This window comes from Chitinophaga sp. CCNWYY40, from assembly GCF_037483205.1.
GTDB lineage: Bacteria > Bacteroidota > Bacteroidia > Chitinophagales > Chitinophagaceae > Chitinophaga > Chitinophaga ginsengisegetis.
This window is the reverse complement of the sequence record NZ_JBBHLF010000002.1, coordinates 230687-288357: the sequence shown is the minus strand read 5'-3', so window position 1 is coordinate 288357 and position 57671 is coordinate 230687. Positions and strand designations below refer to the sequence as shown.

The 57671-nt window shown below is 47.4% G+C and carries 36 protein-coding genes and 1 tRNA gene (2 of these 37 running past the window's edge); 10 read left to right on the top strand and 27 right to left on the bottom strand.

What is annotated here, in order from left to right; translation table 11 throughout:
* The 12 genes from V7S65_RS06825 to V7S65_RS06770 all read right to left on the bottom strand — a co-directional run.
* A protein-coding gene (locus V7S65_RS06825; RefSeq protein WP_336388758.1) for a PKD domain-containing protein crosses the window boundary here: on the bottom strand, nt 1-2402 show its 5' portion. 1156 nt of this gene lie to the left of the window's left edge; 2402 of the gene's 3558 nt are visible here — the first part of the coding sequence; the start codon lies at nt 2400-2402; its stop codon lies off the left edge, out of view.
* A gap of 1051 nt (nt 2403-3453) precedes the next feature.
* Nucleotides 3454-3537, bottom strand: a tRNA-Leu gene (locus tag V7S65_RS06820).
* A 75-nt stretch (nt 3538-3612) separates the two neighbouring features.
* Nucleotides 3613-4017, bottom strand: a complete 405-nt coding sequence (locus V7S65_RS06815) for a carbohydrate-binding protein (RefSeq protein ID WP_079467584.1) — start codon at nt 4015-4017, stop codon at nt 3613-3615.
* A gap of 200 nt (nt 4018-4217) precedes the next feature.
* Nucleotides 4218-5285 (bottom strand): glycoside hydrolase family 76 protein, encoded by a 1068-nt coding sequence (locus V7S65_RS06810; protein ID WP_336388759.1) that lies wholly within the window; start codon nt 5283-5285, stop codon nt 4218-4220.
* Between the two features lie 14 nt (nt 5286-5299).
* A complete protein-coding gene (locus tag V7S65_RS06805) occupies nt 5300-6445 on the bottom strand; it encodes a glycoside hydrolase family 76 protein (protein WP_336388760.1) in 1146 nt (381 codons plus the stop codon).
* 8 nt (nt 6446-6453) lie between these two features.
* Nucleotides 6454-7578 carry a SusE domain-containing protein gene (locus tag V7S65_RS06800; protein ID WP_111580433.1) on the bottom strand — a complete coding sequence of 375 codons (1125 nt, stop codon included), beginning with the start codon at nt 7576-7578 and terminating at the stop codon, nt 6454-6456.
* Nucleotides 7579-7605: 27 nt separating this feature from the next.
* Nucleotides 7606-9213, bottom strand: a complete 1608-nt coding sequence (locus V7S65_RS06795) for a RagB/SusD family nutrient uptake outer membrane protein (protein WP_336388761.1) — start codon at nt 9211-9213, stop codon at nt 7606-7608.
* Between the two features lie 19 nt (nt 9214-9232).
* A complete protein-coding gene (locus V7S65_RS06790) occupies nt 9233-12715 on the bottom strand; it encodes a TonB-dependent receptor (protein WP_336388762.1) in 3483 nt (1160 codons plus the stop codon).
* A 51-nt stretch (nt 12716-12766) separates the two neighbouring features.
* Nucleotides 12767-13780: a FecR family protein gene (locus V7S65_RS06785; protein WP_079467589.1), complete on the bottom strand. Its 1014-nt coding sequence runs from the start codon at nt 13778-13780 to the stop codon at nt 12767-12769.
* An 86-nt stretch (nt 13781-13866) separates the two neighbouring features.
* Nucleotides 13867-14481 carry an RNA polymerase sigma-70 factor gene (locus V7S65_RS06780; RefSeq protein ID WP_079467590.1) on the bottom strand — a complete coding sequence of 205 codons (615 nt, stop codon included), beginning with the start codon at nt 14479-14481 and terminating at the stop codon, nt 13867-13869.
* Nucleotides 14482-14692: 211 nt separating this feature from the next.
* A complete protein-coding gene (locus V7S65_RS06775) occupies nt 14693-15457 on the bottom strand; it encodes a LuxR C-terminal-related transcriptional regulator (protein ID WP_336388763.1) in 765 nt (254 codons plus the stop codon).
* Nucleotides 15458-15537: 80 nt separating this feature from the next.
* Nucleotides 15538-15840, bottom strand: coding sequence for a hypothetical protein (locus tag V7S65_RS06770; protein WP_079467591.1), 303 nt, complete (start codon nt 15838-15840; stop codon nt 15538-15540).
* Nucleotides 15841-15935: 95 nt separating this feature from the next.
* Here V7S65_RS06770 and V7S65_RS06765 point away from each other — a divergent pair, with 95 nt between their 5' ends.
* Nucleotides 15936-17081 carry a TlpA disulfide reductase family protein gene (locus tag V7S65_RS06765; protein ID WP_336388764.1) on the top strand — a complete coding sequence of 382 codons (1146 nt, stop codon included), beginning with the start codon at nt 15936-15938 and terminating at the stop codon, nt 17079-17081.
* A gap of 58 nt (nt 17082-17139) precedes the next feature.
* Complete coding sequence (locus V7S65_RS06760) at nt 17140-17886, top strand: XRE family transcriptional regulator (RefSeq protein WP_079467593.1); 747 nt, start codon at nt 17140-17142, stop codon at nt 17884-17886.
* Between the two features lie 134 nt (nt 17887-18020).
* Here the strand turns inward: V7S65_RS06760 and V7S65_RS06755 are convergent, their stop codons facing one another.
* Nucleotides 18021-18524, bottom strand: a complete 504-nt coding sequence (locus V7S65_RS06755) for a hypothetical protein (RefSeq protein ID WP_336388765.1) — start codon at nt 18522-18524, stop codon at nt 18021-18023.
* A 487-nt stretch (nt 18525-19011) separates the two neighbouring features.
* On the opposite strand from V7S65_RS06755, the gene V7S65_RS06750 reads away from it, so the two are divergent.
* From V7S65_RS06750 to V7S65_RS06735, 4 genes are read left to right on the top strand one after another with little or no spacing between them, the layout of a single operon-like run.
* Nucleotides 19012-22272: a SusC/RagA family TonB-linked outer membrane protein gene (locus V7S65_RS06750; RefSeq protein ID WP_336388766.1), complete on the top strand. Its 3261-nt coding sequence runs from the start codon at nt 19012-19014 to the stop codon at nt 22270-22272.
* 17 nt (nt 22273-22289) lie between these two features.
* Nucleotides 22290-23750 (top strand): RagB/SusD family nutrient uptake outer membrane protein, encoded by a 1461-nt coding sequence (locus V7S65_RS06745; RefSeq protein WP_336388767.1) that lies wholly within the window; start codon nt 22290-22292, stop codon nt 23748-23750.
* Nucleotides 23751-23768: 18 nt separating this feature from the next.
* Complete coding sequence (locus V7S65_RS06740; RefSeq protein WP_336388768.1) at nt 23769-24458, top strand: hypothetical protein; 690 nt, start codon at nt 23769-23771, stop codon at nt 24456-24458.
* A gap of 23 nt (nt 24459-24481) precedes the next feature.
* A complete protein-coding gene (locus V7S65_RS06735; RefSeq protein ID WP_336388769.1) occupies nt 24482-25453 on the top strand; it encodes a DUF5007 domain-containing protein in 972 nt (323 codons plus the stop codon).
* 58 nt (nt 25454-25511) lie between these two features.
* On the opposite strand, the gene V7S65_RS06730 is transcribed toward V7S65_RS06735, so the two are convergent.
* The 10 genes from V7S65_RS06730 to V7S65_RS06685 form a co-directional block, all read right to left on the bottom strand.
* Nucleotides 25512-26009, bottom strand: coding sequence for a 2'-5' RNA ligase family protein (locus V7S65_RS06730; protein WP_336388770.1), 498 nt, complete (start codon nt 26007-26009; stop codon nt 25512-25514).
* Nucleotides 26010-26132: 123 nt separating this feature from the next.
* Entirely contained in the window at nt 26133-28388 is a 2256-nt protein-coding gene (locus tag V7S65_RS06725; protein ID WP_336388771.1) for a GH92 family glycosyl hydrolase, read from the bottom strand.
* Between the two features lie 115 nt (nt 28389-28503).
* Nucleotides 28504-30030 carry a RagB/SusD family nutrient uptake outer membrane protein gene (locus V7S65_RS06720; RefSeq protein ID WP_336388772.1) on the bottom strand — a complete coding sequence of 509 codons (1527 nt, stop codon included), beginning with the start codon at nt 30028-30030 and terminating at the stop codon, nt 28504-28506.
* Between the two features lie 29 nt (nt 30031-30059).
* On the bottom strand, nt 30060-33050 hold the full coding sequence (locus tag V7S65_RS06715; protein WP_336388773.1) for a SusC/RagA family TonB-linked outer membrane protein: 2991 nt from the start codon (nt 33048-33050) through the stop codon (nt 30060-30062).
* A gap of 135 nt (nt 33051-33185) precedes the next feature.
* Complete coding sequence (locus tag V7S65_RS06710) at nt 33186-35039, bottom strand: carbamoyltransferase family protein (protein ID WP_336388774.1); 1854 nt, start codon at nt 35037-35039, stop codon at nt 33186-33188.
* Between the two features lie 5 nt (nt 35040-35044).
* The gene (locus V7S65_RS06705; protein ID WP_168771530.1) at nt 35045-35194 is read right to left on the bottom strand and encodes a DUF5989 family protein; all 150 of its coding nucleotides are present in this window, start codon (nt 35192-35194) and stop codon (nt 35045-35047) included.
* Between the two features lie 20 nt (nt 35195-35214).
* A complete protein-coding gene (locus V7S65_RS06700) occupies nt 35215-35604 on the bottom strand; it encodes an SxtJ family membrane protein (protein WP_336388775.1) in 390 nt (129 codons plus the stop codon).
* A gap of 2 nt (nt 35605-35606) precedes the next feature.
* The gene (locus V7S65_RS06695) at nt 35607-37661 is read right to left on the bottom strand and encodes a hypothetical protein (RefSeq protein WP_336388776.1); all 2055 of its coding nucleotides are present in this window, start codon (nt 37659-37661) and stop codon (nt 35607-35609) included.
* A 78-nt stretch (nt 37662-37739) separates the two neighbouring features.
* The gene (locus V7S65_RS06690) at nt 37740-40274 is read right to left on the bottom strand and encodes a hypothetical protein (protein ID WP_336388777.1); all 2535 of its coding nucleotides are present in this window, start codon (nt 40272-40274) and stop codon (nt 37740-37742) included.
* A gap of 165 nt (nt 40275-40439) precedes the next feature.
* Complete coding sequence (locus V7S65_RS06685) at nt 40440-40727, bottom strand: hypothetical protein (protein WP_111580448.1); 288 nt, start codon at nt 40725-40727, stop codon at nt 40440-40442.
* A 222-nt stretch (nt 40728-40949) separates the two neighbouring features.
* Here V7S65_RS06685 and V7S65_RS06680 point away from each other — a divergent pair, with 222 nt between their 5' ends.
* Entirely contained in the window at nt 40950-43634 is a 2685-nt protein-coding gene (locus V7S65_RS06680; protein ID WP_336388778.1) for a PQQ-dependent sugar dehydrogenase, read from the top strand.
* A 107-nt stretch (nt 43635-43741) separates the two neighbouring features.
* Nucleotides 43742-45559 (top strand): WG repeat-containing protein, encoded by a 1818-nt coding sequence (locus V7S65_RS06675; RefSeq protein ID WP_336388779.1) that lies wholly within the window; start codon nt 43742-43744, stop codon nt 45557-45559.
* A 59-nt stretch (nt 45560-45618) separates the two neighbouring features.
* Here the strand turns inward: V7S65_RS06675 and V7S65_RS06670 are convergent, their stop codons facing one another.
* The 4 genes from V7S65_RS06670 to V7S65_RS06655 form a co-directional block, all read right to left on the bottom strand.
* Complete coding sequence (locus V7S65_RS06670; protein ID WP_336388780.1) at nt 45619-46725, bottom strand: glycoside hydrolase family 99-like domain-containing protein; 1107 nt, start codon at nt 46723-46725, stop codon at nt 45619-45621.
* 12 nt (nt 46726-46737) lie between these two features.
* On the bottom strand, nt 46738-48519 hold the full coding sequence (locus V7S65_RS06665) for a SusD/RagB family nutrient-binding outer membrane lipoprotein (protein ID WP_336388781.1): 1782 nt from the start codon (nt 48517-48519) through the stop codon (nt 46738-46740).
* A 9-nt stretch (nt 48520-48528) separates the two neighbouring features.
* The gene (locus V7S65_RS06660) at nt 48529-51777 is read right to left on the bottom strand and encodes a SusC/RagA family TonB-linked outer membrane protein (protein WP_336388782.1); all 3249 of its coding nucleotides are present in this window, start codon (nt 51775-51777) and stop codon (nt 48529-48531) included.
* A gap of 261 nt (nt 51778-52038) precedes the next feature.
* On the bottom strand, nt 52039-54570 hold the full coding sequence (locus V7S65_RS06655; protein ID WP_336388783.1) for a kelch repeat-containing protein: 2532 nt from the start codon (nt 54568-54570) through the stop codon (nt 52039-52041).
* Between the two features lie 124 nt (nt 54571-54694).
* Between V7S65_RS06655 and V7S65_RS06650 the strand changes: the two genes are divergently transcribed.
* Nucleotides 54695-57118 carry an alpha/beta fold hydrolase gene (locus V7S65_RS06650; protein ID WP_336388784.1) on the top strand — a complete coding sequence of 808 codons (2424 nt, stop codon included), beginning with the start codon at nt 54695-54697 and terminating at the stop codon, nt 57116-57118.
* Between the two features lie 191 nt (nt 57119-57309).
* Nucleotides 57310-57671, top strand: the beginning of a protein-coding gene (locus V7S65_RS06645) for a mechanosensitive ion channel family protein (protein WP_336388785.1). The gene runs 1969 nt beyond the window's last position; only the first 362 of its 2331 coding nucleotides appear in the window; it begins with the start codon at nt 57310-57312; the stop codon falls past the right edge of the window.

Genomic DNA, 57671 nt, shown 5'->3' with positions numbered 1-57671 from the left:
TTAGCGGTTGTCAGACTATCCAAAACTGTATTCAATCGGTTTGTAAAATTCATTTTATCAGTTCCATTGTTCAATTTATCTACAATTAATTTTGCTCTGGACCAATCATAAAACTTCAATTTTTCTTCTGCTTTTGTAACATAATTATTGCAGGTAGTTGTTAAGTTTTTGCTGTGAAAAAGTAAAAAGTCAGTTTCAAAATCAAATGGGGCAATTCTTTTATCATAAACATAATTATTCCATGTACCCTTATCATGTTCACTATTCCAGGCTATTAACGTTAATGGAGGGTATATACCTTTTGGATTGGCAGCATTGATGCTATTAACATCATCTAAGGTTGAATATTGGGAAGTGAACGGAACTCTTGTATCATTATAAGAATGGACAAACAAAAATGGTATATCTTTTACTATATCTCCATTCCCTGTAAGTGCTACATCATTAAAAGTTGTATTGGAAGCGATACCACCAGCTAACAGATTTGGATTACCTAAAGCAACGTTAGTTGTTCCTGCACCGCCAGAAGACAAACCAGTTACATATACTCTATTTGAATCAATTGCATATCCATTAACAGCATAATTAAGTGCTTTTTGTGCGGTTGCTAAAGTCCAAAGTCCATCATGCAATTGAGGACAAACAACAACACACTGCATAGGAAACAACTTATCATGCAAAAAGTATGGTAATCCTTCAGCTTCCAGTAATAATTGATTAATATCATCGTTATTCTCAACGCCATTAACTCCAACTCCATGCAAGAATATTATTAAAGGGTAACCACCTGGTTTTAATGAATCATAACCTTGTGGCAAGTAAACCCATGTTTTCAAATTTGGGTTATTAGAATCATATTTGTTGTCTAAATAACCTCCTGAACTAAACATATCCGATGGTCTGGCAACTGATACATCAATATCATCAGTGTAAGTTGAACCATGATTATCAGTGACAGTTAAACGATATGTAGATCTGGCAGCAACAGGAATTCCTGTAACTCCTGTATTTATACCGTTTACGTTTGAAAATGTAACGCCTGTTATATTAGAAATAACTGACCATTGATAGGAAGCAACTGAAAGAGAAGGATTGTTGATTGTTACGTTTCCATAAAAGTTGGTAGTACTAATATTTTCATTTAAATATTGATCTAAACCTGCATTGACAGTTATTCCATTCCCTCCTGGCCCCCCTGGGATATTATCATCAACTACAGCTTTGACTACATTACTCCAGTTGGAAAAATACCCGTCCCGGAAATAGATCCGCATTCGGTAAAAGCTGCTATCAGGGCTGATAGCAAGTGTGTTTTCAGAAGGTGATGTAATAGTTTTAAAATCATTATAGAGGCCGTTTATATAAGCGCTCCGTTGTACAATGTACTTAACAACATCGGTATTGGAAGTAAAATAGCTGGCGAGTGCATTCCTCATTGCATTAAACATTACCAGGTACCCCTGGTCATTCAAATGGATATTATCGCCGAACTGCAATGAAGGTTGTAATACATCGGGATTAGCAGGGTCTTCCAGGAGGTGATACGCATAGATGCATCTGGCTCCGAAAGTTTTACGCAGGTTATCTGCAGTTTGCCTCAGTTTAAGGCGCTGTGGAGCACCGAAAGCCGTACGGGGAATACTGCTCATTACCAACAACTGTACACCAGCTTTTTTGCAGGCTTCGTCTATCAGCAAGGTATTAGAGAGCGCCTCTTCTGTAGACATCTCACCGCCACTGGCCTGGGATGCATAGTCGTTACTGGTATTAATGAGGATAATAATATTATTCCCATCAGCAATTGCCTTGGTGACGTTCATCGTCGAGTCTACAAAGCTATTGCTGCCTGTAGGCGCCAGATTGCGGGAATTATATCCATCTTTACAATAGTTCGTCAGCCGTGCATTGGAAGATACTGCATAAATATAAGCCTGCAGCTTTCCGGCAATGGAGTTGGCCGGTGTACTGGCATAACTCCCCGCCCCCTGGCTGTCTCCAATCAGGGCTATCTTCGGCGACTGATACAGCTCCCTGTCTGACTGCCACCATTTCAGCTGCATACTGTTGGCATCAATAGACATAGCAGCCAGCGAAACAGGCGGCACACCAACACCTCCACCGCCGGAGAACCTTACCGGTATAGTATCCTGTCCGGCAATAGCGATAGCACTGTCTCCTATATTTTCCAGGGAAAGTTTTTTGAATACTGTATTTCCATCGCCCTGGTTATACAGAAAGCCCTGTACATTTTTGGAGGCATTTTTTACCTGGAGCTCAGCACCAACAACCATGACAGTATCTTGCTTAACTCTGAATGCTGATTGCCCAAGAGCCAGATGGGTTATGGTTAACAAGGCGAGTGTTAGTAACACTCGAAGTTTCTTGAAAAATTGCTTTTTCATTATTAGGTATTTTTAGGGATGTTTGAATCACGTAGCCGTTCGTACCTCTTTTAGCGTGCTGTATCCTCTGTCGGATTTCTGGATCAGCAGCTTGACCGAACGAAAAATACCAATAACATAGAACTTAAACATATAAATCATAGATATTAGGACCTGGAATAAGGGTACAAAACGGCAATTGCTATTCAACAAGATATCTTAATAGTATCATACAATATCAAGGGGTTTATCCGGGGATAAGATACAGGAGATATAGGCACTAAAAAAATCACGAATATGCAGAACGTCCACTATCTTATATAGGTAAGGTACATGACATTGTATAAAAAAATCCTTGTTGGATTAACTTATTTAGGTGACTGTTTTTATAAAACTAAGGTACAGGCTAGGGGTACAAAAAACAATAACACTTTCATGTAATTAATTATATTCGAAGTTCAGATCAACCCTAATTACCTTTGCCATGAAGTATTTAACTACATGTTTGTTAAGTGTTTTTTTTGTGTTGCCGGCCTTTCCCCAGTCCAGCTTTTAGATTAAAAGGGATAGCGTTAAAGTTCATTACGCGGAACTTATTATTGAGAACACTATAAAGTACATATCCGGTATTCTGCATAATAAAGGAGAGGAACCCACCAAATTTCGCCTGCTCCGGCTTGAAAACCTCAGTGATACAGCTATTGCTATTACCGGTCAGGATACGGTGAGATTTAAATCGGGGTTCAATTTTACAAACGATGGTATAGGGCTCAATCTTTCTGCCCTGTAACAGCAGACGGTATAAATCGCTCCGGACGGCTGCCAAAGATGAGTTTATTCAGCTGGACTAGTTCCTGTTGTAATACCACAATGGTACCCTGTGCCTTTTCCGATTACAAAGCTATCGTGGCAAATTATTGGTTCGATTTTCCACGAAAAACTCGTTTTTGACGGAAGTCATTATCGAACCGCCGGACTCAATGAAGCCATCAAGCTAATATGCGGTCTGAATGCGGATTTTGATAAAAATAAAAATGGACAAACCGAAGCAATTTTCGATTTGTCCATCTCGTGCCCAGAACTGGATTCGAACCAGCACACCCTTGCAGGCGCTGCGACCTGAACACAGTGCGTCTACCAATTTCGCCATCTGGGCAACTGATATTGTGTCAGGGAGCGCAAAGATAAGCAGCTATTTTAATTTTCCAAAAAAATAACGCCAACGCCTACACTAATAGTTAAAAATAAAGCCAAATGCCGTAATGCTGAAAGGCATCCCGCCCTTCGCCACCAGGTACAGATCATGCACACCTTCGGCATGACGCAGGTTACCCGTTAACTTCAACGCATAAGTACTGTCTCCTGTATAAGGAATATCAAGGGTGCCAATAATTTTACCTTTGGGTTTATCTATCCGGAACTCGAGCCGGGCATTGCTCTTTTTATGCTCCGATGCCACTTCCACGCGGAAGCCTATTTCACCAAGACTTAAATTTACCTGGGCAAAGCTGAGATAACTACCCTCCTTCATCTGGAATTCTGTTGCACGATTCCCCTTTTTAGCCGCCGGCGCCACCGTCTGTCCCATAACAGATACCGGCACGAAAGCAAAAAGCAGCAATAACATCAGCCTCATAAGGATAGGATAGGTTGTCTTCTTCTCTTTTTTTTGATGACCAGGAATGAATTTTCCCGGTGATAAATTAATAATAAAAATCCTAAATTAAGGAATTATGTAATATTATAGCAAAATAATAACCTGGGCTGGTCAGTCTATACCCACAAAAAAGCCCGTAACAACGATTGTTACGGGCGTAAATTCTCTATTGTACAGGGCTATATACCCGCCAGCCGGGCGTAAATTTCCATCATCCCCGCCTGGCCCAGCAACTCCTTCTCCGGACGGTTGCCCAGCAGGTTGTTGCTGCCGTTCCGGTCCTGCTCCCATACCTTATCGGCATACTCCTGCATGGCACGGATGTACTTCGGATTGTTATCTATCTTGTACAGCGCCTCATATCCCCGCAGCAACACGGCATTAAACCAGTACGATGAAGGAAACCGTCCGTTCCTGAAAAAACGCCGGTAGCTGCCTTCCGCAATATGACGGGCCTCTTTTAAATACTGCGTATGCTTTGTAATACGATACAGCTTTACATTGGCTTCCAGCATAACGCCGGCATTGTAAGTATACGTGGCCGAATCAATACGGTTATTTTCTGCCGGTTTTATAGCATCCCAATATACGCCGTCTTCATCGCGCAGATACCTGTTTACCCAGTTGTATAACAGCAAGGCTGTATCCAGGTAGGTTTGCTTATGAACGGCATCGTACAATTGCAGCGCCAGTAAAATAGCCGGTCCGTTAGAGCAGGTATTCTTTGTGGTGATGTCTCTTTCTTTCCAATATAAACCGCCGCCGCTAACGGTATCATAACCTGTCATCATAAAACGGTAGATCTCCTCTCCTTTATCCAGGTACCATTTCTTCCTGGTACGCGTATAGGCATCGAGGTAGGCAATACCAATCCACTGGTTATCGTCGTAATAACGGTCCTCGCGCCTTTCCTTCACTACGTAGGAGGCGTATCCCGGCGCGGGCGGAATGGCATCATAATACTGGTTAATAGCCACCACCACCGGCGCCATATAGGTTTTGCCGGGATGGATCCGTTCCATTTCATTGGTGGCCTGTATCAGCCCGCAAAGGCCCCACAGGTCGGCATGCGGATTATGATTCTTTGTACGGTCGCTGGTTTGAATGTACAACCCGGTTTTGCGCTCATACAAATATTTATTCACTGCCTGCTGCAGCATCTCTGCCTTCTGCTTGTTGCTTTGGGCAAATACGCTGCCGGCAGACAGCAAACACCAAAAGGTAATCCTCACTATTCTTCTCCCCATCTCTATCATTTTCATTACTTCATCAGTCCCATGCTCTTCAGCTTCACCGCCGCTTCTATGAGCATGGCGCCGCTCAGCTGGGTGGTCAGATCGCTGCTGGTAGCTGTGGTAGTCCAGTTCTTGTTAAATAATACCTGCGGACGCGTAGTGCCTTTCAGCCACAACGTTTCTGCATTCAGCTGCAGGAAAGCAGCGTACTTTGCTACATCTGTGCTGCTGATGCTGCCATCTGTGATGAGCAACATCAGGTAACGCACCAGTACCCCTTTGAACAAGCCGCCATCTCCGCCGCCTTCATCTTTCAGGATATTGGCATTGGTAAATCCTCCGGCTAAAGCGTTGTTGGCGGTTTTCAACGCATCATTGATGTACACGTTCTGACCGGTGAGTTTATACAGCTCCACGCCTGCCCCAATAAACACCCCCTGGTTATAGGTGAAGTTCCAGTTTTTGGTTACCTGTCCGCTGCCGTCCTGGTTGATACCGTCCCATACAAGACCGGTCACCGGGTCCACCAGCGTGGCTTTCTGCCAGTCGTAGATCTTTTTGGCCCAGGCAATATCATCCGGGTTCTGCGTAAGACCGTACATCCGGCAGGCAATAATACACGCGGGCGCATTGGCGGGCGTGTTCTTATAATTCTTTGATTTATCCTTATTCCAGTGGATACCACCACCCCACACATCGTCCCAGCCGCCTTTAATATCGTTCCACAGCAACACGGCCACATCTTTATATTTAATATCACCGGTGGCTTCAAAGGCGCGTAAACAGGCAAGGTTCATCCACTCCATATCATCATAGAAATGGTTGATGTAAGTGCCGCCGTTCTTTGTTTTCATGCCCGCCAGCAAATCATCCATACGGGCTTTGATGGCCGGGTCATTTTTACGTATATAGGCGTCCGTTAGTACGTCCAGTGCATGTGCATTGGGCCAGTAGTTGAAGGTTGTACCGCCTGCATTATTGGCGTTAAAGTATTTTTCCTGGTTCCAGAAATTGCTGGTGAGCCCCTGCAAAGAGGAATCCCCTATCTGCGCCCAATCGAAAACATAACGTGCCTTGTTGGCTCCCGGGCCCGGGCCATCATCCACGGGTTCTTTCAAACACGCAGTGAAGGCCAGGGAGAGCATCAAAAGGGAATATCGTATCAGCTTCATAGCAGTCATTATTTTACGATGATTTCGTGGGTGTAATTTTTATCCGTGGTGAAGTACAGGTTCACATCACAATTCTTCATGTCCGCTTCTGTTGCAAACTTGTAACAGTAGTTCCACTGGTCATTGTTGGTGATAGGACGCAGTTCCCAGAAACTCAGTGGCGTAGCGGAAGTCGGACGGTTGTTATCTGCATTGGAACTTCCTATCCACTCTTCACCGGCATTGCCATCGCTGTCTTTCACGTTGATACGGAATTTGTAACGCTCATCACGGCCCCATGACTCCTGTTTGAACGTGATCAGCTGGCTCTGGATTTTCCAGGTGCCGCCACCGGCGTAATTGATCTCGAATAAAAATTTATTCAATGGCGCAAACCAAAGACCAATAGTACCTATTTCCGTTACAGTTGCAGCGGCGTTATTGAAATCCAGGCGCACACGATACACTTTAGTACCTGTGGTCTGTTCACTTTCACCACCTTCTTTTACAGCTGTACCGGCAATGGAATAAACATCCGGTGTACCGGTGTTCCTGCTGGTGAAATGATATTTACCGTTTTTGAGAGATGTATAAATTTCGTATACCCCCGGAGCAGTGGACTTCAGCTTCAGGGCTTTCGACAGGTCAGCGCCCGCTTCGGTGGCTTCACCGGTGAGGTACACATCTGTAGGGATCTCCGCAAAACCGTTGGGCCTTTCTACTTCAATGGTTTTTGTTTCGGCGGCCTTCTGGATATTATATCCTTTGGATGCCAGCACCGTCCAGATCAGTTTACCGGTGGCCAGGGAAGCGATGCCTGCTTTACCTGCTACGCTGTTCAGGTCTTTATGCGACAAGGTCAGCTTGTTCTGTACGCCACCTCCATCAGAGGAAAATTTTGCCACGGGTGAAGAGAAATCGCCGCCTGCTTTATCAAACGCTACTTCATACTGCACAAGGGAACCATCTTCCGCACGCGCCTGATCCCATTCAAAGCTCACGGTGGCGCTGGTAGTAGGCTGCAGCTTGATATACTTATTGTCCAGCGGGGCAGTTAGTTTCGGCACCGGCTGCATATTGGTGTTGAGTGAATAATCGTCTTTCTTACAACTAAAGAATAAAACACTCAGTATGATGATCAGATATTTTTGCATGTTATTACAGTTTTAGGTGGAAGGATATTACCAGTCTTGATTTTGTGAAAGATTTTTATTCTGATCGCGTTCTACGGTTGGCACCGGCCACAGGTAATGCTTTGGATTTGTAAACAACCTGTTTTCCACGATGATGTAACCGTTCGGATCTTTATTGAAAGCGCCGGAAGTTACTTTGATGCCCCTTACCGGTCTGTTCATCACTACATCGGCGGTTTTCCAGCGGCGTATATCATAAACCCGCAGTCCTTCAAACGCCAGCTCGGATCTTCTTTCCCTGCGGATCACCACACGTTGCTGATCCTGGTTAAGCGCTGCATTAAACTGGGTGGCGCCTGCATCGTTAAAGCCGGCACGCACACGGATAGGCTGAATGGTTTGATTCCATACGGCCGCATTCATCTGCCCCAGTTCATTTTTCGCTTCTGCATACATCAGCAGTACATCGGCATAACGGATCATGACCAGGTTTAATCCCGAAGCGTAGTTGGTAGCTGCGCGGTCGTAGTATTTATAGAAGTAATAACCGGTGGGAGAAGCACCCTGATCATCTACCGTATTGGTAGCAGGTACAGAACCCGGCTGGGTAAGAATGGTTTGTTCGGCTCCTGCAAAATCTATTACTTTAGATCCATGATGCAGGATAGTAGCCTCAAAACGCGGGTCCCTGTTGACATACGGCGTGTTCTCATTATAACCGGAACCGGCTTCCCCGATAGCTTTACCGTTGGTCATGATGTAATCATTCACCAGGTCCTGGGTAGGCACCAGCACACTTCTCAACGCAGCAATGGTTTGCGGCATAAAGGAACGTTGCTTGTCGTATGTTCTGCCACCGCCATATTGCAGGTCCAGGATCACTTCACTGTTGTATTCATTGGCTACGGTAAACAGGGTGCTGTAGTTACCAAATAAAGCATAGGTGCCATTCTCGGTTTTACCGATCAGCTTTTCACAATCTGTTACCACGGCTGCCCATTCGCTGCGGAACAGGTGTACACGGGCGCTCATGGCTATTGCTGCGCCACGGGTAATACGGCCACGGTCGTTCTGCGACTGCTGCGCATTAGTGGGCAGGTCTTTCTGGATATCCGCCAGCTCCGTTAATATAAACTCCTGGATGGTGTTCTTATCGGTACGTGCAATGGTGCGGGAAGCATCAATGGTGATAAGGTCTGTATAAAAAGGTACATCCCCATACCAGGCAGTGAGCTGGAAGTAAGCGTACGCACGGATAAAGCGGGTTTCTGCCAGGATGCGGGCTTTCAGCGTAGCATCCATGTTTGGTACCCGGTCGATGTTGGTGGTAACGGTATTGCACCTACGAATAGTAGTGTAATAATAAGACCACGTATCCGATACACGGCCATTGGCGCCATCATAACCGCCGTTGGCAATAGCGTTTACGTTGATCAGCCCGCCGCCGCTGTTATACGCATTATCACTCAGCGCTTCATCTCCAAAATAATAATCATCTTTTGAAAGATGTTCATAACAGGCAGTCAATGCGTCGAGGGCATCCTGTGAATCACGCCAGTAGGCAGTTTCAGTAAACTCCCGGGTGATCGGCTGATCCAGTTTACGGCAACTGAATAAGGTGCCGGCCACTAATATTGATAAAACTAATTTCTTCATACAATTGATTGTTTAGGCATCAAAACTTAACATCCAGACCAAAAGCAAAAGTGGCCGCATTCGGATAATTACGTCCTGCAATAGGATTGTAATTAGACATGGACAACTTATCATCAAACTGTGTAAACTCAGGGTCCACGCCTATTTCACGGAAGCGTTTAGGCATGATCGTTATCAGGTTCTGGCTGGTAAAGTACACCCGCACACCCTGGATACGTGCCCTGCTTAATAAAGATGCAGGCAGGTTATATCCCAGCTGGAAGTTTTTCAGACGCAGGTACTTGGTGTCAAACAGCCAGTAGTCGGAATAAGCGAAGTTGTTGGCATCTGCAGAACCGATGGTTAACCGTGGGTAGGAAGCGCCCGGGTTGGTAGGCGTCCAGCGATCCAGGTGCTGCACCATGGCGTGATCTTCGTTGTTATGGAATGCCTCCACGATATCGCCTCTCAGGAACTGGGAACGCTTGCCCACCCCCTGCCAGAACATGGTAAGGTCGAAGTTTTTCCAGCTCACGCTGTAGTTAAAGCCAAAAGTGTAACGGGGAAAAGGATTACCAAAGATGTAGCGGTCGTTTTCATCAATCACGCCATCTTTGTTACGGTCTATATATCTCACATCTCCCGGCATTACCTGCTGGTTGTAGGCAAACGGTACTTTAGGCGCGTTCTTTATATCATCCAGGTTCTGGTATAACCCCTCGGATTTATAACCGTAGTAAGAAGCGATGGGAAATCCTTCTTTAATAATAAAGGTTACGTCAGAACCACGAACAGATTCCTGGCCGAATTTAATCACCTTATTCAGGTTATCGGCGAGGTTGAAGCCAAAGTTGTGATGGAATTTACCGGTAGTCAGCCGGTAGTTCACTGCCAGCTCCCAGCCTTTGTTATTTACCTTACCTACGTTTTCCAGCGGAGCGGCTGTACCTGCGGTTCCCGGTACCGTCTGGAAAAGATAGATCCCGTCTGTTGTCTTATTAAAATAATCGAAAGACGCTGTTAAAGCACCTTTAAGGAAATCTGCATCGATACCATAGTTGCTCATGGTAGAAATTTCCCATTGCAACAGGTCGTTGTAAGTAGAGAAAGTATTACCGGGAGCAATGGAATTATTAAAGGCATAATTGGCGTTATTGATGCTCACCCTTGAGAGATAGTTGAATCCTCCGATGTTGGAGTTACCCACCTGTCCCCAGGAGTAGCGCAGTTTAAAGTTGCCGATCTTATCCTTTACTTCTTCCATGAAGGCTTCATCTGTTACTCTCCATCCCAGTGAAAACGCCGGGAAGAACTGCCAGCGGTGGCCCGGAGCCAGCTTGGAAGAACCATCGTAACGCCAGGTTACTTCTGCCAGGTATTTATCATTGTAAGCGTAGTTAAATCTTCCGAAAAGAGAATTCAGCGCATACAAATTAGGATTGCTCATATCGTTATACGTACCGATATCCCTGTAATCATAGGTGCCATCCGGTTTGGGAATATAACCGCCACCGATCGCCCAGTCGTTGTCCAGGTTGGTGGTACCAAAACGGTCGGCACGGAAACCATAGCCTTCGTTCACGGCATCACTGCGCACACCCACCTGTCCTTTTACGTAATGCTTGGCAAAGGTGTTTTCATATTCCACAGTACCGTACACGTTTGTTGTAAGGTCTTTATATTCGGAGTTGTGCATCTCATTGTACAACGGCGGTGTAGCAGTAGTATAATAAGGTGCATACGTGAATTTATTAATACGGGTAGCCGTGTTATCAATATTATAATTACCGGAAGCATTCAGGTTGATCTTAAAATGATCTGCCGGTGTGATTACTACGTCGATTCCACCCATCAGGTTATCTACTGTTCTCAGTTTGTATCCCCCCTGCGCCAGTAAAGCCATTACGCTGTTACTCGTCAGCGGTGGTACTACCCAGTTACCCAGCGTATCTTTCACGGCAGTGGTACGTGGTACGCGCATGGCATCACGCATCAGGAAGCCGATATCAGATACCTGTGTGCGGTAATTAGAGCGGGTGTAAGCTGCGTTACCGCTTACTTTCACATACTTGCTTACATCTACCGATACATTGAGGCGGGCATTGTAGCGTTTGTAGTAGAAGTCCTGCGGCACATATTTATTCTGAAGCATATTGCCCTGATCGAGGTATCCGAGCGACAACAAATAGCTGCTGGTTTTGCCGCCACCGCTTAAGCTTAAATTATGATTCTGCTGCGGGGTATATTTACGGATCATTTCGGTGAGCATGGCGGGTTCGGAACCACGGTCGTGCCACGACTTTATATCACCCGGCGTATACTGCGGCGTTTTACCGGAGTTTACGAGGGCTTCGTTTTTCAGGGTCATGTACTGCCATGCTTCCATCTGCCGGGGCAGTGTGGTAGGCATCTGCCAGCCGTACATACCATTGTAGGTAACAGAGGGGTGATCATCTTTTTTACCTTTCTTCGTAGTAATATAGATTACACCATTGGCGGCCTGTGAACCATAGATAGCGGCGGATGCGGCATCTTTCAGTACAGAAATGGTTTCCACATCGTAGGGGTTCAGGTTCTGCAAACCATTACCTCCTGCCTGCACGCCATCAATGATCACGAGTGGAGCGTTGCCGGTTAAGCTACCTACTCCACGGATGTTCATTGTCATCGGAGCGCCGGGTTCGGCGGTGTTCTGCTGCATGATGAGGTTAGGCGCCTGTCCCTGCAATGCCTGGAACATGTTTACTGCCGGCCTGCTGGTAATATCTTTTGAATTAATGGTGCTGATGGAAGCAGTTACCTGTGTTTTCTTTTGCTGGCCATAAGCTGTTACCACGATCTCACCCAGGTCTTTGGAATCTACATTCAGCATGGCAATGATGCTGGTTCTTCCACTGATGGATATTTCAGAAGATACATACCCTACAGAAGAAAACACCAGGGTACCATTAGCGGCGCTGGCAGGGATCTTCAGGGTATAATTACCTTCTGCATTGGTAACGGTACCAACGCTCATTCCTTTTACACGCACGTTGGCGCCGGGAATAGTTTGGCCTTTGTTATCCACTACGCGGCCGGTAATGGTAATATCCTGCTGCTGATCACCGTTGGCAGTAAGATTACTACGCTTCAGGATAATTTTATTGGCGATGAATTCATAGTTGATTTCCAGCGGCAGCAGGATCATCTGCAGTACATCATCCAGTTTGTTATCCTTTACATTCAGGGATATTTTTTGTGCGGCTTTAATATCATCGTTGGAATACACGAAAACCAGGGAGGTTTGTGCTTCAATCTTTTCCAGTACCAGTGCAAGGCTGGCATTATCAACCTGCAGGCTGATCAGTCGGTTCATTGCCGGAGGTCTTTCCCGTTCCTTTACCGGCTGATGTTGCACCTGCCGGCGTAACCCTGCCGCATAGGCTACCTGCGCGTGCAGATCCAGCACGCTCAGCAGCGATAAGCAGATTATCAGCGACAGGAAAGGCGGACGAAAAGAAGGCTTGTATAATACCTTTCTCATAACGTAGTGGTGATTAAAAATGAATAAATATTGGTGTGGGCTTGATGTTTGTTATTCTCCTATAACTAATGTTGAATCGGTGATGCGGTAGTGGAATGCTTTTGATTTACTGAGGTAGTACATAATATCTTCCAGGGAATTATTATGGAAAGCCCCGGTTAACCGGTACTGTTTGGGTGCATTGGCTTCAAACTCTACCCGCTTGTTGAAGTTGCGTTGCAGGCTGGCGCCGATTTCCTCCAGTGTGGCGTTTCTGAAAATAAGCCGTCCTTCTGTCCAGGCTTTATCTTCCGACCCGATGGTGTTGCCTTTGATCAGAGTACCGCTGCTGGCGGTATAGGTTACTTTTACATCCGGCGTTACCAGGATGGTATCGCTGATCTTTTTAGTGCCTTCATAACGGGGAATGAAGGCCACCTTGCCTGTTACCACGGCGGTTTGCACAGGTTCATTTTCATAGGCCCGGATATTGAAAGAAGTACCCAGTACTTTGATGGTACCCTTTTTCAGGTGTACAATAAATGGACGTTTGGCGTTGGTGGCTACATCAAAAAAGGCCTCCCCTTCGAGGAAGATCTCGCGGCTATCGCCCCGGAACTTTTCGGGGTAAGTGATCACGCTTTCCGCATTGAGCCAGATCTTACTGCCATCGGCCAGTTCAATAAACGACCGGGTAGCCTTGCCGTTACTGCGTTTCACCCATTGTTCCCGTCCGGCATCCGGTGTTTGACGTGTAGCGTTAAAAAACCAGAGGGCGCCAACCGGTAACAATATGGCAGCAGCAACAGCGGCTACCCATTTCCATCTCCCGGACCTTTTAGGCTCCATCGGATGGATGTTAGTCGTTTGTTGTTTTATCTTAGACAGCGTCCGTTGCAGGGCCTGTTCCGTGTTTCCGGCCGACAGGTGCAGCGGGTCTTTAAAATAGTGGTGGAGATGATGATATTTTTCTTTCAGTACCGGGTACTGTTCCAGCAGGGCATCCAGCTCCGCCAGTTCTGCGGGGGTTGCAGCTCCCGCCAGTTTACGGGTAACCAGTAAGACGAAATGTTCTTCGTTTATCATAAAATGGAATCGTGTTCAGGTATAAGGACAGGTAGCGGAAGGAAAACTACTTACAAGCGGAGAAAAAAAATTTTGAGGGGGTCGTGCTAGTACAACATCCGGCAGGAGATGGCCAGTAAAATGATCAGCGGAGGCAATACGCCTTTGGTTTTGCCGATGGAACCCAACCCTTCATTCAGCCGGCGCATGGCGCGGAAAAGCTGCGTTTCCACGGTTCTGGGAGAGATATTGAGGATTTCCGCGACTTCCTTGTATTTGAAGCCGTCTTCCTTGATCAGCTGAAAAATGCGGCGGCATTGGGCCGGCAGCGCGGACACGATCTGGTCCATTTTAAAACGCATCTCCTTCCATTCCAGGTCGCGCTCCAGGTCGATGCTGTTACGCAGGTCGGCTGTATCCGAACCGGACAGCGGTACAATGCGCAGATGGGAATATTGCTCCAGGTAATTGAGTGAGTGATTTTTTACGGCTACAAAAAGATATACCTCCAGGTTGGATACCTCCTCTATTTCCTTGCGGCGGTTCCAGAGCTTTACAAAAACGTCGGACACTATTTCTTCTGCCGCTTCCCTTACATGTACATACCGGATACAGAAATGCAACAAACGGTCGTACAGATGACGGAACAAACGGGCAAATGCCTGTTCATCATCATAACGCGCAATCTGCATCTGCCATTCACTAATCTCATCCATCTTCATGTGTATGCTAAAACGTTTTTGCTTAGTGGACAAAAAAAACGAGAATCAGCGGTTCTCTTTTATTGTTCTGGTTGTTTATCGTGAAACTTTGGTTGACATCATTGCAATGACAATGTTATAAAAAAAGATCAATATAAACAATTATCCCTGCTGATATATAAATAAATCGATATTCAATAGCGCATTTATGCAATACCAGCGGGGATTCCGCTTACACCCACCCTTCCTTTACCGCCTTCACCACCAGCTCGGCTGCCGATTTGATCCCTGTTTTTTTCAGCATGTTTTTACGGTGCTTGTCCACCGTAAGCTTACTGATATTTAAATGCGTGGCGATCTCCCGGCTGGGCATACTGGCCAGCACCAAACGGAGGATCTCTTTTTCTCTTTTGGTCAGGACTTCCCTGCTGGGCGTGAGCGTTCTCCTGATTTCCACATTGGTAAAGGAAGGCTCTCCATCCAGCCCTATAAAAGACAGTACCGGGCGGCCGGTAGATTTCAGATGGGTAATATCCGTATGCACACATAAGGTGCGCAATACAGCGCCGGTTTCATCGTGCTGTATGCAGGTGGCCTGCTGCAGTATCCGCACATATTCGCCATTGGCTTTCCTCAGCCGCAGATCGTAGCGCGCTTTATACTTCAGTACTTTTTCCGGCGGCAGCCGGGAAAAGAAATCCACTGTCGCCTGCTCAAATTCGAGGAAGCTCGGTACATCTTCCGGGTGAATACGCGACATCATCTCGGTAATTGTACATTCATCCGCGTTATAACCGAGTACTTCGGATACGCCCGGATGCATGTAGTCGAGTTCTCCCCTTACCGCATTAAATATAAAATAGTAGCACGCTCCCACCTGGAAAAAACTAAGCACCTTCTTGTGTAGTTCCATCTCCAGCGCCAGATCCGGCGGGTCGTTGCGCTCAGCCAGTATATTCCAGACCTTCCTGGTTTCTTCATAAATGCGAATCTTCATGGTACGAGGGAGATATTACAATGTAAACCGTAAACAAACCTGCTAAAAAGAGCCGTTGACGGGCATTCCCGCAACGCCAACTAGCTCAGCAGATTAAAAGATACAAAAACAATTGTGATACTTATGCATATCAATGCAACCAGGAAAGTATAATCTGCCACCTGCTCCAACCGCTCACTGTTTCTTCCATCCCTGCTTTTCAACGATAAAAAAGACAACAGGCAACTCGCCATCAACAGGATGGCGGCTATCCCGGTACAATCATCTATAATGGTAGCATGATTAAAATGCGCCACTTTAATGGAAGTGAGTACGATCAGGCAAAAGCCCAGCAGATTGGTAGAAGTGTTCAGTATGTGCGGCGACTTACTTTGATTTGCCATAGCCCCTATATTAAATGTTAATCATGATTAACAAAAGTCTTGTATTGCAAATGAATAAATTTTGTTGATAGTTTAGGGTCCTGATACCAGATCTTATGAAAAAAATAACACTTATAGCCCTGTGTTTGCCCGCATTCATAAATGCCCAACCCGCGAAATACATCCTGAACGGCAAACTGACCAAACAGAGCGGACCCGCCAAAGTATACCTGAACAAAGTAGTGAACGAAGCCCTGGTAGTAGATTCCGCAGTGGTACAAAATGGTGAATTCCGCTTTGAAGGCACCGTAGAAGGTCCCATCCGTGCCATGCTCATCCTCGATACCAAAGGAGGCGGCATCGATTTTATGCAACTCCCCCCGGATGCGGATACCCGGATCTTCTTCCTGGAAGAAGGAACCACCAAAGTAGTGATCAACGAACGCGTGAGCAAAGCCCGTATCTCTTCCCCACTCAATGAGGAAGAAATTAATTTTAATAAGTCCATGAAATCTGTCCTGAAATCTATCCGCCAGCTTTCAAAGGAATACAACAGGGCGCCGGCCAGTAAAAAAGACGACAAAGGATTCCAGCAGCAAATGGCCCTGCGCTACCAGGTATCCTATGAAGCACAAAAACTCCTTCAACATAAATACATCGCCGAAAATCCCAACTCCTTTTTCAGCCTTATGGCACTGGAAGAACTGGCCGGTCTGGATGTAAACCCCGACATGATAGAACCTATCTTCCTTAAACTCTCCGAAGAAATACGCAATACCACCGAAGGAAAAGCCTTTGCAGCAGAAATTGCCCGCGCCCGGAGCCTCACGGTTGGATCAGACGCCCCCGACTTTGAAGTGCCCGACATAAACGGGAAAATGGTGAGGCTGTCCGACTTCAAAGGCAAAACCGTATTCCTGGATTTCTGGGCCTCCTGGTGCGAGCCCTGCAGACGCGAACACCGCAAGATCCTGGAAGCCTACAAACAGTTCAAGGATAAAAACTTTACCATTATCAGCGTGGCACTCGACCCGCCGGCCGACCGGAAATATTTGCTCGAAGCCATTAAAGAAGACAGCATGGTATGGACCAACCTCGCTGATCCTAAAATAGATAAAAACCAGGCTGCCAGGGTGTATGGCGTGAAGGCTATCCCGCAGAACTTCCTGATAGATTCTACCGGCATGATCTTTAATAAAGACCTCTCCGGGGAATCACTCTACCAGCAATTAAACAGTTTACTGAACAAACAGAATGAGTAAAAAGCCATACATTTGCCTTCGTTAGTTATAAATATAATTTATTGTAAATATATAATACATGGACAAACAGCCCCTGTTCTGGGCCGCTAATCTCAAATTATTACGGACACGAAAAAAGATTTCCCAACAACATTTATCGGACCTACTTGGACTGAACCGGAACAAGATCACCGCACAGGAAAGCGGCAAAACGCGCAATCCCCGGATGGACGACCTGGCGCTGATTTCCGGCTATTTCAAAATAGACCTGGACCTCATGGTAAAAACAGACCTGTCGCAGCTGCCGGAAGAACAACTGCTGGAGCTGGAAGCCGGGAAGAAAGTGGATCTAACAGGCAGGCATATACGTATTCTCCCCATTACGGTCGATAACAGCAACGAAGAAAACATGGAGTTTGTACCGGCACGTGCCAGGGCAGGCTACCGTAGCGGTTTCAGCGACCCGGCGTTTATTTCGGCATTGCCCAAATTTACCCTGCCAGGTTTACCCAGGGGCAAAACCATCCGCATGTTCCCTATCAGCGGCGACTCAATGGAGCCTATTCCGGATGGGAGTCACGTTATTGCGCAGTACCTGCAGGACTGGTCCCATTTAAAAGATAACACCGCCTGCATCCTGGTGCTGAAAGGCGGAGAAGAAGAAATTGTATTTAAAGTGGTAGGCAACCACATTAAACAAAACGGTACCTTATCGCTGCATTCACTGAACCCTCAATATGAAACGGTAACCGTGGCGATTGAAGAGGTACTGGAGATATGGACTTTCATCGGTTATATGAGCAAACAGTTCCCGGAGCTGAACTAAACCAATCCCGCCAGCGCAAGGCTTCCCGGTGGAAGATAATGGAGGGTTTCCAGCTCCTCCGGCGCCCTGATATTTTTGAACACGCCACCAGCGACCAGGATAATCCGGTCGCTGGTGGCGCGTAGAAGATCCGTTTACTTATAATTCTCCCGGAACGCCTGCAATGCCTGTTCCATCCGGACTTTCAGCTTCTCTCCCTGCGGCCCGTCGCCGGGTTTGGCAATATGAAAAAGCGCCAGTGTATTATTTTCTTTCAGCTCCCGGCTGCCTTTGTCGCTCTCCGCTATGTGTACTACCGGGCCATCAAATTCCAGCCCGATATAATAGTCATAGAACACGCCTTTGATAGAGCTTACCGGTGCGCTCAGGCGGTAAAGACTATAACTGTTTTCCACCGGGTAGCGGAAGGTCACCGACAGGATACCGTCTTCGCTCACGCGGAAAGACGATTCAATTTTAGCGCCCGCCTCTGTGAGATAGGATAACTCCGGCGGATATACGACGGCGGCATCGTTGAGTATTTTGGTAAATACGGCGGCGGCTTTGGCCCTGCTTCCCGGGTTGATTGCCTGTTGCGCGAAGCTGTGAATGCTGAAAATGGTCAGCAGGATGCCGACAAATAAGTAGCGTTGTTTCATAGGTATAATTTCCGGATAGGTGATTTGTTTACGCCTGTAAATATAATATTTTTAAACTATATATCTATTCCCCGGAAATTGAATGATAAAATTGCCGTCTTTGTATACCTGCAGGGAGATACAGCCTTCCGTCAGACCCGCTTCTTTTTAAGATTGTTTACAATCTTTTAAATTTCATTAACAAGTTATTTTTCTCTTTCATACTAATTTCATCCTCACATTAAGAGACCTGTGATTTGTTCAGAAAATCGATTTAGCAAAATAAGAATTTTATCAGACCAAAAGTAAATTAATAACAGAAAAAGGAGTTTATCAGGCCAGCATTCAGCTATCGGAAATAACGATGGTATTTATCAAATCAAAATCAGTCAACAACAACGCATACGTTTAGCAATATTTATTCCGGGCATAATACGTCAACCAATATCATAATAACAACTGGGTAATCAGCATTCCAGTATCATTCATCAGTTTCAAATCAATTTACATGACTGTTAATTTTACACAAAACAGCCGTAACGGCGCTGTTATGTTATTAACGTTCTGCCTCACCTTCCTATGCCTGAGAGGTACCGCACAGGTAAAATCTGTCTCCACACAGATCACCGTATCAGGCACAGTAAAGGATGGTTCAGACGGCAACCCATTGCCGGGCGTATCTGTAAGCATTTCAGATACCAAATCAGGAGCTATCACCAACACAGATGGCGGCTACACGCTCAAAATGAATCCGGGCAGCACACTTACCTTCAGCATGATGGGCTACCTCCCCTACTCGGTAACAGTAAAGGAAGCCAACGCACACCTGAATGTAGTATTGCCGGTAGACAAAAAAGTGTTGAAAGATGTGGTAGTTATCGGTTACCAGGAAACATCCCGCAAAACAGTTACCGCGGCCGTTACTTCCATTAATCCGAAAACATTACTGGATGTGCCCACGCCCACCTTCGACGCATTGCTGCAGGGACGCGCACCCGGCCTGGATGTACAGAACTACTCCGGCGAACCCGGCGTAAGAAGCAACGTGGTAATGCGTGGTAACACTGCCGTAAGCCGTAACATCAACAGCGACTTTACCAGCAACTCCGGAAAGGCCAGTCTCGCCCGCGCATTGAGCGGTCCCCTCTACGTAATAGACGGCGTACCGCAAACCACGGAAGACATTGCCGCCATCAATTACGGCTCCGGTACCAACACCGACGTAATGGCCGGCATCTCCATCAACGATATTCAAAGCATCGATATCCTCAAAGATGCCTCTGCAGCTGCGATCTACGGATCAAGAGGTGCAGGCGGGGTGATCATCATCAAAACAAAAAGAGGTATCTCCGGTAAACCAAAAATTGATTTCGCTACCTATCATGGCTTCACCGAAATGCCGCAGCTGGACAAAGTGCTGATCGGCGCAGAAGAACGCCGCGCAAAAATGGAGCTGATCAACCACTACGGCAACTGGGGTACCCTGAAAAATATTCCGCAGGTGCTGACCGACAGTCTCAATCCCGCTTTCAATAACGCCAACGATTACCAGGGCGGTATGTATCAAACCGGCCGGGTAGACAACTACGACCTCTCCATTTCCGGTGGTAATAACCTGATCAACTACCGTTATGGTCTTAACTATTACAGTGAAGATGGTATCATCCGGAAATCCGGCTTAAAGCGCTATAGCTTTAGCAGCAGCACCGGCCTGAACCTCTCTCCGAATGTACAGATCAATACACAGATCCGTTATTCAAAAATAGACCGCCCAAGATCTATTAACGATCTCTCCGGCGGCTACGGTCCTTTCAACGGCGGGTACTATGCCTCCAACGCATTGCCTACTTCCCTGCTGTATATGACCGATGCCAACAAAGACTTCATCTTTGGCAACACCACCAGCGGCACAGATCAGAACAGCAATGATAACCTGTCTATCAGCCCGATCATTGAATGGAAGATCTCCAGCAAATTTAACTTCACCACGGTGATCTCCTTTACACAAACCAACAGCCGGATGGACTCCTACACCCCCGGCGCTGTAAGGAGAGATGGAACAGGTAAAGCCACCAGTTTTGTTGATAAATCCAACAACTACTTAATGAGCAATACCCTGCAGTATACCACCACGCTGAATACCAATCACTCGTTCAACTTACTGGCCGGCCAGAATACAGAGTACTGGGAATACCGGGCTACACAATCCAGCGCTATCGGCATTCCGAATGACCAGATCCGCACCGTTACCGTACTCAATAAAAACCTGGCGGACACCCGCTCCGACCTGCTGCAGAGCGGTATCCAATCACTTTTCTTCAGAGCCAACTACGGCTATAAAGAACGTTACCTGTTATCAGCCGTAATCACTGCGGATGCCTCTTCCCGTTTTGGTAAAAATAACCGCTGGGGTTATTTCCCTTCCGTATCCGGTGGCTGGGTGATCAGCGACGAACCCGCCCTCAAATCTGCCAGCAGCTGGCTTAGCCTGTTGAAATTGCGCGCCAGCTATGGCGTAGCCGGCCGGCAACCGGATGGTGGCGATAACTACCTTTCTTATAATACCTACCGCATCGGTGCAGGTGATTTCCCTGGTAGCACCAATCCTGCTACAAATAGTAACTACGCCTTTGCATATAATGGTATTCCGGCTGTGTCTCTCAACTTCGACAAAGGACTTACCAACAATAACCTGAGCTGGGAAAAGAGTACACAAAGCAATCTTGGTTTGGATGTAACCTTGTATAACGGCAGGTTTAATGTAGTGGCTGATGCTTATATCAAGAATACCAACGGCGGTATCTTTAACCTGAACGTACCCGTAACCACAGGCTACTCTATCCTCACCGCCAATGCCATCGGCATACGCAACACCGGCGTGGAAGTGCAGTTCATTGCCAACGTCCTGAAACCATCTTCAAAATTCCAGTGGCAGGCATTATTAAACCTTGCACATAACGATAACCTCATCACTTCCCTGCCAAACGGAGGCCGTGATATTTATCTCGATAAATACCTGCTCCGCCAGGGACAACCGCTGAACTCTTATAACGTATTCAACAAAACAGGCGTCTACTTTACAGATGCAGATGTACCTGTAAATAAAGCAACCGGATTACCGCTCAGTTTCTATGGTTATCCATTTAAAGGTGGCGACCCGATCTGGCAGGATTCCAACGGCGACGGCGTTCTCGATAACACCGACTACATACCGGCTGGTAACCCCAACCCTAAAGTAACCGGCGGTTTTGGTAATACTTTCAGCTATAAAAATTTTACGCTGTATGTGTTCTGTACCTTCACAGCAGGCCGTAAAGTGTTCAACGACTACCTCGCCGGAAAGCTTTCCCAGCTGGTACCTACGGATGATGGCGATCCAGATCCCTATCATTCCCTTTCCACCCATTCCATGCCCGACCTGAGCGGCATTAACTACTGGAGAAATCCGGGCGATAATGCAGCCTATCCGAGTCTCAGTTCCGTAAACGGTACCCGTTACAAATATGCCATGGTGAGTTCTGCCTGGATTGAAAGCGGCGCCTACTTCCGTGTGAAAAACGTATCCCTCTCCTACTCTTTCAAACAGGAAGTGCTGGATAAAATTCACTTCAGACGTTTAAGGATCTATGCGCTGGCCGACAACCTGTATATCTTCAAACAATCTAAAAACATACCTGATCCTGAGCAGGTGGATGCCTTTGGAGTATATAGCGGCAGTGGTTATCCCATTCCCAGAAAATTCACCCTGGGACTGGATCTTAGCCTTTAACCATAAAAAAGAAAATCATGAGAAAACAACGCTTATATATCGCTTATGCAGCTGCTGTTATTTCTGCAGCTACCCTGGTGTCGTCCTGCTCCAAAATACTGGACCTGGAACCGCATAACTCTACTTTTACCAGCGCTTATTTTTCTACGGAAACGGATGCCAAAACATCGCTTGCCGGCGCTTACGCCATCCTGCGTAATATCATGATCCGCGATAACTCCTGGCATAAATACGGAGACATTGTATCCGGAGAACTGAGTATCGACGGTGGCCGGGATAATGGCAACTACAATATTTCCAACGGCGAATTTGTTGGCCTCAACGTAGGCAGTGGCAACTGGAACTGGCAACAGTACTACCAGCTGCTGCAACAGTTAAACCTGATCATCAATAAAGTACCGGGTATCGACGACAGCAAATTCACAGATATCAATAACAAGCGGCATGTGATCGGGGAAGCCTATTTCCTCCGCGCCTTTACCTACTTTTATATGAGCCGGATCTGGGGAGATGTGCCTTTGAAACTGCAACCGGACCTGGATGTATCTACTGCGAAGAACATCCCGAGAAGCCCGGCCGACAGCGTATGGAAGCAATGCCTGGCCGATCTTGAAGTAGCTAAACAAAACCTGGATTTTGGTTATGAAGATGAATCTGAGCGTGCGGTAAGAGCCAATAAAGGCGCTGCATTTGCCCTGCAGGCACATATCCTGGCATGGAAAGGCGACTACGCCGGCTGCGAAGTAGCCGCGAATGAAGTGATCACCAACGGTGGTTACACCCTGATCGATTCTGCCAATTATATGAAAGTATTTATCGGCAAAACACAGGAGGGCATTTTTGAAATCAATATCAACGACGGACAATCAGAAGGAATTTCCCTCGCCACCAATGGCGGTGCAGGCGTTACCCTGATGATGCCGTTTATTGACGGAAAAGGATATATAGAATGGCCGGTTAATGAAAACTACCTGTCCATTTATCAAGACAAGGATAAAGATATCCGCTTCAAAGACTTCTTCTACGGTCTTGGCGGTAACCAGGGACAGATCATCAAGTTTTCCAACATTGCCTATGCCGACGGATCTGCCAAAAAAGATCCCCGTATGACCAATAACCTCACCATCTTCAGGCTGGCAGACATGCTGCTGCTCAGGGCAGAGGCGCTGAGTAAACTGGGTAAGGATGGCGATGCATTGCCCCTGCTTAACAGGGTACGCAAACGCGCAGGACTGGATGATTATGTGGGCACCGGTGAAGACCTCGCCACTACCATCCTCGAAGAACGCCTGCGGGAACTCTTCTACGAAGGCCATGCTTATTACGACCTGGTACGTAACAAAAAACTGACTTCGTACAACGAACATTTCCCTGGCGATCAGTTTGAGAACGGCGGCTGGTTATGGCCCATTGATCCCACCATGTTCAAAGACGATTTCACCCTTACACAAACTCCTTACTGGAGAGGTAAACTCTAACCCATTAAAATCAGCAGTATGAAACACAAAATATATCTTTCTTTCATCGCTCTGGTGGCCGTGGTTTTATTTTCCTGTAAGAAGGAATATACCATTGGCGGCAGTTTGCATGATCCGCATGTAAACATGACCACATACGATTACCTGAAAACAAACCCGCTTTTTGATACCGTTGTGCTGATGATCGATAAAACAGGTTTGAAGGAAGAAGTAAATGCCACCGGCACCTTCTTTGCCATCACGGATTATGATCTCTCCAACTACATCAGTTTACGGCAGGAGCTGGAACGCACACGGAGAATCGATCCTAACTATATCTTTACTTTCGACTCACTGGATTTTGGCGTTATGAGAGATTCCCTGCGGGCTTATCTCTTCAAAGACCTGATTCCTTTAGACAAGGCTACCAAAACCGGGAAACTGTATAAAGCCAACGACGGGGAACTTCGCCTCGTACAAGGCATTCCCAGTACAGATTATACCGATGGAAGTGTGTTCACGCAATACCCGGTATACCTGTACCTGACCAAGCTGATTGCAAAACCCGGCTATCCTGTTCCTGTAACGGACGCCGACCTGGCCAACACCATACCGGAGCAATACCTGCAAACCCGCTGTCAGACAACTGGTATACTTACCACCAACGGAATACTGCATGTGCTGAATAACAATCACACCTTCACTTATTTCGCGGATACGTTTAACTGAGTTTTCACCTTTACGCAATGATCATGAAAAGAAATATAAAAATATTCGGCGCCGTGGTGATGGCTGTTTCGGCAGCCATGTACGGTTGCTCCAAAGTGGAAAACGGTTTTCTCAGCAACCAGATTCGTTACGTGGATAACCCGATTAAAATAAAACGGGGACAGATACAATCCACCAACCCCGTTAGTAACGATGGTTCCAGCGCGCCCGTAGTATACAAGCTCCTGGATATCCGCGATGCAGTAAAACACACGCATGCCGACTCTGTATTTACCAATTACGAGCGCTATGAGTGGATCGGGAAATTTGATCCGGAAAAAGATACCACCGTGGAGTTGCTGAATAAAAAAAGACAAAAAGTAAACACCCCCTGCTTTGAATTCAACGAGCATACCGGCGCCTTTACTTTTTACGGCACTTCCATCAAAGTACCGCTGGGTACCTACGAATTTGATATCCAGGCTTCCAATCAGAACGGCAGCAAAGAGTATAAAAACATTGCCACCTTTACCCTGATAGATGAGCCACCCTATCACGTGGGTGACGGCGGCGCCGCCTGGTTCAAAGACGGCACCACTACCAGCGGTGATCTGGGCGTGCCTACCGTTACCATCAGGAAGATCTCCGATGAAGGCACCAATATCATCCTGAAGATCGCGGATCAGAACGGCCGCTATTTTAACCCGGCCAAAGGAGAAATCATCCGGAGAGGCGACCGTAGCGACTTCCAGACCTATGCACAGTTTCATCCACTGGAGAGAACGGATACCAGCATGGTCTGCAACTTTGAAACCACGCCATTCCCTTTATTACAAAGTGCTTACGGATACCTGATCTACTATCGTATTCCCAGCCAGTTTGTGACAGTAGATCCGGGTTACGCACCCACCAACGAAAAGATCTATAACGTAAACCCACGGTTCCAGTTCCAGATTTTCCAGGAGGGTACCTATGAGGTAGTTGTTAAAATAAAACACGTGAACAGAATTATTTAGCAACGATAGAAAGATGAATGAAGTAAGAAAGCCTTTCCGGTAATGCGGGAAGGCTTTTTTATGTAAGAAAGGAATACTCCCCCACCAGTTTCCACGGGCCTTTTAAATACCGCCACACCTCTATCCCGGTGGCAGTTACCTCAAAAGGACGGAAGTTGGCCATTAGTTGTTCATGCGCCTGTTGCGCTTTAAAAGCCGTTACCTGGTTCATGATGGTGATATGCGGCCGTAGCGGCTGCCGGTCGCGCGGAATGAGCCAGGGCGCCCATTGGGTTTGCAACGCTTCATGTAACGCCTGCAATTCCGCAGATATCAGCGTATAGGCAATACCGTTGGTATATCGCTGCACTTCATTGACCTGTAACACAAAGGAAGGCCGCGCAACCATCGTAGCCAGGGAAGTAATGATCTGTGGTTCATCTGCCGGCAGGCGGTAAAATAAAGTAAGATGTGCGTGTACCTCGTTGGCATGAGCAGGATAATACTGCCGGCGCATCCGGTTAAAGAATGCGGCATCATCGGGCTGAAGCTGCAAGGTAACAATGAAAGATGCCATATCAGATGCGAAGATAATAATGAAGCGCCGGTTTACAGCCACTAAAAGAAAGACCGCCCCATAAAGAGACGGTCTTTCTTTTGTCTTCATCATTGTTACCGGTTCACGAGACCAGTAAACTTCTTACTGTACGCCCCAGCTTTTGTTAGGTTTGGGGCCCATGAACAGTTCCAGCGTTCCGCCATCGTTTAATTGCTGATGCGTAAACGTAGGTTTGTTCAAAGGTTTGCCATTGAACTTGGCCTGTTGAATATATTTATTTACCATGGAGCTGTTGTGCGCAATCACGGTAAACTGTTTTTTGTCAGGCAATGCGATGCTTACATTTTCAAACACCGGGCTGCCAATAGTATACTCCGGGATACCGGGCGTTACCGGGTAAAAGCCCATAGAAGAAAATACCACGAAGGCCGACATACCGCCACCGTCTTCATCGCCGGGAATACCAAAGATGTTATCCTTAAACCAGGTATCCAGCAGGAAGCGGATACGTTGCTGCGTTTTCCACGGAGCGCCGGTGTAATTGTATAAGTAAGGAATATGAAAGCTGGGTTCATTCCCCATAGAGTATTGTCCTACGAGGCCGGTGGCATCCGGGAATTTGCTCCAGAAAGCGTAGCGCGACATATCCAGCGATTCGCGGAACAGCTGATCCAGTCTTTTTTCAAAAGCATCTTTACCACCCATCAGGCTGATGAGACCGGGGATATCCTGCTGCACCTGCCAGAGGTAAGTCCAACCGTTGTTTTCATCATAGAAATCACGCCCACCGATACCACCGTCGTATTTTACGTTGATGTCGATCCATTCTCCGTTCCCATCTTTGGGCAGAAAAAACTGTTTATCGGCGTTCCAGAGATTTTTATAATTCTTCGCTCTTGGTGCAAACAGACGCTGGTCATCTTTCTTATTCAGATCACCCGCCAGTTCAGACAATGCCCAGTCGTCGTAGCTGCCGCCTAAGGTAACAGCTACTGCCTGTCTTTTTTCAAAAGGGTGCACCACGGGTTCGGTTTCTTTTTCGCCGATGCGCAGTGCAGGGAAATAGCCTTTGTTGTGATACACATCATCAAGCGCTGTTTTAGGACCGTTGCGCCACGGAAGCATGGTGGCTTCTGTGGCGTTTTTCCGCATGCCCTCATAGGCTTTTTCTATATCGAAATTTTTCAATCCCTTCCGGTGAGCATCCAGCATTACTACAGAAGAATGGAACCCGTTCATACAGGCATGATCGCCAAACAGCACGGGGAAAGTAGGCAACCAGCCGCTTTGCTCGTACATGTGTACAAATGACTGCAGCATATCTTCTTCCTTTGCAGGGTTGAGGATCATTCTCAGCGGATGCAGCGCCAGGTAGGTATCCCAGGTCCAGTCATCCACATAAAAAGGGCGGTTATCTTTGTGGATCTGTTTATCATAACCGCTGTAATATTGTCCGTCTTCCGTAATATCAACGGCTCTTTCATAGCAACGGTATAAAGCGGTATAGAAAGAGCGTTGTTGCGCCAGTGTACCACCTTTTACTTTAACCTGGTTCATTACATCTGCCCAGGCTTTTTTTCCATTGGCGGCCACGGCATCAAAATCTTTCTTACTGATTTCTTCTTCATAACTTTTCTTTGCCTGTTCCGGGCTGATGTAGCTGATCGCATATTTAAAAGTAACTTCCTTTGTGGTGGCAGGGAAACTGATAAACGCTTTGATTCCTTTACCAGCAATATTTTTATGATTGCTCAACTGTCCCTGTTCCACCACACCGGGCGTACCTGCTTCGCTGAAAACGCCGTACAGGTATACCTTTACATAATCGTTATAGGTTTCCATACCGGTTACTACGTTGTTGGGCAGGAAGCTGTAAGCCGCTTCACCATCGTTGTAAGTACCAAACAGCAGGGATTTTTCTTTACCGGCAGGAAAACGGAAACGGTAGTAACCTGTTTTTTTACCGGCGGTAAATTCCACGTTTACTTCTTCTTCCAGCAGCCACGTAGAGTAATACCAGGGACGGTTCGTTTCCAGGTTATGGTCATATGCCATGCGGGCTTGCCAGTCTTTTTCCAACAACGCGCCGGTGGCGGGCTTTACAGAGAATACCTGGCCAAGCCGGTGTGAGACCACGTTCAAGGGAAAGTCGGAGATCTGGTCGTCCATAAAATCTTTCCGTTGCGGCGTAAACCGGATCAGCTGATTCGGCAACTGCACAGTGGGCCGGGTGGGTTCCAGCAGCTGCCCTACGTTTCCTATGGTAGGGTCAATCAGGTCGATGGGTTGTTTTGCTCCGGGGATCGTATCATACACCGCAGCATGTGCACGGCCGGATAAGCATACAAAAGGTGTCAGCAACAGAAGGCTGTACAGCTTCCAGTTTGTTTTTTTCATTCACTAAAATTTATACGCAGGGAGAATTCTTCATTGGTCAGAGAGCGAATTAACAAAATAGTTTAATCATGCACAAGGCATGATTAAACTATTTACGGGCCAAATCAAAAAGCACTTAGTATGTTGGGTTTTGTGTCCATCCCGGGCTCAGGTTCAGATCCCGGAAAGGAATCGGAGCAATATATTTAGGACCCGGGTTAGCAACAGCAGCGGGATTCAATGGAAGATCCTTGAACTCATTCGGATCGCGGCGGGCAATTACTTTTGGCAGCAACTGCAAACGAACGATATCGAACCAGCGTTGACCGAATTCACCGGCAAACTCATATTTGCGTTCATTCACTACGGAGTCGCGGAAAGCCACTGCCGTTAAACCTTTTACGATATTAGGTAAACCGGCGCGGCGTCTTACCCTGTTCAGCGCTTCGTAGGCCTCATCAGAAACGGTGTTGGCCGCCATTGCAGAAGCTTCTGCGTAGGTGAGCAATGTTTCTGCAAAACGAACGATATCGGTAGTTTTGTTGGTGCTGGCATTAAAGCTTACTACCTGGGTAGGCGTTTCAACAATACCATCACCGGCGCCATAACGGAATTTGTTATAGTAAGGATGGTGCGTAGCTGTTCTCGGATCATCCCATCTTACCACGCCGATCTTATTGCTCTTAATTTGTGTATGGAATGTTTGATCGGTACGTTTACAAACCGGTGCATCCTTGAAGTAGTTGATTTCAGGGAAGAAGTCATCCCATCCGCCTTCATCATCAGGAATACAGGTGGCGCCAAAGGAGCGGTTTGGCAACTGGCCGCCTACATTGTATTGCAGTCCGAATACAGATTCAATATTATTGTTGGTTTTGAATACATCGAGGTAGTCGGCCATCAGGTCGTATTTTCCGGCATCCATTACAGCTTTTGCTTCTGTAGCAGCCAGCGCATAGTTGGAGTTCTGGTTAAGAGGCCAGCCTGCCATGGTGAGGTATACGTTTGCCAGCACGGCTCTTGCAGCCAACGCGCCGGGTCTGCCAACATTTACGCCGGTCCATTTGTCGGGCAGCATTTCAGCAGCCTTTTTCAGATCGGCGATGATCAATTCGTATACTTTGGCGGGTTCTTCTCTTGCCGGTGTTACGGTAATATCTGCCGGACCGGTAACAATAGGCAATGCGCCAAATGTTCTTACGAGATAGAAATAACACAGTCCACGGAGAAAGTATGCCTGCCCGCCGGAATACGTACGTTGCTGAATGGCTTCGTTGGTAGTAGCCGCTACTTTCTCAAAATTGGTGATCACGTTGTTGGCCTGGTAAATGGTATTCCATGGCCCTTCCCATTCGCTTCTCATACTGGCGTTGGTGGTGGTACCCTGGAGCCGGTCAAATTCCCGCGAATCTGCTTTGTTGGATGCAGGGTGCGTGGTTAAGTCATCAGAGCCAAAGTAGCTGGTCATTTTACTGGTAAAACCCCATGCGCCATCTACAGCGAGCGCCCTGAAAGCGGAGGTTACGGCGCCGTCCAGTTCACTTTGTGTATTAAAATAATTGCCCGGGGTGAGCGTTGCTCTTGGATCTTCCGTCAGCTTCACGCAGGATGATACGCCGATCATGGCTGCAATAGCTAAGGGGAGGAAATATTTTTTGTTCATAATAGTAATTTTTTAGAAAACAGAATCAATTATAAACCAAGTCTTAAACCAATCGTATAGGTTTTGGGGTTAGGTATTGTACCTGTTTCCAAACCTTGTGTGATGGCATTGGTAGCATTGGTTACTTCCGGATCGTAGCCAGGGTAATTGGTGATGGTCCAGATATTCTGGGCGCTGATATAAACATCCAGGCTTCGCGCATGGATCCTGCCCAGCAGTGATTCCGGAATAGTATAAGTGAGGGAGATATTTTTCAGTTTGATGTAGCTGGCGTCATACACATAACGACTGCTTTTAATTTCGTTCTGGTTACCGTAGGTAGGAACGTCTGTCTGTTTTTCAGGCGTCCACATATCGAGGAGTTGCGCGTTGGTGGCATCGCGTGCATCTCCCAGTCCGCCCATCGTATACGCCTGTGTGAAGGAATACATCTGGTTGCCGTGCGTGCCCTGGAACATTACGTTCAGGCTCCAGTTTTTATAAGAGAAATCGTTGATGAAACCGAAGTAGTATTTAGGCATACCATTACCAATAGTGGTGAGATCGCCGCCGGAGAGTTTATGATCGCCATCGAGGTCAGCATACTTTGTATCTCCCGGCTTCTTGCCATATAAAGCGGCTTCCGTTTTCTCTTCGCTTTTCCAGGTACCCAGGTATTTGTAACCATAGAAGGTACCCAGCGGTTCGCCTACTTTAATAATAGACACACCCTGCTGTGCAGAACCGATACCATTTACGATGATATTGTCCTGACCACCCAGATCCAATACTTCGTTCCTGTTGAAAGAGATATTGAAGTTACTGGTCCACTTGAAATCTTTTCCAACAACGGGCATACCGCCTACACTGAATTCCAGACCTGTATTTCTTACGCTGCCGATATTACGCTGGAAGCTTCCGCCGCCATAATAGAAAGGGTTATCGGTGGCGTACAGCAGGTCGGATACTTTTTTATTATAGGCATCCGCGGTGAAGGTTAAGCGGCCACGCCAGAATTCCATATCCAGTCCCACATCATAGGTAGTGTTCTTTTCCCATTGCAGCATGGTGGATACTGGTGTTCCCAGTGGTGTATTTACACTCGATGTACTGCCGTCGAAGTAGTATGGCAGTGCCGTGCCGATCTGGGCAATGGTAGAATAAGCAGGAACGGCCTGGTTACCTGTTTGACCATAGCTGGCGCGGATCTTCAGGCCGGTTACTACTTTGGAGCTGGCCATAAATCCTTCTTTGTCTACCGCCCATCCCAATGCAACTGCCGGGAAAGTGGAGTACTTCTCTACCAGGTGGGAAGATCCGTCTGTACGGACAGAAACGGTTAACAGGTACTTATCTTTAAAGGCGTAGTTCACCCTTCCCATATAGGAAATCAGCGCATCTGCCCAGTAGCCGCTGCTGGTGGACTGGGTTTTACCTAATCCCAGGTTCCAGTAGCCGAGGCTGTAGGTAGATAACTGGTTGGCCTGTGCAATGGTGCTGGTATTGGTTTTGGAAGCCTGTTCCACCAACGCGGTAACGGTGAGTGAATGATCACCGAAACGGTTGTTATAAGTCAGGAAATTGGAATTCTGCCAGCTTCTGTACCGGTTGTTTTCCATTTTCGCATAGTCGTTTCCGTTAAACGCTTCGTTGGTTCCCGGAGGGAAAACGGATTGCGTTTGCTGGTGCTGCAACTCATAACTGTTATTGGAAGTAAAGGTGAGGTGGTCGATGATCCGGTAGGTAAAAACACCGGTGGCGGTTAAATTGGAAGTTTTTCCATCTACCGAACGGCTCATGATATTTTGTACCGGGTTTTTAGCCAGGGAGGCGAAATTCGACTGACTGATATAATCACCTGCCGCATTTCTCACGGGGCTGGTGGGATCCCACATACTGGATTGGGAGAACGGATCAACGATATCGCCGGAGAAATCTGTGTTGTGCGATTCCGGCAGCAAACCGGTAATATTTACTTTCAGGTCCATTTTCCTGTTCAGCTTAATATCCACGTTGGCGCGCAGCGTATTTCTTTTGTAGCCGGAGTTAATCAGCAGTCCTGGCTGATCAAGATGATTATAGGAGAAATAGTACTTTACATTTTCAGAACCGCCGGATACGCCAACCTGGTAGTTTTGTGTTAATGGCTTGCGGGTCAGTTCATCCTGCCAGTCGGTGCCGCCTGGATTTTTCTGAAGCTCCGCGAGTTGCGCATCGGTAAACGGATGGCCTGTTCCGGCAACATCTCCTTTTTTATTTACCTGCTGCGCAAATTCGTAAGCGTTCATCAGGTTTAATTTTTTTGGCAAAGATGCCTTGCTTATCCAGGCGCTTGCATCTACGCGGGGCTTCCCTGATTTACCGGTTTTGGTTGTTACCATTACCACGCCGTTAGATCCGCGGGAACCGTAGATGGCGGTGGCAGAAGCATCTTTCAGAATTTCCATGCTTTCAATGTCGCTGGGTGCAATTGATTCCAGGTTGCCGCCGATGTAACCATCGATTACGTACAACGGATCGTTGCCACCAGTGATGGAGCTGGCGCCACGGATCCTTACACTGATCCCCCTGCCAGGCTGACCACTGTTACTTTGCACCGTTACGCCGGAAGTAGTACCCTGCAAAGCCTGTTCTACTCTTACCAAAGGACGTTTGGCAATTTCCACGGCTTTCACGGAGCTGGTAGCGCCCGTTACGTCGCTCTTTTTCTGTGTACCATACCCCACTACTACGATATCATTCAGGGATCTGGCATCCGTTTTTAATGTGATGGATAAGTCGCTGCCGGTTACCGCTACCTCCTGTGTGAGATAGCCGATATAGGAAATCACCAGCACCGGAGACGCTGTTTCGCCGGTGGCAATCTGGAATTCGCCCTGTGCATTGGTAGGACTTGAAATGTTGGTACCTTTTACTCTAACGGTTGCTCCGGGTAGTGGTTGACCGGTTTCATCCAGCACTTTACCCTTTGTCAACTGCTTTTGTGCATAGGCCTGCAGCAGGCCCGATGCGAGGAGCATCAGCAATAGTAATCTTTTCATAACGCGAACGATATTTCGATTGATAAGAAAATAATGAATGCAAGTAAGCATCACCGGCCTAACAGCAGCGCTAATAATGAACTAACAGCCGTATTAATGTGCTATTTTTTTAATTTTTTTTGAGAGAAGAAGATATTAATCCCTTTCAAAGGATTTAAACAACTCCGCCGGCAACACAGGCTGGTGCCGGCGATCAAAAATATAATTACCCATCACGAGGTAATCCATTTCCGTTCGCATAAAAGCAAGCCATGCATCTTCCGGCGTATTCACTACCGGCTCTCCCCTTACATTAAAAGAGGTATTGATCAACACACTGCAACCCGTTAGTTTTTTAAAACAATTAATAAGTTGCCAGAGCTTTGGATGAAGCATATGGTGTACGGTTTGTACCCTCGCAGAATAATCGAGGTGTATAACCGCGGGGATAGCAGCGCGTTGCTGATGCAACCGTTCATATATGGAGGCAGTAGTATCCGCAGCTGTGTTGGTGCGCAGCGCTTCTTTTAGGGTGGTGGTAAATAACATATAGGGAGAAGCAGTGGCATCGTTAAAATAATGGTGCGCATCTTCTGCCAGTACCGCGGGTGCAAAGGGACGGAAGCTTTCGCGGAATTTTATTTTCGCGTTGAGCTGCTGTTGCATGGCGGCCTGCCGCGGATCCGCAAGGATGCTCCGGTTGCCGAGGGCACGCGGACCAAACTCCATCCGGCCGTGGTACCAGCCCACTACTTTTCCGTTGGCCAGGTGCTCACTCACTTCCTGCGTGAGTACATCAAAGTCCGGCTGATGAACCGCCACCGCTCCATAGCGGGCCAGCAGCTTCCGGATATCAGCGTCGCCATAAGCGGGGCCGAGAAATGCGCCCTGCATCCCATCTTCTCCCGGAAAAAAAATACGCGCCTGTTCCATCCCTATATGATAAGCGGCGTATGCAGCGCCTAATGCACCGCCCGCATCACCGGCAGCAGGTTGTATCCAGATATCCTTAAAAATACCCGCGGCTTTTATTTTATGATTCGCCACACAGTTGAGCGCTACACCGCCCGCCATCACCAGGTGATGACTCCCCGTAATTTCTTTTGCCGTGCGTGCCAGCGCTACTACAATTTCTTCTGTAACCTGTTGAATGGCCAGCGCCAGGTTCATGTGTTCCTGCGTGATAGCGGATTCCGGCTCGCGGCGGGGAAAACCAAACAGCGCTTCCCACAAGGGGGTGGCCGTCATTTTTAACCCGGTGGCAAATTCAAAATAATCCATGTTCAGCAGGATGGAACCATCGTTTCGTATATCCACCAACGTTGCCAGGATCTTTTCCCGGAACGCAACGGTTTGCGGGGCATCCGGCAGGCCGTAAGGCGACAGTCCCATTAATTTATACTCGCCGCTGTTTACTTTAAACCCCAGGAAATAAGTAAAGGCGGCATATAATAAGCCGGGAGAATGCGGAAAACGCAGCTCTCTTAAAATTTTGATATCATTATTGGCGCCATAACAAATGGTGGTGGTAGCCCACTCTCCTACACCATCAACCGTAAGAATGGCCGCGGATTCAAAAGGCGACGGATAAAAAGCGCTGGCAGCATGGGACAAATGGTGTTCAGGAAAATACAGCGACACTTTCACGGTGGCTCCCAATGTGCGGAACTGGCGCCGGAGCATTTTCTTCATAAACACTTTCTCCTTCATCCACACCGGCATAGCCGTAATAAAGCTGCGCCAGCCGCGTGGTACAAAGGCGTGATAGGTTTCCAGCAGCCGTTCAAATTTCAGCAGCGGTTTATCATAAAACGCCACGGCAGTCAGCTCATCAAAAGAGATGCCCGCTTCCGACAATACATATTTAATGGCCTGCGCCGGGAAAGACGCATCCTGCTTTATGCGCGTAAAACGTTCTTCCTGTGCGGCCGCAACAATGCGCCCGTCGATGATCAGCGCTGCGGCGCTGTCGTGATAAAATGCGGATATGCCCAGGATAATTTTCCTCAACGCAATTAAAATATGGCATAAATAAAAGGCGCCAGCGCCGAAGCACTGGTTAATGCTACCAGCGATGCCAGCAACAGCAGCACGATGATCAGCGGAAGCAACCAGAACTTCTTACGTGTTCTTAAAAAGTAAAGCAGTTCATGCAGAAATTCCATGACGTATAATTATGACCGTTTTAAAATGTGTGCAGCAAATCCTCTTTCGTATATACATGATTACGTATATCCATTACCGATGTCTTTTCTTTTTTGAACCTGCGCAGCTGCAAAGCATCTTTGCCCCGCCACTTCCGCCATATGCCCACGGGCACTACCACCAGCACAAAAACAAGGGTAAGGAGTATGCGTATATTTATTTCTCCCAAAACTTTTGCTAACCCAAACCAGGTTACGGCCAGCGGATAAAAAAGCCGGGGCGCCAGCATGGTGATAAGCAGCACCGGCAGCGCAACAGCTACCAGCCTGAAATCACGGAAATACAACGCTGCCACCAGTAGCGCCGTGGCAGCTACCTGTCCAAATTCAATGCATTGCTGCCGGGTAATGTTGGTGAAGCCTTTCCACATGGCTATACTTTTTTCAGCTGACTTTGCATCGTAAGTGCATCCCGGTTGCCCGGCGAGGCGTGCAATACTTTTTCTACGTATAGTACGGCGCCATCTTTATTTCCCATCCGGTAGTACAGTCCGGCGATCTGGTTAAGCACGTCTATATTTGCCGGCTCCCTTGCCGCCTTTGTTTGCAGCTCCAGGATCTGCAACAGGCAATCTTTTACGGGCAACAGGTTTAACCGCCGTTCGTTATGATCGATGGCATAATCCAGGTAAGGCAACGCTTCGCTGGCGTTGTCCTGTTTCAGGTAAAGCACAAAAAGCGTTCTAGCCACGTCAAATGAAGGCGACATGCCAAATACTTTTTTAAAGTAGAAAATGGCTTCCGCCGTATTATCCAGCTTGCCATAGTAGTTACCGGCTTCTTCATAGTAGCCTGTTTCTGTAGGATGTTCCTGTACCCATGCGGCCACGATGGTAGCGGCCCTGGCAAAATCGCCGTTTTGATTATAGGCATTATAGAGCTGTTGCAATGCCGCTGCCCAGGATGTTTTCCTGAAAGCTACTTCATAAGCAAGCTGCTCTTCTGCACTGGAAATCAGCATGGTATCGGAAACGTGCGTTTTATTAAAAGGCCAGCTTCTTTTCAGGTTGGCAATCTTGTAGGCACCGGACAAGCTATCGATCACGGTAACAGGCATCATTTGCTGCAGCTGTGCAAAACTCATTTCTGTTTCGGGCGGCGCTTTGAAAAGTCCCTGTGCTTTCATGGTATTATAAAACACATCCGACAACAGCGCATAGCCTTTCAGGTTAGGATGCACATGTTCCAGGATCAGGTCATTGCCGATAATGTGGCCGGCGCTGGCGGCTTCAAAAGCGGCATTGGCATCTACCAGGTGGGCGTTTTTATATTTGCTGCACAGTTCCAGCATCACCTTATTGAGTTTGGAGGGCGCACGGAAACGAAGCGCATCGAGGTCCCTTGCTTTATCGAAATATGTTTTTGCAGCAGTGCTGTCGCCGTTATGCAGGGTTAATAATCCCAGGTAGTAGTTGCAGCCGGCATGCGCGTTATAACTGTTTTCCGCGGCCATGAAATGCTGCAATGCCGTGGCCGAATCTCCGTTGGCAATGGCCTGTTCGCCCTGCTGGTATGCGGTATTGAATCCGGGGTATTTTGTGGAGTCGGGCGCTACGCTGATAAAAGGGAACAGGTCTTTTTCGGTGGATACCAGGTTGCTGATGAATACCGGCACGTTGGCCTGATCCAGTATGCGCAGCGTATTATCCATGTTGGTGGTAAACTGGGTGATGCCTCTTTCGTACATATCCGATCCGAAAGTAATCTGTTGCGCTGCCACCATCATTTCCATACGGGTTTTGCCGGCGCCTTCCGTGCCGGCGGGTTTCAGCGTGGAAATTTTGTGGAGCGCACTGGCCATGAGCTGGGTGATCCGGAATTCCCGGAGCTTCAGCACCAGGTGGATGAGGAAAGGACTGCCGGCTACTTTGTCGGTGCTGCCCGTGCCCAGGCAACCATAGTACTCATTATGACCGGTATAAATAAGTACCGCATCCGGCTGATACGGCAATAATTCTTTTGTAAAACCGGCTACTGTATAGGAATTAACGCCTGTTAGTGAAAGATTAATGATCTCCAGGCGTTTCTCCGGGCAGGAATGCATGAGGCGGTATTGCAGCCAGCGGTGAAAGGAGCCGTTATGAAAATAAGGATACCCGATAGTGGTGGATTCGCCCAATACGAAGATGCGAAGGGTACCTGAGTCTTTTACTTTCTTAAATAATTCACTATTGCCTTTGGTGGCGATTTCCGCATTGGAAAAATATTTCAGGGAGGCGGCGGGGTTGAGCTGGTAATAATTCTTGTTTTGGGGAGATGTAATAAAGAGCTCCAGGTTGTGGCCATAATTAAATAACCGCAGTCCTGCTTCCACTCCACCGATAATTAAAAAGGGGAAAAGAATGCTGATGATTTTAATCACCAACATTCTTTTTTTTTGTAATAAAGCGGCCTGAGTGCCATAGTCGTGGAATCTTGTCTTATTCATTTCAATGCAATTTATACGGCGCGCCTTAATGGCAGCACTAATAATGCACTAACTGAAAAAAATTAAGTGAAAAATCGCCTACTTATCGCCGGAGTAAGCTGTGAAGGACTGCGGAAACTCTTCCCCATACATGTGGAGGTATTCCTTTGCAAATTTATTGAAGGCGGTTTTGGCCAGTGAATGACGACCCAGTGATACAAGACTGCTGCATTTCATGCGGAGCGCTTCTTCATTGATGGGATCAAAAAGGAAGATGCTGTCGGCGATTTCAATGAGGAGTTCCGGATCTGATTTGAACTGGTTGGCCGCCTCGGTAAGGATATCGAGGGCTGCACCGGAAATTTCGGACTGGATATCGTCCAGCCAGGTGTAATTGGTATCGGGCAGGAAGGAGCCACGATGGAGGATCTTCAGCAGATCGCGCACGGGTTGCTTTTGCAGGGGACGCGGCGAATGCAGCAGCTGCTGGAACCCGGCCAGGTCCATGTCGATATCGGCAACGGAGTATTGGAGGCTCCAGCGGTCGGCTTCTTTTACAAAAGCGCAGGCGCCCAGCTTATCCAGTATGGCTTTCAGCTTCACCATATTTACGGAGCGGTTGTTCTGCGCTTCTTTACTGGACTTATCGCGCCACAAGGTAGCATAGAGCCGGTCAGATGAAATACCTTTTCCTGAACGGATGGTGTTAATGGCTATCAGCAGGAATAATTCTTTGAGCAGCGGCGTAAAGAATTTGGTGATATCCTGTCCTTCTTTGTCCAGTACTTCAAATGGGCCAAAGAAATAGATGTTTCCTTTTTTCTCTGCAATGATCTCTTCCGGTGCGGTTTCGTCGGTAGTGGTTTCAGGTATCACCACGGGCAGCGGAGGCAGCGGCGTTGCTGCTGTCCGTGCCGGCGTTACTTTTTTGCGGCGTTGCAGGAACAGGAAAATGCCGATGCCGGCTACCGGGATAAGCAGCAGCAGGTACCAGGCGGAGAATTTCGTAAGACTGGCATTATCCGCCACTATTGCATCCGGCGGAAACTCAAGGGTGTATACCTTTACTTCCGTGATATTGTCTTTTGAAGTATACAAGGTGACGGCCACCAGTTTTTTGCTGTCGCGGCAATAGTAGAGGTCCGCGAACGACTTGATATCATGAAAGAAATATGGGATGGTATTGGCCAGTGGCTTTAACCGTGGCGCCTTCAGAGAGCCTTCCACCAACTGGAGAGTGGTATTAAATTTATCGTCAGGGAAGATGAGGGCATAATAATTTTGTGTGTCGGGATCTATCACCAGGCTGTTGGCAAAACAGAACTGCACGGGTGGTTCTTCCAGCTGGAACACTTTGTGAAAGGAATGGTCTTTCACGTAAAAGGCCATGAGGTCGTAATAATGACGGGGATTTACTACCTGGTTGCCGCTGTTGCTGCCATAGCCACCGAGAATATAGGCCGTGTCGCCACTGCTGGTAGCACCAACCGCAGCAAGGTACCGGGGTGTGAGCCTTTCGCCGGTGGTGGGTACAGAGTCCCATCTTTTATCAGCAAAATGATAGCGCTGTACGGTATTCTTATATTGCATTTGTCCGTATCCGCAGAGGATATAGAGAGAAGAATCCGGGTGGGAGATAAATTTATTGGCCTGCCAGTAAACGGTGAGCAAATCTGGCGTGTAGTTGATCTCCCATTTCCGGGTAGCGGAATCGTAGGCCCCTGCTTTTTGCTGATCTATATAAAAGTTAAAGAGTTTATGGAGAAACGGGTTGTACACCGACTGGTTTCCCGGCATCAGGCTATCGAGGCGCTGCGCCAGGCGGATGCCCTGTTGCTGTTCATTTTTAAACGAGATATTATAGAGAGAATCGGAGGATACAATATAGAGTACTTCTTTCTCCCGGTCGAAAGCCACGCTGGGAGTACCGCTTATTTCCCAGCTCTGGAGCAGGCTCCAGTTGCGGTGCTTCGGGCCTATCCAGTTGGCATTGCGGATCACGGCAGTTTTACCTTCCTGCTGATCAGTGGCTTTGCTGCCGTCGTTTTCAGAGAGCGGCCAGTTGTACATGGTATGCCCGCCTTCTTTCACCACAATATTACGGAGGTTCATGGGCGGGATATCCACTGTTTGAAAACCTTCGTAGGTATTGGTACCAAAGAACACGCGGGTACATGCCGGGTTGCCCAGTTTTGCCGGGCCTTTGGCAATAAATTTATTATTCACCGAGATAGCGGCTTCATTGCGCTCCAGGTCGAAATGAATGGTAATATGCGTCCACCCGCCGAAGAGGGCGATTGAGTCGATCGCAAATGCACGGGAAAAGCTTTCCCCGATGAGGAAGTTAAAGGTTCTTTCTTTCTGGTTATATACCAGGTCTATATTCTGGTTATTGGCGGCGATGATCCTTAATACATATCCGAAATAGGTTTCTTTATAGGGAAGGAAGTTCAGATCGAATGATATTTCTCCGTTTTTTTTGAAACACAGCGGACCAGATGAAGTTAAGTTCAGCGTTGTTCTTCTTTCCTGCACCACTTCATGACTAGAAAAGCGTAATCCATAGGATTGAGCATAACCAGCATTTGTAATCAGATGAACAGATAAAAACAGTAAAAGGATAAATTTCCACATACTCCGCTAAAAAACTAAAATAACTGATTGTCTAATATTTGTTGATCTAAAGCCACGTGGAATATACAAATAATAAACAAATTAGTGCTTTTTTATAGCCTAATAATCAATGACAAATGTAAAATGTACACGCTAAGTTGGCAACCGGTAACTGTTAGTTGCCGGTCATTTTAAATGTTGGATCACTAATAATTCCCATTCTTGTTCCTGGGTACCGGAGGGCCTGGTTGCTCCTGCCCGGCGATACCAGTAATCAGCATTTCCCTGATCTCCCTCTACCCGGTGCAGGTAAGCATGTACCCTCGCAGCATCGGTTCCCGGCAGATCGTCTACCAGGTCGTGCGCCTTCTTCCAGTTACCTTTTCCTTCGTACCAGAGGGATTCAAGGTATACCGATATGTTTTTGGGTGGATGCGCATCCTGTAAGGATTGCTTAAATTCGTTCAGATCCATCTTTTCAATTTACCAGCCTGAATAATGTGGGCCTCAAATATACGGAAGCAGCACACAAAATGACAACTTCCCTTTCTCTTCTGATATTAAATTAGCCAACATTCCCTGATCTTTAAAACGATATGGCTATCCTATATTATTTCCTTTCATCCATCTTTAAGAAAAAAAAATACAATATTCTATTATTTTGTGCCCCGCTAATCAAATCCATAATCACCTTACATGAGTGAACAGTTCAAGTTATGCACGCGGAAACTCCCGGCCATGTTTATTGTCGGATTGACATTAATTATGCAGGGATGCGGCGACCATCCTACCAAAAGCAAAGCTACCAAAGCGCCGGAAGACAACCGTTTTACCAAAACCATTCTTTCCAACGACCTCAATGAGCCGATGGAACTGGCCGTAGCCGGTAATGGCAGCGTATATTTTATTGAACGCAGCGGTAAATTGTATCACTATGACCCCGCCACCCAGGCCACCAAAGTCGTATATACGTTCCCGGTACTTCCCGATACAAAGGAAGGATTTGGTAACGGGTTACTGGGTGTTACCCTCGATCCGGGCTTCGACAAAAATCATTATATCTACTTTTACTATACACCCAATAAGCTCCCGACAGCACAACAGGTATCCCGCTTTACGCTGGAAGGGAAAGACTCCCTGGTTGTAGCTTCCGAGAAAGTATTACTGACCATCCCGCTGGAACTGGAAGTGAGCGCACATACCGGCGGCTCGCTCGACTGGGACCGCAACGGCAACCTCTTTATTTCCACCGGCGACAATACCGTGCCTTTTGCCTCCAACGGATATGCGCCGATAGATACAATTCCCGGCCGCATCACCTTTGACGCAGAACGCTCCGCCGGCAACACCAACGACCTCCGCGGAAAAGTACTGCGTATCCATCCTGAACCGGATGGCAGCTACACCATTCCCGCAGGCAACCTCTTTCCCAAAGGCACAGCCGGTACCCGCCCCGAAATATACGCAATGGGTTGCCGTAACCCCTACCGCATGTCGGTAGACACTGCCACCGGTATCGTTTACTGGGGCGAAGTAGGCCCGGATGCAGGCGAAGACAGCGACCAGGGACCACGCGGATATGATGAAATTAACCAGGCCAAAAAGCCAGGCAACTTCGGATGGCCATTTGTAGTAGGCGATAATAAAGTATACCCGCAATATGATTTTGCCACCAAAACCATCGGCGCACCTTTCAAAGCAGAAGCCCCGGTAAATAATTCACCCAACAACACCGGGCTGAAAGTATTGCCACCAGCGCAAAAGGCCATGATCTGGTATCCGTACGACTCGTCTGCCGTATTCCCGCAACTGGGCAACGGCGGCCGCTGTGCAATGGCCGGACCGGTATTCCATTATAATGAAGCCACCGCCTCTCCCACCGGTTTACCCGTATGGTATGATAACGCATTATTTATTTACGACTGGATGCGTAACTGGGTGTATGCCGTGCGACTGGACAGTCAGCAGAACTTTAAATCAATGGAACCCTTCATGAAAACCAACGGCGACTTCAGACGCCCGGTAGACATGGCCATCGGTAAAGGCGGCGACCTGTACATACTGGAGTATGGCTCGGTATATGGTATAGACAATGACGACGCGCGACTGGTACGCATTTCGTACAACGGCGGCAACCGCGCACCGGTAGCAGCTATCACCACCGTGGATACCGCAGGTACCGCACCCATGAAAGTAAACTTCAGCAGCAACAAGAGCTACGATTTTGACGAAGGACAAGCGTTGAAATACGAATGGCACTTTGGCGATGAAACCGCTGCGGTAACAGATTCTGCGCCGGTACATACTTACCAGAAGAACGGCGTGTATCATGCCATCCTGAAAATAACCGATCCGGAAGGTGCCAGCAGCACCGATACCGTTACTATCCGCGTGGGTAACACCATACCGGAAGTAAAGATCAGCACCACCGATAACACTACTTTCTATTTTGATAACAGCCCGCTGCATTATACCGTTACCGTTACCGACAAGGAAGATCCGGCTATCAACAACGAACAGCTGATGATCGGCCTGCATTACATTCCGCGCAGCAAAGCGAAAGCAGAGAAAGGACACCAGCTCATCACCACTGTACCGGCGCATCCGGGTAAGTTGCTGATGGAAGGCAGCGATTGCAAGGCTTGTCACCAGGTAGATAAAGCATCCGTAGGCCCCGCCTTTACACAGGTGGCGAAACGCTATGAGAAAGATCCAAAGGCGCCGGCCTATCTTGCTGCCAAAATCATTAAAGGCGGCGGTGGCGTTTGGGGAGAACACTCTATGGCGGCACACCCGCAACTCTCTGTTGATGAAGCCGGGCAAATTGTGAAATACATCCTTACGCTGGGCACACCACAGGCGGCAGGCAGCCTGCCCGCTTCCGGCAGCGTAGCGCTGAAAGATCACCTGGGCAAAGAAAAGTATGGCGCCTATGTACTGGCCGCCACATACACTGATGGCGGCGGCAACGCCTCCCCGCTCAGTGGCAGCGCCCTCTTACTGCTTCGCTCTCTCCGTGTGCAGGCAGAAGATGCGGACTCCGTTAACAACATCAACCGTTCAGCTGACTTCCTGGGAGCCATTCATAATAAATCGTTCTTTGTATTCAGGAACATTGATCTGAAAGGCGTCCATAAAGTAACTTACCGTTATTCATCGCTCGACAAAGACGCCGTGCTGGAAATTCATACCGGCAGCGTGAACGGTCCGGTGATCAGCAAACTGGCCTACAAAGCCACCGGCAGCTGGGATAAATTTATAGAAGTAACTGCGCCGGTACAGGCGCCCGCCGGTAATAGCGATCTTTACTTTGTGTTCAGCAAAGATCAGCAACCAGACCAGCATTTGTTTACGCTGGACTGGCTTGAATTTAAGCCGTAACTGATTTTATTTTTTTATTTATAAGGACTTTGTACTAACTTTTTCGGAGCAGCTAAACGCTCTGGAGTTTTTACGAAGTCCTTTTTTAATTGTTGAAATAATTTATTATGTCTCACAGAGCTTACATCTATAATATATCCACCCCATCAGCAATGCAGCATACCGATGTAATGGTAATGGAGTGGGGTTACGAAGTTCCGCTGCTGCTGCAGCCCCTGCTGATAGACAGCGGCTTTGTAGCAGGCAACATTTACAATACACATACCGACCCGGAAAATTTTGGTCTTTATTATAATGCGGAAAATGGCATCAAAAACATTAAACGGTTTTATAACTTCATTGAAAGCCACCAGTCGGAACTGATAGATGATGCAGCACAATTCACTATCGCCAAAGAAAAATTATTCCAATACCTGGATAAGTTAAGTCAGCCCTACTTTCATGTGGATGCCTGGGACGTTTTTAATATGAGCGATGAAAGTCATCAAAATCAAGCCAGCGAACTGTTAGCGGTTATCGCCCATAATAACACTGTAATAAACCGTGCAATAGCAGCAGATGATATTTCGCTGTTGACAACATCTGCATTTGCGGGCGAGGTCCTGTCCGGACTCCCTGATTTCAGAACGCTGCTGAATTACCCCGGCTTTGACTACGGCCTCGAACATATTTATGACCAGGAGATCACAGAGGAGGCAGATATTTTTGAAGAGAATGGACTTTGGGGTCTGAAAGATAAGAAAGGAGCAATATTAGTGGAGCCTTTTTACGATGAGTTTTACGGTTTCAATGAGGACGAAGACATCGCCGTTGTGTTAAAAGACGGCAGGTATGGTTATATACATAAGTCCGGGAAAATTATTGTTCAGCCGGTTTATACCGACGCCTATGACTTTACCGGCGGATATGCAGTAGTAAACGTGGATGGTAAATATGGCCTGATACAGCCAAACGGAAACGTTAAACTGCCGCCGCATTACGATGACCTGTCATCTCTAATGCCCCTGGGAAGCTACTGGACAGCCAAATTGAACGGGAAATATGGTGTAATAAATGCCAGCGGCGAGGTAGTTTTACCTTTTGATTATGAGCATGAATTTAAAGATTCAGAAGATGAAACATTTTATGTTACTGCAGAAGAAGGAGAAGATAGTCATTTAATATTCTCTGATCAGTTTGTTTTATTAGGCAGATTCGACCCTGCCTTTGTTAAAAGGAGATCTATATATCATTGTGGAAATTTTAGTGAGGAGGTTTTTATCTTCGAAATTTTAAACCATCAACATCAATCACATAATATTTTATTATCCTCCACCGGAGAAGTATTACTAGCCGGTTATACCGCCATCATAGAATCCTGGGGATACGCATTCCTGGTGAGTAAAAATGATAAACAGGGATTGTTTAAGTACCCGCAGGGATTAGTGCTGGATTTCAACTTTGACTTAATAGAAGATCTCCGGCCAATTACCGATGAACCAATCACCTCCATCATTAAAGAGCTTCCCAAACGCCTGGAGCATGTGTCTTTCAACTTTTGTAAAGTTACCGCCAATAAACAAACCGGCTTGTTCTTTACCACCGGTGATTTCAGCAAATGGATACTGCTACCTGAGTACTCCGAAATGAAATACCTCAAATCGCAATACATAGCCTTGCGTAAGGATTCCGGCTGGGCTGTTTTTTGTATCGATGGTAATCAGCATACAGATTTTGAATTTGAAGAACTGATCAACCTGATTTCATATACCGGAATCGCCTATGGCATAAAAGGAGACGACGTTTTTGCCATCATGGAGGAAGAGATATTGCCTGCTGACAAAATGCATTTGCTGGATTATGTAGAAGCAAATGGTGAGTACGGCTATTATTACTTCAGTAAAGAAGTTCAGAAAAAATTACAAGCCTATATAGATAAGGAATAAGGGGCTGTGACGCAGCCCCTTCTGTTATTACAGGATCAAAAGTGAATCTTCCACGATTCTTATTTCTTGAATTGTTTTTTTACGATATTAAGATAGCGCTCTCCATAACTTTCCGCCGGTTCAAGCTGTGAATCTTCTGTCCAGTTGTTCCATCCGTCTATCATGATCAGCCGTGTTTTGCTGCTGGCATTCATTTTAGCAACGTTGCACAATTTTATAAACATGGCGCCGCTGTCCGTACGAGGGTATTCCGGGTTGGTACTGGTGGGCGTGTTGATCTTCCAGCTATAGGCCGGCGTGATGTTAGGCACATAATCCACCCCGAAGTTTTTATCAAAATAATCCTTTGAATATTTCCAGTTCTGGTCCATCATCTGCGGCAGCAGGTACCACCGGTCCCAGTTATTGATCTGTGAGCTGAACGACTGGTGATAGATAGCATCCACGCAGCCTTTGAAGCGGATCTCATAGCGGGCAGGCGGTGTCCAGCGGTCCTGCATCCCTACAATGTAAGGCTCCACGCCCAGCGCTTTCAGCTGGCTTCTCAGCGTATCATAAATAGCTTTATTGCTATCGGAAAACAGCGTTTGTGCGTTCTGGATATACAGCAGCGGTTTGTCGCCCACTTTCTGGTAATGCGCATCTTTCAGGTAAGGAACAATTCTGCGGAAATCATCAAAGAACTGCGCCAGTTTGAGCTTATCCTTCTCGATGGGATTGGTGGCGCTGATGCCGCCGTAGGTGCCGGTGCTGAAGTTATACGACATCGCAAATTTCATTTGTCCTTCCCCGTCGCTGTCGATGAAGCCACGGATCAAAGTGGAATCCGACCTGAAATTATTGGCGTCCCTGTTGGGAGAACGGAAAGAGAACACGAAATAATCAAGGCCCGCTTTTACGCCATAGGCAATATGTTTGGGCATGATACCCGGGGTGAGCACACCGTTGGGCATGCCGTATTTTCCTACTACCGGCACTTCTTTAATGTTGGCGTTCCATCCGCCAAAAGATGTATAAAAAGCGCCTACCACATAATTCTCCGTTACCGGTATTTCTTCAATATCGTAGTTCAGGATATTATCATCCACAGAAGGACCGGTGAGGTCTTTTTTACAGGCGTTGAGCAACAGGAAAGCGGCTGCTGCCAATATATAAACACGTTTCATGATATTGATTTTTTAAGGATGATAAGTCTGGGTGATCACGTATCTGAATCCATCCCTTTGCGCGGCGGCTGCCAGATCCTGTATGTTGTTGCCATACCATTTCTGGATGAAGCGGTAGTCGTAGCTGGCTGGCTCATTATTCCAGTCGGGCACGGTGTAAGGTTTTGCAAAATGCAGTTCCTGGTAAATATCATAGTCGTCCGTACGGCTCACACCCAGTTCTTTTAATGCACTCTGGTAGCCCACGGGGTTTAAGTTTACTACGGAAATGGGATAAGACATTCTTCCCGGCACATCCGAATACGTTGGGTTGGCAGAGTAAGAAGAGTTGCCTCCGGGGTTGGTATGCGGCGGCAGGCGGAACACGCGTGTTCTGCGTTCCAGGCACCAGCAGTCGAAGCCGCCGTCGGGGAAATAGTTCAGCCAGCGCTGCACCCATATTTTCACATAAGGATCGGCGGAGATATTGGCGTTGGTGAGACTGAGATAATTATTAAACCCTATCCCGGTGGTGTTCCATTTAATACCATCGCGTGCTTTGTATTCATCGCGGAGGGTAGTGCTGATATTCCAGGAGGCGAAGTTGGCATCAATACCGGCGTAGTAATATTGTTCCGCACTCTGGCTTCCTCCCAGTCCCATTTGAGCAGCTTCTGCTTTCAGAAACAATGTTTCTGCATAAGAGAGCATGATCAGGGGGCGGCCTACCTGGTAGATGATGGGATTGGCATTGGAGTAGCTGTTGATATTGGAAGTACCCACCATATCGGGCAATCCGGCGAGGGCTGTCCAGCCTGCAAGCTTGGTTCCTGCTTTCGGCTGACCAAGATAAGGAATCGGGTAAGTAACCACTCTCAGGGAATCATCTGCTGTGCTGGTGAGGGTATCTGTTAAGATAAAACGGTTGGCCGTAGGCACCGTGTCGTAGTAAACGCTCAGCCGCGGATCTTTATAGGATCGGAACACGGTGAACAGGAACTCGCTCAGCTTAGGCGCCTGGCCGGTAGCGCCAGGTGCGTATGGAAAGTATTGATTGGATTTGATATACTTGATGAAGTAAGGATTTTCGTTGCCGTTCACATTTTCAAAATTCATTTTCGCCGTTTCTGCTTCCGAGTTAATGGTGTTGGCTTCGTTGGCCATTACATCAGCGATGTGTTGCCTTGCGGCAGCGCCCATATTTTTTTGTGTACGGATCGCAATTTTCAGACGCATGGTATTGGCAAACTTAATCCAGTTTTGCAGGCTGCCGTTGTACACGGCGTCGTATTTGAGTTTGTCGCCGTTCAGTTTAATCTTCGCCGCCGCATCTTTCAGCGTGGTGAGTACATAGCTGTAAACGGTATCTTCATTCTCAAACATAATGGTAGACAGGTATTCCGGGTTGTTGGCCTGGTACAGCGGCACTGCTCCGTAGTTGCCCGCCAGGATGGAATAAGCGTATGCCTGGAGAATCCGCGCCACCTGTACCCGGTTGTTATAAAGCGTATCGCTGCTATAGTTTACCAATACCTGGTTCAGGTTGCCCAATACACCCTGGTAAAATGTTTGCCACATCCCCGCATCAGTTACGTCATATCTGTTTGCCTGCTGACAAAGCAGGTGGCCGAGATCCCAGTATTTGGTGGTGTTATAATCGGCCATGCGGGCATTCATATTTTTTACTGCCGCCAGGATACTGGCTTCCGGCGCGGCTTCTGTGAACTGTGTGGGATCGGCATTCAGGCTCTCAAAATCCCGGGTACAGCCCCAGCACATGATCGTTATTAAAGAAAGGATATATACTACTTTCATGATACACATTTAAAAAGTTACTTTCAGGTCAAATCCATAAATAGAGAAAGGGAAAGATCCGCCGGACTCAATACCCTGGGCATTTCCGGTGGTGTTGGCTGCTTCCGGATCAATACCCTGCGGCGTATGTTTGAAGATTGTCCACAGGTTGCGGCCCACGAATGCAAGCCTTGCAGATTTCACTGGTGTTGTTTTTAAGATCCTTACCGGAACAGCGTATCCAAAAATCAATTCACTCAGGCGGATATTAGACGCGTTGAAAGTGATGGCAGGCGTATTGTTCAACACCATATCTGAATTGTAGGTAGTTGGGTTCATCCAGATACCGCTTTTTTTACCAGGAATCATCCTGCCGTCTTTATCAAGAATAGTTTTACCGGAGGCATCTGTGAGCGGGAAGTAGGCTTCCTCATAACGGGCGCCTTTAGCCCTGTCTGCATCGCTGTAGGCCGTGTTACCCATGCTGGTGGCTTGTCCTACGCCCATCCTTTCCTGGTCATTTTCACCGAGGATCACGTTGCTCATCAGGAATTCATCACGGCCGTATAAGCTGGCAATGGTGTTACCCGCGAAGTTGGCGCGGCCATACGAAGCGGAGTAAATAACGCCGCCCCATTTTACGGTGAACAGTACCGAGAGATCGAAGGCGCCATATTTAAAAGCAGATCCGAATGATCCGATCCAATCGGGATGGAAGTTCCCCAGCACTACATTAGGATCCGGGATCGTTCTGCCATTGGAAGGATTCACGATGAGCGTATCGCGCACTTTATATGGCGCATTGCCCGTGAGTACGCCGTACTGCTGGCCTACAATAGCATTCACGGTGGCGCCGAGGTTGGTACCCAAACTGAGGCGGTCGATGTTAGGAACCAGCGACAGTACCTTATTCCTGTTCATCGACCAGTTGGCCATCACATTCCATCTCAGTTTTTTTGTTTGCAGGGCTACTGCGTTCAACGATAGCTCCACTCCCCTGTTCTGCATTTCGCCTGCATTGAGGATGCGGGTGGAGAAGCCGGTTTCCGTTGGTATCTGCGGACGGATAATCTGGTTGGTGGTGTTAGACTGGTACACGTTGGCGGTAAACTGGATACGGCTTTTAAACAAAGCCAGTTCCACGCCGGCTTCTCTCGATAATGTTTTTTCGGGCTTTAGTTCTCCATTGTTCAACTGGTTATTATTACCATAGTTGAGATAGGGATTACCGAGAAATAATCCGCCGTAAGGATACGTGGTGATCAGCGATTGTGGCGGCGCGGCGTTACCTACCTGCGCTACGGATGCTCTCAGTTTACCATAGTTGAGGAAACTGTTTTCCGGCAGGAAGTTAGAGAACACGAAGCTGCCGCTGACAGACGGATAAAAGAACGAACTGTTGTTAACGGGCAGCGTGGACGACCAGTCGTTACGCCCCGTGATATCAATAAACAGGAAGTCGCGGTAAGCAATAGTAGCATTACCATAAACCGATTGCACATTAGAACGCACCAATGATTCCGTTGCAGCCGGAAACGCCGTACTGTTCTGGATGCTGGGCATATCATGTACCAGCAGCGAAGCAATGCTGGCGCCCCTGAACTGGTTGTAGTTATTTACGTATTCCGCTCCCAGGTTGGCAGTGAGGGTAATAGATTTACTCAGTTTATTATTATACATAAACATACCCTGGTAATCCCACATCTGGTTATTTTGGGAGGAGTTGGAATAAAATCCGTTGGGTGTCCGGAGCCCGCCCAGTTCCCTGTATTGATAGTAGCTCGCCATTTTTATATCTGACGAACCCATTAAGCGGAAGCTGAGGTGATTAGTCAGTTTAGCCGTAGCCGTTATACCTGCCAGCAAGCGGTGGGACCTGTCTTCGTTTTCATTTTCGTTGATCATCCACAAAGGATTTTCCACGCTGCCTACTGCGCCGAAGGTAACGGAGTTGCCAAAGGCATCTGTCCATGGCGACAGCGAGTTGATGTTTACGCTGCGGGGCATGTACACGTATGCTGCCATCGGGCTGGACGGGTCCAGGTTACGGTAGGTACGGTTCCGGGTGCCCTGGTTGGTATACATCACCCGGGCTTCCACATTCAGGAACTTACCGAGTTTACGGCCGGCGTTGAGCGTAACGTTATGCTTCTTGATGATATTCTGGTTTTTCAGTACATCGTTGCTGTTGGTAAACATATACGACAGCCGGAACGACGACAACTCATCTGCTTTGTTGATAGAGATGCCGGAGCTGTTGGTGATGCTTGGCTGGTAGAGGGAAGTGATATTATTGGGTTGTGGCGAATAACCTCCTTCCACCCTTTTGCCGCTAAAGTCGTTGTAGGGCTGGCCCAGCATAGGCATTCCCCAGGTAGATCCGTTGAGGCCCATACGTACCGCATCGGTACCGGTAACAATGTTGTTACCATTGCCCACCAGGTAGCCATTGGCGCCTTCGCCGTATACGTTCTGGTAAGCGGGGAATTCAGCGATGGAGTTCACGAGCGTATTCTGATTGATAGCGATACCGAGGTTACCGTCGCCGATCTTTCCTTTTTTAGTAACAATGAGTACCGCTCCGTTGGCGGCGCGGGAGCCATAGAGTGCTGCAGCGTTGGGTCCCTGCAGGATCTGGATGGACTCTACATCGTCGGGGTTGATATCGGCGGCGCCGTTGCCAAAGTCGAGGTTATCCCTGCCATCGCCCATGTCGTTGTTGATAGGCACGCCATCCACCACCCATAGTGGCTGATTATTTTGCGTCATGGAGTTTTCCCCTCTCAGGATAAGGCGGCTGGAAGATCCGGGCTGACCGGTAGTAGTTACCTGGAGGCCGGCCACTTTACCGGTGAGGCCATTCACGATGTTCAGGTCGCGCGCTTCGGTGAGGTTGTTGGGATTCACCGCCTGCGTGGCGTAGCCTATTGACTTGGCTTGCCTGTTAAGTCCCATTGCACCCGCAATGACCACATTTTTTAAATTGATAGGTGAAGGCGTTAATAAAAACTGAATCGTTGTTTGTCCGTTCAGCGCCATTTCTTTTGTTTCATAACCTGTCATGGTAGCCCGTAGTACCGTTGCTTTCGGGTCGGCTACATAAATAGAGAATACGCCATCTTCGTTGGTGGCTACCCCGTTGCGGGTATCTTTCACCATGATGCTGACTCCGGGTAAAGGATTGTTTTTGTCATCCGTGGCTTTCCCCCTGATAAGGGTTCGCTGGGCCATTGCCTGTGTAAAACAGAGCAGGAGCAGGACTGGCAAGCAGAATCTCATAATTGATTGATAATTAATGGTTTAAAATAAACAGACCGTGGAATTGATTTCCAGTAAAGCGGGAGCTACGCTGATAGTACATGTTTAGGACAGGGAGACTTTCAGTTTCGTGGAATCCAGTAACATAACGCTTTGCTGAAAAAATGCTTCTTCAAAAATTATATTGCAAATCAATGAGCTACACGCTAATAAATCCATTAACGAACGTATTAATGCGCCGTTAATCGTGATATTTTTTTTGAAAAAGACAGAAAGCGGTTATCAGGAGATGATATCCTGGAAGTTCAGGTGGAAGTTTTCGCCGTACATGTGCCGGTAATCTTTATAAAATTTCTCATAAACTGATTTGGCAATGGAGGGTCTTCCCTGCCGGATCAGGTTTTTACATTTTGCGCGCAGCGCTTCTTCATGGATAGGGTCAAAAATAAAGATGGCGTTAGCGATATCGATAAATATTTCGGGAGAAGCATTAGCAGGTAGTCCGTTCATTTCCAGGAGCAGGATATCGAGCGCTTTGGAAGAGATGTCGGATTTGATATCTTCGAGCCAGGAATAATCCGTGCGGAAAAGAAAGGTGCCTTCTTTCACTATTTTTAACAGCGATTGAATTCTTTCCATACCCGGCGCAGCGGTTTTCACCAGCCGGCTGAACTCGGCCAGGTCAACCCAGAGCAGGTCCGGGTCGTAGGTAATTTTCCAGCGGCCTTCTTCACGGAGGATAACGCCGCTGCCCAGTTTTTCCAGGATGGCTTTCAACTTTACCATATTCACGGAGCGGTTGTTCCGCGCGTCTCTCTCCGGCTTATCATGCCAGAGGATTTCATATAATTTTTCTGAAGAAATACCTTTGCCCGACCAGGCAGTGTGAATCACGATCAGCAGGAGCATCTCTTTCAGCAGTGGCGACAACAGGTGCGTTAACGCATTCTTATCTTTGTCCAGTACCTGGAACTCGCCAAACAACATCAGGGCTGCCCTGTTGGGCATCACTTCTTCCGGCGCTGCTGCTCCGGGTGATGCGGACGCTTCTTCCGGCAGCACCGGCCTGGCGGGAACTGCAGTTACTACCGGCTTATTATTCCGGCGTCTATATAAATAATAACATACTACGCCTCCTATAACTACTACCCCTGCCAGCCCGAACCACCACCATTTTATACCTATACCGGTTATGCCTGAAGCAGCGGATAATGATAGCTGCGCCGGGGGAAATGCCAGTGAGTAGATGCGTACTTCGGTAGATTTATCCCTATCTACAATTTGTGTAACAGCCAGCAACTGGTGGCTGCGGGCGCAGTAATACAAATCGGCGGCAGAGCGGTTATCGAGAAATGCGTAAGGAATGGTGTCACCTGCCAGCTGGAATTCCGGGCGTGACAACGATCCTTTGATCAGTTGCAGCCGCGACATAAAGCGGTCGTTCGGAAACATCAATGCATAGTAGCTGTTGTCCGTAGTATCAATCACCATCGACGACGCGAATACAAAAGGCTCTGCGGGTTCGGGCAGGGTGAATAGTTTTTGTATGCGGTTGTTGGCCACATCATACCGGAGCATGTCGTAATAATACCGTGGGTTCAGCATCTGCTCCCCGTTATCGCTGCCATAACCTCCCAGCAGGTAGGCGGTATCGCCGCCTGCAGTAGCGCCCAGCGCAGCAAGATATCTTGGTTTATAATCCGTTTGCTGTACTGCTACTTTCTCCCATTTGCGGGTGGGGAAAGAGAATCGTTGCACGAGGTTTTTATACTTCAGCTGGCCATAGCCGCCGAGGATATATAATGCGTTATCGCTTTTGCGGATAAATTTATTTGTTTGCCAGTACTGGGTGATATCGGTAGAATCGAAAGGAATATCCCAGCTGCGGGTGGCTGGTTGCCATGCTGCCAGCTGTTGCTGATCGATATGAATGCTGTATAAAGTGCGGCTGGCGGGATTATACACCGACTGGTAACCGGCGGCCAGGTACGCCCGTCTGCTGAGTGGCTCCGCCTTCACGGACCGGTCGCGCAGGAGGAAATGATGGATACTGTCGGCGCCCACGATATAAATTTCTTCTTCCAAAGGATCAAAGGTATAACTGCCATTACCCTTCACCGTTAGTATCTTCAGCAGCTGCCATCGCTGGTGCAGCGGCGTTCCCCATACCGGATTGATCACATTGGCTACGCGGCGGTGGATACTGTCCACCGCATGCACACCGGCCAGTTCATTCAACGGCCAGAACCCATCCATCTCTTTATCATGGTACAGCGCAATGCCCTTCACCCGCATGGGCGGTACATCGCTGGTTTTAAAGCTGTGCAGCTGGCAGGCGCCAAAAAATATCCGGAAGCATTGATCTTTCAGCGCTATTTTTCTGCTGCCGAAATTTTTCCCGTTAACTGTAAGCGACAGCATCTGGCCGTCGTATTGCAGGCTGCAGGAATTCCAGCGATGAAAAAGCAGGGCGCTATCCAGCTGGAAGTCGAGATGCGTATACACATCTCCAAAAACGATACTGAATTTCTGATCGAAGTGATTATAAATAAGATCGATGTTCTGATGATGATCATTGATCATGCGCACCAGGTAGCCGTAGTACACGTTCCTGTCGGGGAAGAAGTTAAAGTCGAATGACAGGCCGAAGCTGCCATCCAGGCAAAGCGGTTCTTTTCCGTTTAATTCCAGCGAGGTTCTTTTCTCCTGTACCTGCTCGAAGGAAGAGAAGACCAACCCCTGCGATTGTGCAGGTAAACAAAAAAATATCAATACCCCGACAAACAGCAGGGCTTTAAAGGAGCACATCTTCATGGTGGAACACTAAAGGGCACATCGATGTATGCGTATTCTGGTTGTTTATTAAGCGGGAAGATAGGTTGTTTTGTTGAAATAATTTGAGTAATATGGCTACTGAACGATGATTTAAAGGAACTATATGAAGCGCATCTCTTTACTGGTGGTAATGATTTTTACATTTTTGATCTCCTACAGCCAGCAACTTTACGTTAAAACATTTGGCGATCCCCACCACCCTGCTATCGTGTTTATTCACGGAGGTCCCCGTGGAAATTCGGTGCTTTTTGAAGGTACCACCGCCCAAAAACTGGCTGGCAGGGGCTTTTATGTGATTGTTTACGACCGGAGAGGCGAAGGCCGGTCGTCCTATGACAACGCTAAAGTAACCTACGGGGAAGCGTTTGAAGATCTGAATGGCATCTATAAAAAATTCCATCTTACAAAAGCCAGCTTAATAGGTTTTAGCTTCGGCGGTTTGGTAACAACCCTGTTTGCAGAGAAGTATCCTGAAAAGATAAATGCAGTTGTGCTCACCAGCGCATTGTTTGCGCAGCAGGCTACATATGATCATATCCTGGATTCCGTAAAAAGAATTTATACCCGGAAGCAGGACGCTATACAGTTGAAAAAGATAACGGGCGTTGCACAGCTTGATAAAAATTCCGCAGCCTACCGTAAGGAATGTTTCGTACTGGCAGCTGAAAACGGATTCTTTAAAGCGGGGCAACTTAGTGATGAAGCAACAAAGATCTATGCAGCCTATGAAGCCAGCGATCTTTCTAAAAAAGATATCAGGAACGACCAGGCGCCCGGACTTTTTTATAAGAATGAAAAGCTGGTGAACATCGATGTAAGGCCCATTCTGGCAAAGCTGAAAAGCAAAGGCATCGCTATTTTTGGCTTGTACGGTAAAGATGATGGTATTTTTTCCAGTGAGATGATTAATAGTATCCAGGCGATCATTGGCGCGGGGCATTTTAAATACCTTGATCATGCCTCGCATTATCTTTTTGCCGATAGACAAGACGCATTTCTGAACAGTATAGCGGCATGGCTACAGGAAACGGAGCCGCATATTAACGGCCCGCGCGTATATGGCGCAAGACCCGGCAAAGCGTTTATGTACACCATTCCTGCCACCGGCACGCGGCCTATGACTTTCCAGGTAAAGCATTTACCTGAAGGCGCAACGCTCGATAAAAACAGCGGGGTGATTTCCGGCAGCATTAAAGAAAAAGGAAACTATACAATTGAACTGATCACCGTTAATAAATATGGCCGGTCCGCCAAAACATTCACACTGGTGATTGGCGACAAGCTCGCATTAACACCGCCAATGGGATGGAGCAGCTGGTATAGCTTTGGCCGCAACGTAACGCTGGATAAAGTAATCCGTACCGCTGAAATGATCCGCGACAAAGGATTGCAGCAATATGGCTGGAGCGTGATAGAAATCGACGATCCCTGGACAAAACAACCAGGAAAAGAAGATTCCATCTGGACAAAGCTGAAACAAAAAGCAGGAACAGCCTACTCTTACTACGAAGGTCCGGACAATTTGCCCGGTCGTGTTGGACAGGTGCGCAATGAAAACGGCGAGTTGATTCCCAATCAGTATTTCACCGATATAAAAGCGTTTCCCGCGTTGATGCATAAAATGGGTTTTAAGGCAGGGATATACAGTTCTCCCGGCCCGCTTACCTGTGGCGGTGTAGCCGGTAGTTATGGCTATGAACAAACAGATGCAAAATTCTTTGCAGACAACGGCTTCGACTACCTGAAATACGATTGGTGTAGTTACGGCTCATTGGCTAAAAACGAATCCAAAGCAGAGTTGATCAAACCCTACCGGTTGATGTCCGATGCACTGCAGGCGCAGAAAAGAGATATCATTCATGCGCTGTGTCAATATGGAATGGGCAATGTATGGGAATGGGGTAATGAATCCGGCGGGCAGCTATGGCGCACCGAAGGCGATATTGCTGATAACTGGCACTCCGTGTATGGCGCCATCCGGAAACTGGCAGACAAAGCTCAATATGTAAAGCCCGGAAACTGGAACGATCCGGACATTCTCCAGATCGGCGTGGTGGGCGCGCAAAGCGAAGGAGAAGCAAAACGTAACCACCTCACACCCGACGAACAAAAAACGCATTTCAGTATGTGGTGTATGCTGGATGCCCCGTTGCTGATTGGCGCCAACATTGAGCTGCTGGATGATTTTACGCTGGGGCTGATCACTAACGAAGAAGTGATTGCGGTAAACCAGGATGCCTTAGGTATGGCGGCAGGTTTAAAAACGGTGTTGCCGGATACCGTGGAAGTATGGAGTAAGCCACTGGAAGATGGCGGTACAGCCGTTGGCCTGTTGAATGCAGGCGACAAAGCAGTAACTACTACTTTTCCATTTAGCGCCGTGGGTTTGGAAGGAACGTATGCTGTAAGGGATCTGTGGGAGAAAAAAGATCTGGGTTTATTTTCGAAAGAAATAAGCATTACCATTCCTCCACATGGCATTGTGTTGTGGAAGATCATCAGAAAGAAAGCAGGCGCCACCCGGTAACCCGCTTTACATTTTGCTGTTTATGAAAACAGATTCCGGAAATTAATCTTATATTAATACTAATATCGTCGTCGTATTAATTTTAATAGCTAATGAGATATCTGCTGTTTTCATTACTTGTATTATGCCCCTTTCTATCGGCTGCACAAGCCGATACAATCAGCTTCAACAAACAGAATCTGATTCAGACTTTGAAAAAACTGAGCGTAACAGAATCTGAAAAAAGCATTAAAAAATATGAGCAGGAGAAGGTGATCAACCGGCAGCGGGCTACCCTGGAATACTTACAGGGCATTGACCGGCAGGCAAAAATATTCCTGAAAAGAGGTATCGACACCACTGCCTTTAATAAATTCATTACAGATGTAAAACAGTCGCTGGAAATTGTGAAAGATGGTATCCTCGTTAATAAGGGTACCAATCAAACACAACGCAACCTCGATGTATCTGCTTCCATACTGGATGAATTAAACGCCCGGGTTACGGATAAAAAACGGTTACTGCAAACCTATTCACGTAGAGTAACCACCCTGAACGTCCAGATTGATTCGCT

Excerpts from the sequence above, each read along its gene's own strand:
- V7S65_RS06805 (WP_336388760.1), bottom strand. The coding sequence starts at position 6,445 with ATGAAGCTGATACGATATTCCCTTTTGATGCTCTCCCTGGCCTTCACT.
- V7S65_RS06715 (WP_336388773.1), bottom strand. The coding sequence starts at position 33,050 with ATGAAAAGATTACTATTGCTGATGCTCCTCGCATCGGGCCTGCTGCAG.
- V7S65_RS06760 (WP_079467593.1), top strand. The coding sequence starts at position 17,140 with ATGGACAAACAGCCCCTGTTCTGGGCCGCTAATCTCAAATTATTACGG.
- V7S65_RS06690 (WP_336388777.1), bottom strand. The coding sequence starts at position 40,274 with ATGTGGAAATTTATCCTTTTACTGTTTTTATCTGTTCATCTGATTACA.
- V7S65_RS06785 (WP_079467589.1), bottom strand. The coding sequence starts at position 13,780 with ATGATAAACGAAGAACATTTCGTCTTACTGGTTACCCGTAAACTGGCG.
- V7S65_RS06725 (WP_336388771.1), bottom strand. The coding sequence starts at position 28,388 with ATGAAAAAAACAAACTGGAAGCTGTACAGCCTTCTGTTGCTGACACCT.
- V7S65_RS06665 (WP_336388781.1), bottom strand. The coding sequence starts at position 48,519 with ATGAAAGTAGTATATATCCTTTCTTTAATAACGATCATGTGCTGGGGC.
- V7S65_RS06700 (WP_336388775.1), bottom strand. The coding sequence starts at position 35,604 with ATGTGGAAAGGCTTCACCAACATTACCCGGCAGCAATGCATTGAATTT.
- V7S65_RS06810 (WP_336388759.1), bottom strand. The coding sequence starts at position 5,285 with ATGGGGAGAAGAATAGTGAGGATTACCTTTTGGTGTTTGCTGTCTGCC.
- V7S65_RS06650 (WP_336388784.1), top strand. The coding sequence starts at position 54,695 with ATGAAGCGCATCTCTTTACTGGTGGTAATGATTTTTACATTTTTGATC.
- V7S65_RS06680 (WP_336388778.1), top strand. The coding sequence starts at position 40,950 with ATGAGTGAACAGTTCAAGTTATGCACGCGGAAACTCCCGGCCATGTTT.
- V7S65_RS06730 (WP_336388770.1), bottom strand. The coding sequence starts at position 26,009 with ATGGCATCTTTCATTGTTACCTTGCAGCTTCAGCCCGATGATGCCGCA.
- V7S65_RS06660 (WP_336388782.1), bottom strand. The coding sequence starts at position 51,777 with ATGAGATTCTGCTTGCCAGTCCTGCTCCTGCTCTGTTTTACACAGGCA.
- V7S65_RS06775 (WP_336388763.1), bottom strand. The coding sequence starts at position 15,457 with ATGAAGATTCGCATTTATGAAGAAACCAGGAAGGTCTGGAATATACTG.
- V7S65_RS06800 (WP_111580433.1), bottom strand. The coding sequence starts at position 7,578 with ATGCAAAAATATCTGATCATCATACTGAGTGTTTTATTCTTTAGTTGT.
- V7S65_RS06685 (WP_111580448.1), bottom strand. The coding sequence starts at position 40,727 with ATGGATCTGAACGAATTTAAGCAATCCTTACAGGATGCGCATCCACCC.
- V7S65_RS06780 (WP_079467590.1), bottom strand. The coding sequence starts at position 14,481 with ATGAAGATGGATGAGATTAGTGAATGGCAGATGCAGATTGCGCGTTAT.
- V7S65_RS06705 (WP_168771530.1), bottom strand. The coding sequence starts at position 35,194 with ATGGAATTTCTGCATGAACTGCTTTACTTTTTAAGAACACGTAAGAAG.
- V7S65_RS06745 (WP_336388767.1), top strand. The coding sequence starts at position 22,290 with ATGAGAAAACAACGCTTATATATCGCTTATGCAGCTGCTGTTATTTCT.
- V7S65_RS06735 (WP_336388769.1), top strand. The coding sequence starts at position 24,482 with ATGAAAAGAAATATAAAAATATTCGGCGCCGTGGTGATGGCTGTTTCG.
- V7S65_RS06720 (WP_336388772.1), bottom strand. The coding sequence starts at position 30,030 with ATGAACAAAAAATATTTCCTCCCCTTAGCTATTGCAGCCATGATCGGC.
- V7S65_RS06670 (WP_336388780.1), bottom strand. The coding sequence starts at position 46,725 with ATGAAACGTGTTTATATATTGGCAGCAGCCGCTTTCCTGTTGCTCAAC.
- V7S65_RS06815 (WP_079467584.1), bottom strand. The coding sequence starts at position 4,017 with ATGAGGCTGATGTTATTGCTGCTTTTTGCTTTCGTGCCGGTATCTGTT.
- V7S65_RS06795 (WP_336388761.1), bottom strand. The coding sequence starts at position 9,213 with ATGAAGAAATTAGTTTTATCAATATTAGTGGCCGGCACCTTATTCAGT.
- V7S65_RS06770 (WP_079467591.1), bottom strand. The coding sequence starts at position 15,840 with ATGGCAAATCAAAGTAAGTCGCCGCACATACTGAACACTTCTACCAAT.
- V7S65_RS06655 (WP_336388783.1), bottom strand. The coding sequence starts at position 54,570 with ATGAAGATGTGCTCCTTTAAAGCCCTGCTGTTTGTCGGGGTATTGATA.
- V7S65_RS06740 (WP_336388768.1), top strand. The coding sequence starts at position 23,769 with ATGAAACACAAAATATATCTTTCTTTCATCGCTCTGGTGGCCGTGGTT.
- V7S65_RS06765 (WP_336388764.1), top strand. The coding sequence starts at position 15,936 with ATGAAAAAAATAACACTTATAGCCCTGTGTTTGCCCGCATTCATAAAT.
- V7S65_RS06675 (WP_336388779.1), top strand. The coding sequence starts at position 43,742 with ATGTCTCACAGAGCTTACATCTATAATATATCCACCCCATCAGCAATG.
- V7S65_RS06695 (WP_336388776.1), bottom strand. The coding sequence starts at position 37,661 with ATGAATAAGACAAGATTCCACGACTATGGCACTCAGGCCGCTTTATTA.
- V7S65_RS06750 (WP_336388766.1), top strand. The coding sequence starts at position 19,012 with ATGACTGTTAATTTTACACAAAACAGCCGTAACGGCGCTGTTATGTTA.
- V7S65_RS06790 (WP_336388762.1), bottom strand. The coding sequence starts at position 12,715 with ATGAGAAAGGTATTATACAAGCCTTCTTTTCGTCCGCCTTTCCTGTCG.
- V7S65_RS06755 (WP_336388765.1), bottom strand. The coding sequence starts at position 18,524 with ATGAAACAACGCTACTTATTTGTCGGCATCCTGCTGACCATTTTCAGC.